Genomic DNA, 57,671 nt, shown 5'->3' with positions numbered 1-57,671 from the left:
ATTAATTTTTACCTGAACACTACGAGAGTGCGGATTAGTTTTAGGTCTACCTGGACGTTTATCATCACCAAATAGATCTATAGTGGTTAAATCAGCTTCTTGTTTAGCCATGGTTTTATCCTATACCCTGACTTTCCCAGATAAACTGGATTACACCTTTTGCAATGAAACCTGCACATCCTAGAAACAATACGAAATAAACAACGTATTGACCCATTTTAGGTACATCATTTTTTTTCATGACATCATTTATAGATAAACCAATGAAAATAAAGATAAAAAGGAAAAATAAATTTAACCCAATGGTTTCAATTAACGCAAAATGTTCAGCAAGCATAATTCACCTTCAAAAATTCAGGCGCGACTATAGCATAATGCTGTCAACATGGGCATATTTTTTACTATAAAAAAGGTTGCATATGCAACATAATTGTTAAAAAAAGTGTCCTTTATTGATCTTGAACGAAATTTTCGACAATTTTACTGAAGGCGACGGTTTTTTCTGCGTGCAGCCAATGTCCAGCACCTTGGATAATCTTGGCTTTAGCATTAGGGAATAGCTTGCCTATAATTGACTGGTGTTCTTGCGTAATATATTGTGAATTTCCTCCTTTGATAAATAGAGTAGGTTTATCAAAGTGGTTATTACCTTCATAGCCTTTCATTACTTCAGAGTAGCCTAGCGTTATGTTTTCTAAGTGACAACGAAAGGCAAAGCCTACGTCGGTCTTAGTGAGGTTTCGTAAAAGAAATTGGCGCACGCCAGCTTCATTAACATAGTGAGAAAGTGTGACGTCAGCATCTTTTCGGCTCGAAATAGTGGCTAAATCAATTGCCGCTAGACCTTTTAAAATCTCTTGATGGTGAGGTGGATACTGAACCGGAGAAATGTCAGCAACAATGAGCTTAGTGACTTTATCCGGATGATTTAACGCAAGTTGCATTGCAATTTTTCCACCCATCGAATGACCTAGTACTATAGCGTTATCAATAGATAGATGCGCCATTGTATCTAATACATCTTGTGCTAACTCATCATAGTTCATTTCCGGTAATTGAGGTGAACTACCATGATTTCTTACATCTAAGTTGGTTATAGTAAAGTGCTCGCTCAACGGCTTAGCCACCATGTTTAGATTTTCTAAACTACCTAGTAACCCGTGGATAAGTATTACGTGGTCACCTTGACCGGTTTGTTGAAAATTGAGAATAGCCATTTAGATTTGTTTAGTTTTTAGTACGATATAACGGCAAAGTATAACGAATTTTTAAAGTTAGCTAAATTATTATAGAGAGAAGCAGCGAAGCTCAGTATAATCGAGCCGCATTTTTTAGAATCAAGGTAAATAGATGAAACATATTGAGATTGACGAAGAACTATACCAATACTTAGCTTCACAGACCCAATTTATTGGCGAAAGTGCGTCTTCTATTCTTCGTCGCTTATTGTCATTGCCAGGTGCACAGCAATCTCCACAACCTATTGCGAAAGGTGAGCAAGTTACTGCTAGTTTTGCGCCAACTAATGAAGAGCCTGTAGTAGAAGAAGTGCAGGAAGATGCTGAAATAGAACCAGCAGATAATGGTAATGTTTTCGACTTTATAAATAAGCAAGAATTAGCCACTCAACGCGGTGTTGTTGGTCGATTTTTGTTGATTCTTTCTGCTTTACATCGTGTACATCAAGAAAAGTTTTCTGCCGTATTAGCCATTAGAGGTCGTGATAGATTGTATTTTGCTGAAAGTGAACAAGCATTAGCTGAAACTGGCAGCAGCACAAAACCGCGTCAAATCCCAGAAAGCCGATTTTGGGTAATGACTAATTCAAATACTACGCGTAAAAAAATGATGATTACTGAAGTAGCGAAAGCGTTAGGTTATGACAGTGAACAAATTGAAGAGATCAGAGATTTACTATAACTAAGGACAAGGAATTATGAGTGTTCATCCACGTGCGGGCCAACTAGCACAGCAACAAGATTTAGATAATATTCCTCAAGTTGTCAGTCATTACTATGTAAAGCAACCTGATATTAATATTTTAGAACAAAGAGTTAGCTTTGGAACATCTGGTCACCGTGGGAATGCGACAAAAGTTAGTTTCAACGAATTTCACATCATTGCAATTTGTCAGGCGATCGCAGAGTTTAGGCAAGAACAAGGGTTTTCCGGCCCTCTATTTTTAGGTAAAGATACGCATGCGCTATCTGAACCTGCGTTTGCTACAGCATTATCTGTATTAATCGCTAACCATATTCCAGTGGTTGTTCAAGCTGATCTCGGCTTTACGCCAACACCTGTTATTTCACGTTTAATTATTGAGCATAACAGGCACAGTTCAAGTGTCGCGGATGGCATTATTATTACGCCTTCACATAATCCGCCAGCAGATGGTGGCATTAAATATAATCCTCCACATGGTGGACCTGCTGAAGGTGATATCACGAAGAAAATAGAAAAAAGAGCCAATGATATTATCGCTCGCGGATTACTTGATGCTAAACAAGCAACGTATGAACAAGCGATTGCTTCTAATTTACTGACTAAACAAGATTTTATTGGCTTTTATTCTGAACAGTTATCTCAGGTCATTGATCTAGAAGCCATAGCAACAGCAAATGTAAAAATTGGTGTTGATCCTCTTGGTGGTGCGGGTATTGATTATTGGCCTGTTATTGCTAAGCAACACGGTTTGAATTTGGACTTAGTGAATAACCGTATTGATCCAAGTTTTGCATTTATGACACTCGATAAAGACGGAAAAATTCGCATGGATTGTTCGTCACCTTATGCGATGGCTTCATTAATTGCCTTAAAAGACGATTATGATGTAGCGGTCGGCAACGATGCGGACTTTGATCGTCATGGAATTGTTACCGCGTCAGGTGGCTTGATGAATCCAAACCATTACTTAGCCGTGGCGATTCATTATTTAATGACTCATCGTGATTGGCCTGCGACGGGAAGAATCGGTAAAACACTTGTTTCTAGTTCTCTTATTGATCGTGTAGCTAAATTGTTAGACAGACCCTTAGCAGAAGTTCCTGTGGGCTTTAAATGGTTTGTTGATGGCTTGCATGATGCGAGCTTTATTTTTGGTGGTGAAGAAAGTGCTGGAGCCTCGTTTGTAGCAAAAGATGGAAGTTGTTGGACGACAGACAAAGACGGTTTTGTCATGACATTGCTTGCTGCAGAAATTAAAGCGGTGACAGGTAAAGATCCATATGAATATTATCAAGAACTCGCCAAGCAGTTAGGTGAAGCGTGCTATGGTCGTGTCGAAGCGCCGGCTTCTTTAGAGCAAAAGCGAGTATTAACCAGTTTAACTGTAGAAGATATTCACATTGATCAGCTTGCAGGTGAAAAGGTTGAAAGTATCTTAACTAAAGCACCTGGTAACGATGCACCAATTGGAGGAATTAAAGTGAGTACCAGCAACGGTTGGTTTGCGGCTAGGCCTTCAGGAACAGAAGATATTTATAAAATCTATGCAGAAAGTTTTATCGATAAATCTCATTTAGATACTATTATTTCTGAAGCGCAACAATTAGTCACTGAACTTTTTACTCAATCTAAATAATGCATTGAATGTGTAATTGTCTGCTAAATTACTGAGAAAATTTAGCAGTCAAAGAAAGTTTATTAACAACTTTGTTACAATTGTTTTTTGGATTTCTGTCTATAGTTAAGGTATAAGCTTTACTAACTAAACAAAATAATAATAAATATGCCCCATCGCCAGTACATGCATAAACCCACTGTTATAAAAGATTTAATCATCATGTTGGTGGTTAACCTTTTGCTATGGGGATTATTTGTTAAAGTTGATGCCTTAGAGCTTTTGTATCATGCATCTCGAGAAAATGAAGCGTTAGAATTAGATGAATTAATTCCGTTAGGTATAACAATTGGTCTGAGTTTACTTATCTTTAGTTATCGCCGCATCAAAGAACTTGGATTAATGGCACAAACTCTCGAACAAATGTCGTTAATTGACCCATTAACAGGGTTACCTAATCGTCGAGCAGGTCAAATCAGCTTATTATCTTGGTATGAACTAGCAGAGCGTAAAGGCCAAGAGTTTACCGTTTTTCAAATTGATTTAGATGACTTTAAAAACGTCAATGATCTATTCGGGCAACTTGTCGGTGATGATGTACTCAAGTCTGTGGCTAACCGTTTAAATAGCCAGCTACCTAAAGGCGCATTACTGTGTCGCTGGTTAGATGATAATTTTATTGTTGTTACCCCATTAAACCCTAGTATTACACCTCAACAGTACGCGCTTGATTTCCAACAGTTGGTGAGTAACAAAATCTTTAGCTCGACTATAGATGTGACTTGTTGTGTTGGTTTTGCTAGCTATGCGAAAAAACAATCCTTAGAAGACATGCTACATGATGTAGGTGACGCACTCGCGGTTGCTAAGCACAAAGGCAAAAATCAGGTTCAAGGGCATACATAGTAACAATTAGTTAAGTAATAATTAGTTAAGTAATGTTGGTGGTTAGCTAAATTTTAAGCGCGGTAGCTCAAAATAAAGTACAATAGCGGCACAATTTCCTAATAAAAGTAATCCTCTTGCACCCAATCGTCAGCCAATTACTAACTAATGGAGACTTTCTGTCTCTATCTCGTCAGAATCCATGGACACTTGAATCGGTGGAGCCATTCGTTGTTTCTCATAAAGATAGCAATAAACAAAGCAAAGTCTCAATAATCGAGACAGGTATTATTTGCTTTGAACCACTATCAGTAACATCTGAAAAAGATATTGTCCTATCTAGTGGAATACATGGCAATGAAACAGCCCCTATTGAAATTTGTGATGAGCTAGTTAAGCAACTTCTTTTAGGTGAGATCTCTCCGGCACACCGTACGTTATTTATTTTTGGTAACTTAGCTTCAATGGATATCGCCGAGCGCTTTGTCGAGGAAAACATGAATCGTATGTTTTCAGGTGGCCATTCGCTAGATCAAGGTCAAGGCCCTGGTCTAATTAACAAAGAGCGGGAACGCGCACTTGTCATTGAAAATGCCGTTCGTGATTTTTATCAAACAAGTAATGATACAGGCTCAGGTGCTGTGCGTTTACATTATGATTTGCACACCGCTATTCGAGGTGCAAAACATGATAAATTCGCTGTTTATCCATTTTTACATGGCAAACCGAGAAAGCCTGAACAATTGCAATTTTTATTAGCTTGTGGCGTGAATACGATATTGCTTTCAAATTCACCGACAACGACGTTTAGCTATTACTCATCTAATGAATTTGGTGCTGACGCTTTTACTGTCGAACTAGGTAAGGTAAGACGGTTTGGTGAAAACGACATGAGTGAATTTGCTCAAGCCAAAGAAACGTTAACTCGTTTAGTTAAAGGTGAAGACCTCGCGCTCAAACCATATGATGAAAACGATTTTCATATTTTTACTGTCGCGCAAATAATTAATAGAAATAATGAAGACTTTAGCCTGAATTTTGCTGATGACGTTGAAAACTTCACCACGTTTGAAGCAGGGGATGTGTTAGCGATAGATGGCGGTGAAGAAATAAAAGCTCAGCAGTCTGGTGAAGGAATTATATTTCCTAATGCCAAAGTTGCTATCGGGCAAAGAGCATTACTAACTGTTGTACCAGCTCCTTTAAATTAATTATTTTATCACTGAACAATCTACGAAAAAGTACTGATTTTTACGTAGAGATCACAATAAATGTTAGTTTAATCGGTATATTAAAGGGCGCTTTTATTTTTAAAGCGCCTTTTTTATTATCAGAAGTGCCTGTTAACTGGTTTAACTTGTTAGTAGAAAACTTGCATTACAGTTAACGTAAAGGTAAAGTTCGGAGCCTATAATAATAAGGAAGAATGCATTTTTTTTCGACAATGCTAAACCGATCAAGTGTTGTAAGACACACTATAATAATAATAAGTTTAGGTTTAGATCCCTTGACCCCAAGGAAAATACAATAGAGAAAGCCATGAATACTAATATTTATAAAGAAAGCGACGTAGTACATAGCCCAGCTTTCATTGATGGACATTCCGTTGAAATTCCCATCCTTAAAATTTTACAACAAGACGGCACCGTTTATGACGGCGCAGAGCTTCCTGAGTTAAATCAAGAGCATGCCGTAAAAGTTTACCAAGCCCTCGCTTTTCATAGGGTGTTAGATGAGCGTATGGTAGCCGCGCAGCGTCAAGGACGCATCAGTTTCTACATGGCAGCGTTGGGAGAAGAAGCTGCCAGTGTGGGCGGCGCGGCAGGTCTACAAGATCAAGATATGATTATGGCGCAATACCGTGAGCAGGGTGCCTTAATTTATCGTGGTTTTAGTCTTGAAGACTTTATGAATCAAATGTTCTCGAACGAAAAAGATTTAGGTAAAGGTCGTCAGATGCCAATTCACTATGGCTCGAATGAACTTAACTATATGACCATTTCTTCGCCGTTAGGAACGCAAATCCCTCAAGCTGCTGGTTATGCTTATGGCCAGAAGTTACAAGGTAAAGACGCCGTTACTATTTGTTACTTTGGTGAAGGTGCTGCCTCGGAAGGAGACTTCCATGCAGGTTTAAATATGGCTGCTGTCCATAATGCACCGGTTATCTTCTTTTGTCGTAATAATGGCTATGCGATTTCAACGCCTTCTGATGAACAATACGTTGGTAACGGTATTGCTTCTCGTGGTGTAGGTTACGGTATTAAAACCATTCGTATCGACGGCAACGATATTCTTGCGGTGATTAAAGCGGTACAAATTTCCCGTGAATACGCATTAAAAGAAAATAAACCTGTGGTTATTGAAGCCATGTCATACCGTTTAGGTGCTCACTCTACTTCTGATGATCCAACGGGTTACAGAACGAAAGAGGAAGAAGCTAAATGGCACGCTCATGATCCAATTTCTCGCATGAAGTCTTGGATGTTAGCACAAGGCTGGTGGAACGAAGAGCAAGAAACAGAATTGTTCGAGCGCTTACGTGAAGAAGTTTTAGCGGCGGTTAAAGTGGCGGAAAAAATTGATAAGCCACCAGTTGAAGACTTGGTTACAGACGTGTACGACCAAGTTCCAGCACACTTACAAAAACAACTAGATACGTTAAAACAACACATTAAAAAGTATCCAGAATCATACCCGTTTACTGCTGGGAGAATTAAATAATGGCTCAAATGAATTTATTGCAGGCAATTAATAATGCCTTAGATATTGCCATGGCAGAAAACGACAGCGCGTTGTGTTTTGGTGAAGACGTTGGTCATTTTGGTGGTGTGTTCCGTGCAACCAGTGGCCTTCAAGAAAAGTATGGTAAAGCTAGATGCTTTAACACGCCGCTAGTTGAGCAAGGTATTATTGGTTTTGCCAATGGCCTAGCGGCTCAAGGCAGCACGCCAATCGCTGAGATCCAATTCGCAGATTACATTTTCCCGGCATTTGACCAAATCGTGAATGAGTCAGCTAAATTCCGTTACCGTAGTGGTAACGAATTTGATGTTGGTAAATTAACGATTCGTACACCATACGGTGGTGGTATCGCTGGTGGTTTATACCATAGCCAGTCGCCTGAAGCATATTTTGCTCATACACCAGGCTTAAAGATTGTTGTACCTCGTAACCCTTATCAAGCAAAAGGTTTACTGCTTGCATCAATTAGAGATGATAACCCTGTTGTATTCTTTGAACCTAAGCGCTTATACCGAGCTTCGGTTGGCGAAGTGCCAGAAGAAGATTACCAATTACCTATCGGTAAAGCAGAAGTCACTCAACAAGGTTCTGATATCACGCTATTAGCGTGGGGTGCTCAAATGGAAATCATCGAAAAAGCAGCTGAAATGGCTGAAAAAGATGGTATTTCATGTGAGATCATTGATTTACGTACTATTTTACCTTGGGATGTTGAGACAATTGCTGCATCGGTAATGAAAACAGGCCGTTTAGTCATTTCTCAAGAAGCGCCATTAACGTCTGGTTTTGCGAGTGAAATTGCTGCTACTATTCAGCAAGAGTGTTTCTTACATCTTGAATCGCCTATTGCTCGTGTTTGTGGTTTTGATACGCCATACCCACTGGCTTTAGAAAAAGAATATGCCGCTGATCACTTAAAAGTGTATGAAGCGATCAAGCAAAGCATTAACTACTAGGACATAAGTAATGAGCATTGATTTTATTTTACCCGACATCGGTGAAGGTATTGTTGAATGTGAACTAGTAGAATGGCTAGTAAACGAAGGTGACCATATTCAAGAAGACCAGCCGGTTGCAGATGTAATGACAGATAAAGCTATGGTACAGATCCCTGCGATGCATTCAGGCGTTGTTGACAAGCTTTATTATGGTAAAGGCGATATCGCTAAAGTACATCAGCCGTTATTCGCTATGACACCAGATGGCGAAACAACTGCCTCAGCTCCTGTTCAAGAAGCTGCGCCGTCACAAGAGTCAGCGCCGGTTGTTGATAACAGCACTTCTTCAACAGGAACTGTTGTTGAAGACTTTATCTTACCTGATATCGGTGAAGGGATTGTTGAGTGTGAAGTGGTTGAGTGGTTAGTCGCTGAAGGCGATAGCATTGTTGAAGATCAGCCGGTAGCTGATGTAATGACAGATAAAGCTATGGTACAAATTCCTGCGATGCACTCAGGTACAGTGGTTAAATTACATTATGCCAAAGGCGATATTGCTAAAGTACATGAGCCATTATTTGCTATTGAACGAGCAAGTAATGGCGGTGCAGCACCAGTAGCGACTAAGCCTGTAGAGAGCAAGCCTGCTGAAGCAACTCCACCAGCTAAAGCTGAATCAGTGGTTAAAGCACCTGCACCAGCAGCTAGTGCCAATAAAGTGGTGAACGAAAAAGCAGTGGCGAGCCCTGCGGTTCGCCGCGTAGCACGTGAATTAGGCGTTAACATTCATCACGTGCCTGGCAGCGGAAAGAAAGGGCGCATTTATAAAGATGACGTAATTGCCTTTAACGAAAACGGTGGTGTAGCCGCTCCAGCACAAACAGCGGCACCAGTGGCAGTTGTTGGCGGTACTCGTGTTGAGCCTATTCGTGGTGTTAAAGCTGCGATGGCAAAAGCAATGGTAGCGTCTGTTTCAACTATTCCTCACTTCACTTACTGTGAAGAAATCGACATGACTAAACTGATTAAGTTACGTGGCGAGTTAAAAGAGGTTTATGCGAAGCAAGATATTAAGTTAACCATGATGCCATTCTTTATGAAAGCTATGTCTTTAGCGCTTAAAGAGTTCCCTGTGATTAACGCTCAGCCGAATGAAGAGTGTACCGAAATTACCTATTTCGATGATCACAATATTGGCATGGCAGTTGACTCAAAAGTAGGTTTGTTAGTACCCAATATTAAGCAAGTACAAACAAAGTCTATTCTAACGTTAGCGCAAGACATTACTAAGCTAACTGAAGACGCTCGCGCTGGCCGTGTAGCTTCAGAAGACTTAAAAGGCGGTACTATTACCATTTCAAATATCGGTGCTATTGGCGGTACGGTAGCTACGCCTATTATCAATAAGCCTGAATCGGCAATTGTGGCATTAGGTAAGCTGCAAACCTTGCCTAGATTTAACGATAAAGGTGAAGTGGAAGCTCGTTCTATCATGCAAGTTAGCTGGTCTGGCGATCACCGTATTATTGATGGTGGTACTATTGCGAGATTCAGTAACTTATGGAAGTCGTTCTTAGAAGAGCCGTCTAACATGTTAGTGCATATGAGCTAGTAAAGCTTTAGTATTATAAAAACAGCTTGCTTCGGCAGGCTGTTTTTTTATCTTTAGCTAGCTATAAATAATCGTAAGGAGTACGTTAGTGCGAAAACTGCACAAAATTATCGGATTAATCATGTTATTGCCATGTATCGCTTGGGCAATTACAGGGATCTTTTTCTTTTTTAAGCCCGGCTATCAAGAAGCCTATCAGCCACTAAATATTAAGTTCTATCCGCAAGCTGCTTTGGCAACATTGCCCGTTAATCAGGCGTTTAGCCAAGTAAAACAAATGCAAACCATCCTGGGTCAGCATATTTTGGTGCAAGATGAATCTGGCTGGCGTCACTTTCTTGCAAAGCAGGAACAGCCAACAAAGTATGTAGAATTAAAAGAGCCCAGTGAGCAACAAGTTAAGTCACTTATTGTCGAAGCTATTGCTGCTAAGCCTGAACGTTATGGCAACATCGCATCTATTGATGGGTTAACAGTCACGACAGATACAGAGGTTAGAGTTACGCTAAATTGGCAACAGCTTTCCCTTAGGCAACAGGGGAAAGATACTGATTTCATCAATACCATTTATAATATCCATTATTTGCGTTGGACGGGTAATAAAACCATAGATCAGTACTTGGGAGTTATTGGATTATTACTGATAGTTTCTGTCGCAGGCATTGGTACTTGGATGTCTTTTAACAGAAAATAAGCTTTCTGATTCCACTTTCTGATTCATTTTATTGTAAAACTCTTGTGGTCTGACCTCTTGTGTACTATGTTAACTCTCAGTAGAAATGACGAGAGTTAACATGCAGCAAGAACCGATTTTCGTTCAAGCCGAACATCATCAATTATTTGTCAATCACCTGTGGCAACAGCAGGGAGAAACACCTGTACTTATGCTGCATGGCACCATAGAAAATGGAAAAATTTACTACACAGCATCTGGTAAAGGCCTAGCGTGCTTTTTAGCTAAACATGGTTTTGAAGTGTTCGCAGCCGATTATCGAGGAAAAGGACAAAGCAAACCGAACATTGCTCAAGACTCAGATCACGGGCAGTATGAAATTATTGATCAAGATATACCAAGGTTAATTAACTTTGTTTATGAAAAAACAGGTAAAAAGCTTCATGTAATTTGCCACTCGTGGGGTGGGGTAATGCTGGCAAGCAGCTTGGCTAAGTTTCCGGAGTTAGCGGATAAGTTACTAAGTATCGTATGCTTTGGTACCAAACGTACAATTTATCGAAGAACGTTTCATAAATGGTGGAAGGTAACTTGGTTTTGGAATCGTATTGCCCCGTGGATGGCGAAAAGGAAAGGGTATATAGATGCCGTTAAGCTTAAATTCGGTGCGGATAATGAAACTTATCAGTTTATGTACCAGTGTGTTGCTTGGGTAAAGCGTCAGCCATGGGTCGACCCGACAGACAAGTTTAATTACGGCCTTGCCGCTAAATCAGTAAATTGGCCGCCAGTGTGGCACCTAACAGGAAAAAACGATGATTTGTTAGGTTTTTCTGGCGATGTAAAAGCATTTATAGCTGAGGCACATCCAAGCGCGAAGTTTTCTTTGTTATCAAAAGAGAATGGCAATGTACTTGACTATGACCATATAGATATTCTTACTGCTAAAGAAGCACAAACAGATCACTTTCCTGCAGTGGTTAACTGGCTAAAAGAGTATAGTTAGTAAACCTAGGTAAAGCCCTAAATAAAAAAGCAGCTAGTTGATAGCTGCTTTTTAGTTATTGGTTCGGTGCAATTAAAAATAGCTTACTTTAACCACCCTTCATCTTTACCTTTCTTAGCTAGCATAAACAACATTACAGATACTATTAGAACAACAGCCGGCATAATAACGCTAGTTGCTCCTTTAACGGCGATTACATCCGTCATTAAAAATGCATGGATATCTTGAACGATAACTCCTGCTAAAGAAGCTAAGTAAATAGGCGCAGCTAGCCCATTTTTCATTAGAAGAAGCACTGATGCTAGTGTTCCACCGATCACCGCAACACCAAAAGCAGCAGTTGCCCATGCGGGAATATCTTTGTATAAGGCTTGCTCTGCTTCGGGCAATTGAGCAAGTACTTCAGGTGTTATTAAAAGTTGACCTGCAAAGGCTAGTAGGCCGAGTATATTCCATATCAATGCGATAATCGCAACGGTTTTTAGCCAACTTGGTGTTCCATCTTGGCTACTGGATTCGTTTACTTGTGTATTTTCTTGTTCACTCATGGCTTGTCCTTATTATTGTTTTACTTTGTTTATCGTAGCTTGCATTTAGGCAAATCGAGTTATTTCTAGTGTACGAGTTTATTGGAGTTTTTAACATAGTCAGATAAAACTTCTTGTTTAATTGTTACTTTTTCCGTTACATTAAACTACGAAGTTTGTCGTTTGTGTGGCTTATTTAACGCATACGGTGCGGCTCACCATTGTGCATTTGTTCAAGGTAGCATAACGGTAAGGTAATAAGGTAAGTGAGTTAAAAAGGTTATAGGGAGTTTACGTGTACTTTAAATTAAGTTTATGTGCCGCGATGATATTATCTGTTACTGCCTGCAGTTCGGCGCCGAAGGTTCATGTTTTTGGTAAATATTTGTCAGACGAACAAAAATCTGCCATTGAAAAGTCCTTTGTAGATAATGAATATGAGGTGACCTTTAACCAACTCTCCTTTCCAAAGGGGATCAGCCAAAACACTGTCGTTTATAACGCTGAACCAGGCAGTAAGTCCCATACGCGAAACATTATTAAACTTGTTGAATCGCTTGGGTTCCCTGTTGAAGCGACAAACCTTATTTTGGCGGATAGCCACTCTTTTACCGTGGGAAATTTAGGGCTGTATTTAGTGCCTGAGGGCTCTCATGATTTACTTCAGAAAAATCAAAGTTTTGACCTTGAGTTACTTAACGAGTATGGAGCAGTTAACTGCTTATATTCTGCCACTCTTAGCTTAGAAAAATTTGGCATGTTTTCCATTGAAGTTGAGAAGTGGGATAAAACTAAGCAAGACTATATCGTCGACAATGTAAAAGGTGAGTGGCAGCTGATGAATAGTGACTACTTAAAGCTCACAAGTGAATCCTTAATTAACGACTTGTACTTTACTAAGAAAAAAGAACAAGTCGAAATAGGTGGGCGTAACATGAAAGTAGTGAAGTTTGTACCGATGAATGGGTACCATGAAAGTATGCCTATTGCTCAATACAACTGCACGTATTCGATTATGCAAGATGTAACAGGCTAGGGCTTTAAGTATCCGCCGCGCTTTTTAGCGAGTAAAGTTAAGTGTAAATCTGGCGCCTTTAAGTGTTGGGGAGGTATCAATGGTTAATTCTCCCTGATAACTTTCTACAAGATCTCGGACAATTGCCAAGCCAATTCCGTGACCGTGCTGGTAGTTATCGGCTCGTGTTCCACGGTTTAAAATTTCATTTATCTTATCTGGGGCGATGCCATTGCCATTGTCTTCAATACTTATAGATAGTTTACTATTTTCAAGAAGAACACTGCACTTCACTACATCTTTACAGGCTTTGCTGGCGTTATCTAACAAATTTCCTAACATCTCCAGTAAGTCAGTTTCGTCACCTTTGAATACTGTGTCTTCGGGGCAATCAACGGTAAACTCAATCGCTTTGTCTCGATAAATTTTTTGTAAACTGTTCAGTAACTTTTCTAATGTTGGCGCAATTTTTACTCCTAAATACCAAGCATGCTGGCCAGCGCTCTGCGCGCGCTTTAATTGATGTTCTATCATCAAATTAATGGTATCGATTGGTTCTTGGCTTTCAGTTAATTTGTGACTCGCTATTTGCCCCTGAAGCACGGCAAGAGGCGTTTTTAAGCTATGAGCGAGATCAGAAAGCGCGTTTCTATAACGAGTACGCTGTTTTTGTTCTGTTGTAAGTAAAATATTTAGCTGTTCGGTTACTTGAGATAACTCCGCAGGATATTTTCCGTCAAGTTGAGCGCGCTGACCTTGTTCTATTTCCGCTATTTCCTGCCCTAAATTTGAAAGAGGCTTTAAGCTCCAACGTAGCCAAATAAGTTGCAATACAATTAACACCGCCATTAGTACAAACAAGCCAAACCATAACTGTTGTCTAAACTCAGTCATTAATTCATTAAAGCCCAATTTACTCTTAATGATATGCAAGGTAACAGGGTGATCTCCCGCACTGTCACTAAAGCTTACCGAATAGCTATAAATAAAATGGGCAGAATCTTCGATATTTTGCTGATAGAAAACGTTTTTGCCAACCTTTGGATAGACAAATGTTTTAGGCAAAGAGACTGTTAATAGTGAAGCCGATTGCCATTTTGTTTGCAACGGAGCGCCAGTATTTGAAATCATCGCGTATAAGCCAGACTGGCTAATATTAAACTGATTAACCGTTAGCACCTCTGGCATGATTAGCTCACCATCTTCAAACTCTGCTACGGTAAGCAAGGCATAAACGTAGGCGTTCATTTCATTTTCAACAGCTGATTCCATATGCTGTTGATATGCATTTGATAAGGTTAAGCCGACAATAGGCAATAAAAATAGAATAGTGAAAAGCGCACTGAATATCATGCGCGCGGCTAGCGAATTGCTTACCTTTGCTTTAAATCCCTTAGACAAAAAATATTACCCCAACTGACGCATACGATATCCTTGACCACGCAAGGTTTCGATAAACTGGGTTTGTGCTTCTGGGTCTAGCTTTTTTCTTAATCGACGGATAAAAACTTCGATTACGTTCGAGTCTAAATCGAAGTCTTGGTCATAAATGTGTTCGGTCAACTCAGTTTTTGAAATAACTTTACCTATATTCAGCATTAAGTACTCAAACACTTTGTACTCATGGCTACTAAGTTGAACTTCTGCCTCGTTAGCTATCACTCGCATACCTTTGGTATCTAACTGATATATGCCATTTTCTATAATTGGAGATGCATTGCCAGCACTGCGCCTGATCAAAGCGTTTAGTCGAGCAAAAAGTTCTTCTTGATGAAAGGGTTTAGTCAGGTAATCATCTGCACCTGCATCTAATCCTTCCACTTTGTCTTGCCAACGATCTCGTGCCGTTAATACGATTATTGGAAAGTTCCGGTTATTCTTTCTGAGGGTTTTAATTAACTCTGAGCCATCTAGCTTAGGCAGTCCTAAGTCAATCACGGCAGCGTCATAGTCGTATTCTGTTCCTTGAAAGAGACCTTCCTCGCCGTCACCTGCGGCGTCAACGCTGTAATTAGCTTGTTCTAACTGCTCTTTCAGTTGAGTTTGCAAGCGAATGTCATCTTCAACCAATAGTAATCTCATGTCCTTACCTACTTCAGCTCTTTATTTTTCCGGAAATGGCGTCTACTTTAATCGAAACCACATGGCCGTTGTCTTTTAATAACTTTACTTTGTAGCCCGGATTACCATTTACCTTAGTTCGTTGTACTTTTAACACTTTCCCGCCAAACTTTTTCTTCACGATTTGAGCTGCTTGTTGGGCAGTACTTACCGAATAAGAAAGAGATTCAATCGCGCTTGCATCAGGAAGATAACTACCTGACGTTGTTATTATTGCTGCTAAAAGCCAAGGACAAACTGTCTTTGTCGAACGTTTCATTTCACCTACCGAAGTTGAAAGGTCTACTCACTTGCTCAGTGTAAAAGTATTCCGAGATGATGACAATCTAATCTATGCAAACTGAATCGATGCTGAACACCAAATTAAGGTGTTAAGTGTTGTTAATTTATGTTCAGTTTGCGTTCAGAAATAAGGGCGTTAAATAAAAGTCGAACATGCAGAGGTGAAGACTTACCTCAATCACATCAAGGTATTTTCCTGAGTGATAACGATCTAGCAAACGATTTAAAGGAATGACTATGCTTAAAACGATACTTTCTACGGTTTTATTACCATCATTAGCGCTATCTTATGCGGTTTTACCTGAACAAGCTTTTGCGCAAACCACTGATAACAAAGAAGCGGAGCAGCTAACCAAATCGAAAACCGCGTTATCTGTTAGCGGCTTCAAGAAAGAACTAGACAAAATGCAAGCATTAGACATTTTAGCGTCTGACATTTCTACAGCCAATGCTTTAACTCAAGCGGAACTAGCGACAATAGCCTTAAAGGGAATGACGCGAGAGCAGGTTCATGCACAGAAAAGACAAGGCAAATTTTTAGGTAGCGCCATTAAGTTGACCGGTGACAAATTAGCATTAAATAGCGCGTCGTCAAATACTGTAAACTCTCTGGTTCAGGCTAGAGCACATCACAGCTTTTCTATTTTTGAAGGGTATGCACAATTAGTTGTGGATGATGACGCCGATGGTTTCTACAAAACCTTTAGTGTGACATTTGACGCTGATGTTTATAACCCTGACTATGTTGAAACATCTCTTGTTTATGCTGACTTATATTTAAGTCTAGATGGTGGAGATTGGGAGCATTACTACACCACAAGCAATTTTCTTATCACTGGCGACAGCACTGAAGATGCCTTTGAAGTTTATACGACGTTAGACCAAGGCTACATAGCTGGGCATTACGACGTATTAATTGATTTATACGAAGTAGGGTACCCAGATATTGTGGCTACTTATAGTGCAGCTGATACGAATGAGCTATACGCGTTGCCGTTAGAAAGTGCAGATTATGACACCTATTACGAAACTCATTATTATCATCATCACGATGATGGCGGCTCTATTCCACTAATTTCTGTAGCATTTTTGCTTGGCGTGGCTGGTATTAGATATTTATCCAAAGCAAAAACTCTCAATTAAAAACAGATTACTAAAAATAACAATAAAAGCGCGAGAAACGTGCTTGGAATCACGAAAACAATAATTGCAATTTATCACACAATAACTGTCGTTGTTCAGCTAGTGTTCAGTTTGTTTTTTGTACATTAGCTGTCATAAGGCAAATTTTAAGACAAGGTGGTTTTTATGACAAAGTATCGATTATCTCTCTCATTGCTTGCTATGTTGACTTCGTTTTCAGCCTTAAGTGCTGGAACAGAAATGAGTCAAGCAACAACTGATTCGCAGGCGAATCAAGTTTCAGGACAAGAGGTTGTCAAAGTAAAGTTTTCACAGGCGCAAATAGAGCAAATGTTAGCGCCAATCGCCTTATACCCTGATACCTTGCTTACCCATATTTTAATTGCTTCTACCTATCCATTGGAGGTCATAGAAGCAGATCGTTTTTTGAAAAAGCACAAAGAATATTCACAGCAAGAAATATCAACGCTGTCTGAAAAAAAAGAGTGGGACCCTAGCGTTGTTGCTTTATTACCTTTTCCTAAAATTATTGCCAATTTAAGTGAAGACTTAACGTGGATGACGAATCTAGGCGATGCCTTCCTACAAGATGAGCAGCAAGTTCTAGCCAGTGTACAAACATTAAGACAAAAAGCGGAAAGCGCGGGCAATCTAGACACTATGGACAATGTTAATATTGTCAGAGAAAAGCAAACAATAATTATTGAGCCTGCTCAACCAGAAGTGATTTATGTACCGTATTACGACACCCGTGTTGTTTACGGTCATTGGCATTGGCCACATTATCCGCCAGTTTACTGGCATCGCCCTGTCCACTATAGCTACTATCATGGTCCTTATTACTGGCATAGCGGGGTACACATTGCGGCTACATTTTTTGCTATCGGTTTTCACTGGGGTAACCATCATGTAGTGCACCATCATCACAGTTATTACAATAAGCGCTATTATCGTCACCATGGTGGACACCACGACAAAAAAGCTAAAATTAGTACCAGCTATGAAGCAAAGCGTTGGAAACATAACCCGCACCACAGAAGAGGTGTTGCTTATCGCTCACATACCGTAAAAGAAAAGTACGCAAGCGCACGTCCAGCTAGTTATCAAACTAAGCACATTAGAAAAGTTGATAAGCAAGTATATGCGCGCAATACCGCTCATAAAGTGAAGAAAAGCCCATACGTTTCTTCACAACATAAACAAGTGTCAAAGCAACTGGCTGTTAGTAAATCACAAGTTAAAACTAACACTCATAAATATCAGGGCAAGCACTACAGTAACAAAGAGCGTTACAAAAATGATGCTTTCGTAAACAAAAGCTCGGTGGTAAAAAGTAACGTCTCGAAAAACAAGGCATATAAAGTTGGTAAAAATACTGGTGCCGCTAAGTCGACACATAAGCAAAGTATTGATAAATACAACGCTGTGCCATCTTTTGAAAAAGCAGGTAGAAACTACAAAACTTCTTCAAAAAGCAGTAACAATACCTATAGCTATAACAAATCAAAGTCGGTGAATAATAGTTACAAAGCTAAGCCTAGTTACAACAGTAGCAAAAACTACAGTCAAAAGGTGGCAAATACAAAAGCCCCTAGTTATGGAAGTACTGCTAAGCCAAGCTATAGCTATAAGGCGCCAAAATCTAATAACAGTTACAAGGCACCAAAGCCTGCCAAGCATTCAGCATCGACAAAAAGTTATAGTAAATCAAGTTCAAGTTCTAGAACGAGAGTAAAGGGGATAAATTAGAAAACACGCCGTTGAATATTGTTCTCAACGCTAAGAGGGGAAGGAAACAAGATATCGAGCACTAATTTAGTCCCAACAATAAAAAGCTCGCTACTTGTTTGGGGTAACACTGTCCAGGGAAACACGGTTACTCCTGATACAAGGATGTATCAACACTCTCGCTTGAATAGTATGAGCAATGTCTTTGCAAACACTACTCATTCTAGATTCATTAAAATTAACAGTGGACTAGTAAATTTTACCGCTACTTTTAACCTTATTCACGTCAACCCTTGTTGGCGTTAACGTACCGTCAACTAACCCTTGCGTTGCTACTGACAAGTTTTCAATAACTTTATACATCGAATCTAAGTCTAAGCTGGCAAGATCATCACTTACTTGATGATAATGTTTATCCCCCTCGAGTTGCACGCTGCTAAAGCTATGAGCAGGAACGCCTAATCTTGCGAGTGTCGCGTTATCAGAACGGTAAAACAAATTTTGTTTTGGGTAAGGGTCTGCGTGAATCTTACCCATGTTTTCCGGTAAACTAGCATTTAATAATTCGCCTAAACTAGAGCGCTCCATACCTGTCATCCAAAACTGACCAGCGCCAAATTTCGATACTTTGCCGATCATCTCAATATTAATCATGGCAACAACATCATCAGGATTTAATTGTTTAGAAAAATACCGAGAGCCAAATCCACCTATCTCTTCTGCGGTAAAGGCCGCGAACATTAACGAACGCTTAGGTTTACCTTGCTTGGCAAAGTATTGGGCAAGATTCATTATTGCTGTTGTGCCTGAGGCGTTGTCATCTGCACCATTAAATATTTTGTCATCGCCTGCGTTTAGTTTGACGCCTAAGTGATCATAGTGTGCAGAGTACAAGACGATTTCTTCTGGTTTTTCACTCCCAGGTAAGACGCCAACAACATTAGTAAGTTTTTGTTGTTTTATAGAGGTTTTGCCACTAGCAACCGCACTTTCAACGGATGTCTCATCGGAAATAGCAATAACAATTGCGCCATTTTCATTGAGACTTAATTTAGTTAGCCCACGATCAAAATAGCCTTTATAGCGCTTGAACATTTTGGAATGAGCACTGTTAAGCAAGACTAAATGGTTTCCACCTTGCTGGTTTAATTTACTGATTACGCTGCGCATATCATCGTCTTTGCCGATGAGATGCGTTTGCATATCACTAGAGTTCTGCCAATTAAACACAGCGTAGGTACTTGCCATTGTAACAAGGCCGCTCTCTATGCTTTTGCCATTTACTGATACTGATAAAGAGGTTGGTGCCACTTTGGTCACTGTAAATGATTGTAGAAAACTAGACTCCCCTTGCATGGGGACTAAACCAATGTCTTTAAAGCGCTTACTAATATAATCAGCTGCTTTATCAATATCTTTAGTAAAACTAGCGCGACCATTTAGTTCGTCACTTGCTAAATAGGTAATATCTTTTGTCACTGATTGGCGAGAAATGTTTTCTGCCGAACTTATTTGGGGGATGAAAGCTGACAGTAGCGACATCGAAATGGCTAGCTTCGCTATACTTGTTCTCATGTTATTTACTCTTATTTTTATTAAGGTGGTTCTCGTTAACTATTGAATATTTGTACAAACCTTTCAATAGTTAGGAGAAAAAATGACGCTAGAACTAATGACAGTTTTGTAAGGAAACTTTGTCAACAAGAATAGAGTTGTCGCCCAAGCTCAACCACAGCTGCCCATCTTGTACTGTAATCTGTAATTCCATAGTTCGTGTAATTGCATTGGCAAACTCTTGTAAGCCTTGCTCTTCAAACTTAACAACCGATAAATTTGTGAATTTTTTTATCGCACTTTCTTGTTGTTGCCACCAAATATCGAAGGCTGATTGATAGCCATACAAATAGGCTTGTTTTGATTTAACACAAGCTCTTTTTAGCCGCTTTTCATCGGGTTGCCCAAGTTCAATCCAAAGCTCAATTTCTTCATGTAAGTTTTTCTGCCACAAAGCTGCTTCGTCTTCGTCACTGACACCCTTACCAAAGGTTAACTCATCAGATGCATGTAGAGCAAAAGCCAAAATCCGCGTTGCTAAGCGAAGTTCAGTTTCTGAAGGGTGGCGAGCAATGGTTAAGTTAAAGCTGTTGTAATATTCACGATCTAAGTCGGATAAGTGAAGGTTTACTTTATAAATGGTCGATTTTAGTGCCATGGATGATTAATGTATGAGTTTTTTCTTGATTATACATGGATATAAATTAAGTGAATATTGAATAAGGCTGACAGTCTAAAAGTAAATGGTGAGGGTAAATAAAAAGCGCAGTGTATGCTGCGCTTCTCATATTTTATCTTTTAGCCGCGTTACAAACATCATCCATGCAAAGAGCTGCGTATCTAGCGGTGTGAAAAGCACTATTTTCCATGATTTGGTATTGCTCAGGTGTTAGAGGGAAATTATTAATGGTATTAATAATATCTTCTGTATGACCAATGTCCGCTATAGCATGGTGCTTTAAACTACTAAACCCTTTCTCTGGGAGCCCTGAACGCTCTATTAAAGTATTCACGTATTCTATAGTAGGGTGGCGTACTTCAAGACAAGCTAAGTAACCCATATAGGCGATAGGGTGATAATGCTTAATCCAATAATACTGAGCACCAATTAAATTAGCGACGTTATGGGATTGAATCCTAGCTAAAACCTTATCTCTAGGTTGCCCGAATGTTTCTAAATCACTGAGTGCCCATTCATCATGACCAATTTCTTCTTCAATATGATTCGCCATATATTCAATTAATTGATCGTTTAAATCAGAGTGAGGCAAACGTTCGGCTTGAGCCTTCACTTCACGCATTAGAGGAACTGTCGATGATGAAACCCAATAGTTCAAATACGCTTGCTCTACTACTGTTTCCGGGTATATGGATAATTCAGTATACCTTTCGTTTGCAGCTTCTAATCGAGCAAAAACAAGCTGGAGATTGTTCTGCAGCTTGTCGAAGCTAGTAATAGGGCTTGAAAGGCTCTCGGCTAGCATTAAAGAATAACTCCGCCAACTTTAGTGCCGTCTTTGTTCATCTTTTTAGTAATTTTTTTCAGTTGCTCTACTTCTTCAGACGATAAACTATCAATTGACTTTTTTTGTTCATCATTTAATTCATCCTTGTTGATTAAACCTTCATCGTGTAAGTGATCCGTGTTTGATTTATTATCAGTCATATTTTTTCCTTAATATTTTTATATAGTGTTTTGCACAATTTTAAGATAAATTGCAAACACAGAATATGGAAAAAAAATGAATCGTGTCAAGTCTATTTAGAGATTTATTGTGTTTTAACAGAAGGAATTTTTGCTTTTGTCTTTTATTCTTTTTTTAAGCTTAGTTGTTAGATAAATTCGACAGATTGATTCTCTTTTTAACGATATCAGTATTAAAGCAAAATTTTTAATTTATTGTGCGTTTCACAAAACTAAAAAGTAAATAACAGCATGAGATTTAATAAGTTTTTTCTGACACTTGTGACGATAAGTCTACCTTTTTTTTCTTCTACAGCGTTTTCTGAAGATAGAGATTTTACTTCTTCTACATTTGGAGGAAGCATAAAGCGCTACGGGACAAATAACGGTTTGTCTGCAGCTTCCGTACACGCAATGTTGGTTGATGAAACCGGTTATTTATGGGTGTCAACTGAAAAAGGGATAAATCGATTCGATGGTTATGATTTTAAAGTGTTCAGTAGTGATCCGAACGATCAATTTTCTATATCTGACGGTCGAGTTACCAACATCCTACAAGATAATAAAAAGCGTTTGTGGTTTGGTTCTCAAAACAACGGACTTAATTTATTTGTGCCTCATAAAGAGCGTTTTCTAAAGCCTCGCTTGTCCAATTCAAACCAAGATTTTTCACATATCGATTCGGCAGCGATAGCAGATTTTCATTATGACCAGTTTGATAGAATTTGGCTAGCAACTTCGACAGGCCTTTATTGTCTTGAAGTTGTGTCGATTAGCGACAGTGAGTTAATCGTTCAAGAAATCGATGTGGCGAGTCATGTCAAAGGTGGCTTTAGTGCAGTGGTTATTGATGACCATGGCGTTGTTTGGGCCACAGACGACTCTGGAAAAATTTATAAAGCAAAAACGGAGAACACACAGTCAAAAGTACAAGACTTAGAGCAAGTAAATATTTTATCGCAAGTTAATACGATAGAAAGTGTAGGGAAAAATCTCTTTTTAGGAACTAACAAAGGTCTCAAGGTATTCGATACAGAGAAGCATCAGTTTGTGTCTAGGAAGCTTTCTGAGTATCTGAACGAAGAGAATGTTACGGCTATTTTGGAAGATGATGATAGGTTGTGGTTTGGTACTAAAAACGGCGCTTATTATTATAACGAAGCAACAAAATCCATTCAGGTAATTTCTCATAACCCGAATAACGATAATAGCCTGAGTCATAATGAAATAAACACATTGGCTAAGGATAGCTTTGGCGGTATTTATATCGGCACTTTTATTGAAGGTTTTAATTATTTAAACCTAAGAAATCGTCAGTTTACAACGGTTGTATCTTCACCTGATGGCTCGGGGCCTTCTAGCAATATAATGACTAGTTTTTTGGAATTAAACGACGGTCGAATGTTAATAGGTACATACGATGGTGGCTTAAATATTTTCGATCCAGAGACTAAATCATATTCGGTACTCTCTCCCTCTCAGACTAATGGACCTGCTATACAGGCAGTTTCGTTTATGGTGAAAGATTCTGGAAATAAAGACGGCGTTTGGATTGCAAGTATTGGTGCGGGGCTTGTCTATTTTGATGTGCAAGCTAACTCATATACACATTTCTTGCCTGATGAACAGGATAAGGGCTCCATTAGTCATTCTCAAATCCTAGCGCTTTATGACGTTGGTGACTTTCTCTGGGTTGGCACATGGGGAGGCGGATTAAATCGATTTAATAAAAAAACGGGTGAATTTACTGTCTTTAAACATGAGCCTAACAATGAGTCGAGTATATCCGCAAATGCAGTTTGGTCTATGTTTAAAGACGAAAATGACATACTTTGGGTTGGTACTGAGTTAGGTGGGTTAAATAGATTTGACCCTAAAACAGAAACATTTCAGCAGGTTGTTTTACGTAACTCAGCTGGCAATCCCATTCCTAAAACGAGTGTAATGGCGATTTTACCTGAGAATAATAGCGCTTTATGGGTTGCGACAACAAATGGCTTGTACCTGTTAGACACTAACGAATTAAAAACTGTACCAAATAGCTCTCCCAGCATTTTAGAGCAACAATTTATTGTTGGGATGTTGGCAGATGAACATAATCAATTGTGGTTAAGTACTTTTGATGGGTTATACCGATTCAATAAAACCACAGGAAGAAACGTTCGTTTTGATATTCATGATGGACTACCTGACGACGAGTTTAATTCCTCAAGTTTTTATAAAAGCCAACAAGGTGAAATGTTTTTCGGTGGTACCAAAGGTTTTACCAAGTTTATTCCGAAGAACATTGAAGAAGATACGAGTATTCCTCGAATAGCGTTAACTGAGCTGCTTGTTCATAATGAAAAAGTAGCTGTCTCTTCGCAAGATACTCCTTCGGATCCCAATAAGTATAAGAATTTTTCGATTGACACTGCGTTAAACAGTTTAGATAAATTGATTTTAACCTATGATGAAAAGCTTGTTACCTTTGAATTTTCAGCGCTACATTTCACAAAACCTTTGAGTAATCAATATGCTTATATGTTAGAGGGGTATGATGATGATTGGATCTATACCGACGCGAAAAATAGACGTGCGACTTATACAAGCCTTCCACCGGGCGACTACACCTTAAGAATTAAAGCCAGTAATGGATATGGGTATTGGAATGAAGAAGGAAAAAACTTAGCGGTTGAGGTATTGCCGCCTTATTGGCGAAGTTGGTGGGCATATACCTTGTATGTCGCTATTATTATTGCGATTTTTGGTGGTATTCTGTTTCGCCAAAATTACCAGCGATTAAAAGAACATGCGATTAATGTAAAGCTAAAAGAAGCAGATCGATTAAAAGACGAATTTTTAGCAAATACTTCACACGAGCTTCGAACGCCGCTTAACGGTATTATTGGCCTCGCAGAATCATTAATTGACGGCGTGGCAGGTCAATTGCCCAACACTGCGAATAAAAATCTCGCCATGGTAGTTGCCAGCGGCAAGCGTTTGTCCAATCTAGTCAACGACATTTTGGATTTTTCTAAACTGAAAAACCACAATTTAAAGTTGAATCGAGCGGGCGTTGAACTTCATAGCCTTTCGGATGTGGTGTTAACGGTTTCGACACCATTAATTGGCGATAAAAACATAACATTGTTGAATAAGGTGTCTAGCGAATTACCATTGGTTAATGCAGATGAAAATCGTGTAGAACAAATCCTTTATAATCTTGTTGGCAACGCTATCAAATTTACCGACAGTGGTGAAGTTACTGTGTCTGCAGAGCAGCAAGAAGATCTGATAAAAATATCAGTAACTGACACCGGTATAGGTATAAAGGCGTCGGATTTAGGTGTTATCTTTAACTCGTTTGAGCAATTAGAAGGTGATGTCGCTAGAGAGCAAAGCGGCACAGGATTAGGACTTGCGGTAACCAAGCAGCTTGTTGAACTGCATGGTGGTGAATTACAGGTTGAGTCTGTAGTTGGCGAAGGAAGTTGTTTTAGCTTTACCTTGCCAATTAACAATGAGCAAATTACTGATGTTACCAGCGTGGTTAAAGAGGTAAATCAGTCTCAGCTAAGTAGGCTTCAGCACCTAGATGCTGAAATAGAATATGTTAGTGTCGATGTTCAAGAACTCGCACTGCAGAAAGAATCAACCATCGAGCATAATAAATTTCACATTTTGGTTGTTGATGATGATGCTGTAAATCGTCAAGTACTTCGCAATCATTTAAGTCTCCAAGGGTATCAAATAACAGAAGCAGCAAGTGGAAAGCAAGCGCTGAAGTTAATTGAAAGTGTTTCGAATGGAGGTAGTGAGCAACAAAGACCGTATGACCTAATTTTGTTAGATGTCATGATGCCAAAAATGTCAGGTTACGAAGTATGTAAAGAGGTAAGAGAACGATTTACCTTAAACGAACTTCCGGTTATTTTCCTAACGGCTAAGAATCAAGTGATAGATCTAGTCGAAAGCTTCGCCGTTGGTGGCAATGACTATTTGAGTAAGCCAATTTCCAAATATGAGCTGATTACTCGTGTAGAAAATCACTTAAGCCTGCTGGATATTAATCGCCATCTTGAATATCAAGTTGCGCAGCGAACTATCGCTCTTGAAAAAGCAACTGAAGCAAAAAGTGAATTTTTGGCGAAAATGAGTCATGAAATTAGAACGCCAATGAACGCGATTATTGGTTTAAGTCATCTGGCACTTAAAACTAGGTTAGACAGGCACCAAACGGATCTTATCGAAAAAACTCAAGACGCTTCACAAGCATTGTTGAGCTTGATTAATGATATTCTTGACTTCTCAAAAATTGAAGCAGGCAAAATGACCATTGAATCAGTGGCCATGAACATTGAAGGTTTGATCAAGAAAACGGCTAACATTTGTGCCTTAAAAGCGCACAGTAAAGGGTTAGAGTTAGTCGTTAAAATTGCGCCTGATGTGCCTAAACAAATTAAGTCTGATCCTGTTAGGTTACAGCAAATATTAGTTAACTTAGTCACTAATGCCGTTAAGTTTACTGAACATGGCCATGTTTTGATCGATGTTCGACTGGCCAGCGATAATAAATTGGTGTTTGCTGTAGAAGATACTGGGATTGGGTTAGAGCAAGATTCTCTTAATCAACTATTTCAGTCGTTTAGCCAAGCTGATAGTTCCATTACTAGACGGTTTGGAGGTACAGGTTTAGGCCTTTCGATTTGTAAACAATTGACCGAAATGATGGGCGGCGAAATTTGGGTTGAAAGCCAAATAGGTGAGGGCAGTACGTTCAGCTTTACTGTAGCATTTGAGCGATTGGAACATGAAGAGCTTGTTTCTAAACAAATTACTATGATTGAAGGCCTCAATGTACTTGTTGTGGATGATAACCCTCTTTGTTTAACGGTATTGCAAGAGCTATTATCTCAATTTGGTTGCCAAGTAACAGTCACCGAACGAGCCTCGACCGCACTTGAATTACTTGATAACGCACAGTTGGTGGAACAACCTTTCGATTTAGTTATCACCGATTGGCGTATGCCGCATATGGATGGTATTGAGCTTGCACATAGAATTAGTCAGTTCGAAAAACACCATGAGGTACCAGCAGTATTAATGGTTACAGCGTTTGATAAAAGTGACGCTATGTCACTATCACAATCGACAGGTATCAATGGCTTTATAGAAAAACCTGTAGACGCTTCGATATTGTTAGATGCTATGATGGATGTGCTTAATCTTGAAGTGGGGTCAACGCCAACTAGATTAAGGCATAAAGGTGTTTTAGACCTTTCTCATGTTAATATTTTGTTGGTTGAAGATAATGCGTTAAACCAACAGGTTGTGATGGGTTTCTTAGAAGAAACAAAGGCCAAGATAGACGTAGCTCAAAATGGTCAAATAGCGCTTGATAAGCTTTCAATGTCAGAATATGACATGGTCTTCATGGACCTTCAAATGCCAGTAATGGACGGCTTGAGCGCTACGGAAAAGATCAGAGAAAACCCTAGATTTAAAAACCTACCGATAATCGCGATGACAGCTCATGCAATGCAAGAAGAGTTAGACAAATGTATCTCAGTTGGTATGGATGATTACTTTACAAAACCAATTGACCCTAACGCATTGTTTAGCCTGTTATCAAAATGGTTTGCTAAAGAAGGATCTATCAACAAGGTGGTCAATGTTAAAAAAGTTGAGCCATCTAGTTCGAAACCTGAGCCAGAAGTAAAAACTGTAACCAGTACTGAGAGCTTATTAGAAGCGCTCGCTGGTTTAGGTTGCTTCGACGTAGAAAATGCTATTCAAGCTATGGGGGGACGAAGCCATATTTACGTTAATTTGGTACGAGATTTCAGTACTAATTATAAAGACACAGTAGATCAACTGAGTGATGATTATCATCAAGGTGATTTCGACACGGCGTTTAGAACGGCACACTCATTAAAGTCGAACGCGAATTATATTGGTGCAAACGCTTTGGCTAAACGGGCAATGCAATTGGAAGCACAACTCAAAGAAAAGCCAGACTCTGCTGATTTACTCATAGCTGAAACGTGTATTGAGTTAAACAATGTGCTACTAGCACTGGAGTCAGTTAAAGATCTAAACGAAGAGAATGATGACTCAGCAATCGTTGAAAATAGTCTTAATGTTCAGCTAGACAAAGGGCAATTGAGAGTTCTGCTTAATTCTATCAAAGGATTGGTAGCGGAAGAAAATGCAGAGGCGGAAGATCTAATACCTAGGCTAGTTCAATTAACGACAGGCACTGAATTTCAGGCTAATGCATTATTAATTGCTGAGGACTTGGATGACATTGAATACGAGCAAGCATTAAGTAAAATAGATGTAATGTTAGAAGAGCTTCTAGCTTAGAAGCTCTAAAAAGTAATTATAATAAAAACGTTAAATATGGAACTGTTGGAACAAAAAGTACTCATCGTAGATGATGAGAAAGCAAACCGGAAAGTACTTAAAGAGCTTCTTCAAGATCAGGCTACAATTATTTTTGCCAAGAATGGTCAACAAGCGATTGAATTAGCACAAAAGCACGTACCTGACCTGATGCTATTAGATGTGATCATGCCCGACATGTCAGGGTTTGATGTGATTGATAAGATAAAAAACGATCCCGCTACAATGGGGGTTTCTGTTATTTTTATTACTGGTCTCGCAAACAGTGATGACGAAGCTAAAGGGTTTGATTTAGGAGGCTGTGATTATATTTATAAGCCTTTTAAAGCCAATATTGTAATCGCTAGGGTCTCTATGCATTTAGAGTTAATTAAACAGCGTAAAATGCTTGACAATGTTGCTCATATTGACGCCTTAACAGGCATTTCAAATCGCAGGAAAATGGACTTTGTATTAAAAGATGAGTTAGCTGCAAACAGGCGAGATAAAAAGCAGCTTATGGTTGCACTTATCGATGTAGATTATTTCAAGCAATACAATGATAACTATGGTCATGGAGCTGGTGATGTTGCGTTGAAAAAGGTCGCAAGTTCATTACGTGAAGTATTGAAACGACCAAGAGACTTTGCCGCACGTTTTGGAGGCGAAGAGTTTGTTGTCATATTACCTGATTGCAATGAGGCTGGCGCTCAGCTAGTGATGGACAGCTTAACTCAAGCTATCGCCGACAAAGAAATTAAACATGAGTTTTCACCTGCAAATGAACTTCTCACTGTTAGTATTGGTGCCTGTATCATTGACGGTAGTCTAGAGGTTAACTCTGACGACGTGTTACGCCATACCGATAACTTGCTCTATCAAGCAAAGCGTGCAGGTAGAAATAAGCTGCAATTGGCAAGGGTAAATGAAGTTGAACAATTACTGAATCAGTAACTTCTAAATTTAAGGAGTAAATTAGTCCTTAAATTCATTGTTTGACTAAACTTCTTTGACTTTTTCTAAATACAAACTTCCGCCAGGAAAGTCTTCGTTAGAAGGTAAATCTGTTTCATTACCTATAAAAGCGAGAGCCATTAGGCATTTACTTAAATTTATCATGAGTTTGTTGTCAATTAGCCAGTCTATTTGAGTGTTTATTTCGTTAGTATCTTCTTTCCCTGTTTCGTTGATAACTTTAGTGATTAAACGCTCTTTAGGGATAGGCTCAGCCGCTAACCGATAAATAATTGCGGTAATTCCGTTTAGAACGTGAGTTACATTTGTGGCGATATCTCTAGTATCCATAATTAAAATACTATCTTGCTGATCGATCATATAGAGAATTGGAATAGACCCCTCTGACCATTTTTGACACCAGTCGTCTAGTATATCTTGGACTTTTTTGTGAGACTTTGTCGGAGGCTGAAAAGTAAAATTTAAATCATATATACCTTTTTCTTGAGGAGAATACTGTTTAAAAAAGTAGGCAATGTTATCTATACTTTCTTTGCTAATGGGGTAAATGTGTTTGTAGCTTTTCGACGGCTCTAGATTCAGTCCGTATTCTTCCTGCTGATTAAAATAAGGGCTAAATCTGTGGTAACAAATTTTTATCATTTGACCTTCAGGAGGGTTTAGGTGCGATATCAATGGCAACCATTCGCTCATTTCCTCGTACCAATCTGCCTCTTCAAATGGTGCATTACATAGGAGATTCCAAGAGACTCTAATACCATAGGTCCTGCACCACTTTAAAGCCGCTACATTCTGAATAGCGGTCGTCCCTTTTTTAATAACTCTAAGGAACTTGTCATGCATGCCTTCAATGCCCGGCTGAATCCATTTAACTCCCGCTCTTGAATACGTTTCAACATGGTGTTTTTTGAGGTTTGCCTTAGTTTCGTAAAAAATGTTGTAACGGTCGTCCTTAGTGGCCAGCTCAGGTAATACGGTTTTGATATATTCTAAAGGTAAGATATTGTCTACAATCAAGAATTTATTTAGTTTGTATTTCTCTGACAATTCATCCAGTTCGGCGATGGCAACTTCTGGAGCTTTAGAGCGATGGGTCATTACACCACCATTTAAACCACAGAATGTACAGTGTTTTTTTGCACCCCACCAGCAGCCCCTTGAGGTTTCTGCAACCAACCCTGGTGAAACAAACTGATCTAACGATAATTCATTTAAGGTGTCGAAATATGAATCAAAAACAGGCTTACCTACCTTTGACATGTCTTTAATATGTGCTCTTGGGGCACTCTTTTTACAGCCAATATCTAGCGTAAGGCTTCTATGTGCTTGAGAGATAAACCCTTCGGGTAATTGACGCGGTTCTATGTCTTCGTCTTTCATTAACTTATCAATAAAAGGGCCAATGACTTCATCACACTCGCCTGAAAACACATAGTCGACCCAGAGAAAATTTTCACTGAGGGTTTGTCCCATAACCCCTTCGCAATTGGCTCCGCCCATCATAGTAATGATATTGGGGGCTAACTTTTTTACTTTCCTTAGAAGAGCTAGAGAAGCACAGTTTTGTTGAAAGGTAGATGTACAGCCTACAATTTTAGGTTTCTTTGCCACGATATCATGTGCTAATGAATCGATATAATGAATTGCTTTTGTTTGGATATCTAAGAGAGCTTTTTTATTTGCTGGTGTGAGGTCACTAAATAATGCAAAGAAGTCTTCATCATTTAATGAAGCATCGGGAAACGCTGCTTTTGAAAAAGTCCATTCACCAATTAAATAGTCACTAAATGAGCTGACAATCTCGTCGTATTGTAATAAGCCAATTTTAGATGCAAAAGACAGGTTAGCGTATACAGATTCAACACTATAACCGTATTCTTTTATGTAATTTTCTATGATGCCCAATGCCAAAGAAGGAATGGTAGTAGATGAGTAGGGCATGTTGACTAGACAAATATCCGTTTGCATATGGTTCATTTTTTATTGTGATTATTCAGTTAACCTAACTGAAAACTGGCTTTTAGCAAAGTGAAAACTAGCAATTCTTTTGCTAATTCAATGTGAATGAATACTTTGTGAGCGATCACTGGTGGAGAGTTATGGTTGATACAAAACAGCAACAGATACACCGGCTTTGATTCGTTAAACTCAGTTTATTCTTGTGTTGGTCGCATAGGCAAGTACGAGGAGTCTATCGGTTTATCTCAATATTAAGGTACGAAGTGTGTATTCTTTTTATGACGCGTTAACCAAAGTGTCTGCAGGCTTTATTGTGTTTGGTTTAGGGCTTTTTATCGTCTCTATTGTCATGTTTTTTCAGGTCTCTGAGCAGCATGACACTTATGAAGCATTTGGTAAGAATGTCGGCAAGGGGGCAATTGTCGTGTTAATGTTAATTTCTCTATTTACTGCTGTAGGCGCATTCTTTTTAGCTGATTACAGTCACAAACAAGCCAATGTAATCAAACAAACAGAGCGCTAGTTGGAATACTAGGGGCAACGGGTTATTTAGTCATTGATCTAAATGGTTCACAATATACAATGTGAACCATTAGTATTGATGAGAATTCACATTGAGTTTAAAAGCAGCCTTCCTATTTTTTGCGTTATCTATCGTCGCACTTGCCGATACTCAATCGATAGATGTATTCACCGAACATATGCCACCATATCAAGTGATTACCGAAGAACACTATAGTGGGTATGCCGTAGAGCTTGTGACAGAACTTGTCGCTCTTGCCAATATGAAAGCAACTATTATTCCTATCAATTGGGCAAGAGGTTATAGGCTTGCGAAAACAGAGCCTAACGCATTACTTATGTCAGTAGTACGAAACCCTGAGCGAGAAAGCGATTTTCGCTGGTTGGCCCACATAAATAGTGGTTCGGACAGTTTATGGGCACTAACTGAATGCAAGAAAAACTGTCAACTGTCGAACAAAGTCGCGGTAGTTCGCGGTGATTCCCAAGAGCAACTCCTATTGCCTTATCAAGAAAAAGGTGATGTTGAAATTGTCTCTGTTAGCTCTAAAAAACAAGCGATACGCATGTTATTGAAAAAACGCGTCGATTATATTGTCGCAAGTGAGCCAATACTGATGTGGCGCTTAAAACAATTGCAAATAGACCCTAAGAAATTGTTTAAAGTGCGTGAGTATTCAGAGCGAAAAAATGACTTATACATAGTAGCGAGTAAGGCAATGCCTGACTCAGATTACAAAAAATTAGAGCAAGCTTGGCAAGCTATGCAGCAAAAGCAAGTATTTCATGATTTACGTCAAAAGTGGTTGCTGCAAGGTGAGCGTTTTGTCAGCGTGAAATAGCTTTAAAAGCTAGCGTGTATGCTTTTTTGGCAGGAGAGGTCGACTTTGAAAATATACCCTAGGTGGTTAATTGTTTTTGTGCTTGGTTTAAGCGCCTGTAAATCAACTGATGCCAATAAAGTCATTAAAGCGATAACGTCAGATAAGCCTGATAAAGCATTTGAGCAAATTGCAAAAGACAAAAGCAAAGAGTATCAACGCAACCCTGAACAACTAATCAAAGATGTTCAGGGAATAAAGGCCTTACTTGCGCAATTAACGAAAAATGCCAGTAAAGTATGGGGAAAAAACGATACTGAATTACCTTCAAATAAACGATTAGTAAAGTATTCAAATAAATACCAAGCACGAGCAATCGTTGACTTTGAGCAGGGTTGGGTTCGCGTTGAAACCATTTCAAAAGCCAATGCGCAAGCCATGTTAAAAAATGCTATCGTCACCACAGTTTTAACACCTGCAGATCCTAAAAGTACCGATATTTTTTCCGATAAGGAGATCAAGGCATCGGGTAAGCCTTATCTATACGAGCAAGTATTGGATCAAGATAACAAGCCCATAGCTTATCAGTGGCGTGCTAATCGCTTTGCACAGTATCTAATAAAACAGCAATTACAAACCAAACGCATAGATAAAAATACGGTTCATTTCGTGGAATTTGACTTAGTAGAACAGCATCAACACTTGCGACAACAGCAATACGCGTCATACGTGCTAGCAGCTGCTAAAAAGTATCAAGTTTCCCCGTCGTTAATTTATGCCGTTATTGAAACTGAAAGTAGTTTTAACCCTTTTGCAGTAAGTCATGCAAATGCTTATGGATTAATGCAAGTCGTGCCAACGACAGCTGGTAAAGATGTGTATGAAAAAGTCAAAAAGCGCTCTGGAATGCCAAATAAGCAGACTCTTTTTGATCCTGCTAGTAATATCGATATTGGTACTGCTTATCTAAGTTTGTTGGACGATAGATATTTAGTGGGAATAAGCCGGTCGTTAAGTCGAAAATACTCTGTGATTTCCGCTTATAACGGGGGCGCAGGCAATGTATTGAATACTTTCTCGAGTAATCGAAGTTACGCGATAACCCTTATAAATCAACACGATGAAGGCCAAGTGTATCGAAAGTTAACGACAAAACATCCAAGAGCTGAGTCAAGACGCTATTTAGAAAAAGTGACTAAAGCAGAGAAGAAGTATTTAAATTAAGGGCTACATAAGATTTACAGGAGGCAACTATGTCGCTACCTCCTTTAAATTCAGATAATCTTTAACTCTTGTTGTGCGATGGTGACTCTTTTGCTTTTGATTTGTGATGACCTAACCACAAGCTTATTGCAACAAGTAAAACAATACCTGCCATATAGAATAATTCAGTGATATTTCCCGGTTTAATTTCAACTAGGTAAGAAAATACTTTAATCACTAGAATCATAACAATCACGTTGCCTAGTTTTGTTTTTAACTCGTCGATACTGGAAATTTTGAAGGCTCTAGACGCATGGTTTTTAGAGTTCTCAATGGAACTAATAAACAATTCATACAAACCAAACGAAAAAATAAATAGCACAGATGCGAGTAAAAACGTATCAAGTATTTCTATCACGAGTAACACTAATGAATCTCTGTAGACTTCAACCGTATCAACAAAAATGTAGCTAAATACCCCCTTAATCAGGTGCATCATCTCAATAAAGCCTAATGCAATTAAACTCGCAGAAGTTAGCACGCAGCAAAGCACAGCGACAAGTAGCACGTAACGGCTATTCCATAAAATAGATTCAAACATTTTTTCCATAAATAAATACCTGCTTGGCAGTTGTTTTTTCTTTAAGTTTAATGGATATGTTAACCGAATAGAAGAGAACAGCTATTTAGGTTAATGGAAAAAAATAAGAAAAATGAAACCCCATAGTTTACGTATTAATTTTTATAAAAGCAGATTTTAATCATTAAGTTACGATTCCTGTAAATTTAATATATCTCATCTATACTGCTATAAAGTTTTGAAAAAAATCATCGGTTTGAAGGCTATGTCGGACCCTATGGATAAGTGCAACAGGAGAGTGTGGTGACTAAAATAGAAAATTTGCTCAATGTTTATGAAATTTCTAAGCAGGATTTAACGTTAATTGCCGAATTGGGTGAACAAGTTATCCCTGCGTTAGATGACTATGTTGATTCATTCTATGCTTGGTTAGAGCCTCAACCAGAGTTTGCCCACTTTTTTTCAGATATAGAGCGATTAAATCGAGTAAAGGCGGCACAAAGAAACTATTGGCACCAAACATTTTTAGCTCAAATAGATGACGAATATCTGGAGAGCCGCGTAAATTTAGGTGTTCATCATGCCAAAATTGGTCTGAGTTTAACTAGCTATTTTGCTGGTATGAGTAAGAGCCTTAATTTTTTTCAGTCGTTGCTTAATGAAGAAGAAAGCACTGAACATCTATATCAACAACAAGTGGCATTGGCCAAATTAGTACACTTAGAGACAGGCGTAGTTGTTGAAGCATATACCAACATGACACAACAAAAAATTGAGCAACAAAGTCGCTCTTTGATTGAAATGTCTACACCAGTTACTTCAATTTGGGAAGGCGTATTGATGTTGCCAATTGTCGGTATTCTTGATTCAAAACGCGCTCAAGATTTAATGCACACAGTGTTAGCTAAAATTAGTGAAACTAGCTCCAAAGTGATCATTCTAGATATAAGTGGTGTTGCTGTCGTAGATACTGCAGTGGCTAATCATATTATTAAGATTACTAAGGCGTCAAAGTTAATGGGCTGTGACTGCATTGTTTCTGGCTTATCGCCTGCTATTGCACAAACCATGGTGGAATTGGGTATAGACGTAGGCAACTTAACAACAACTTCAACGTTAAGTGACGCTCTTGAAAACTCGTTAACGTCTATTGGCTTAAAAATTGTTAAAGAACAGCGCAATGATTAATGATTCAGGCATCGTATTAAATCGTTTAAATAATGCGTTACTTGCGACGATACAAGCGACATTGATGCCCGAAGTTTTACAACAATTTAAAGGTTCTTTGTTAAATGAACTCGTTGAAACTAAAGTTAAATATATTCTTTGCGATTTGTCGGCTGTCGATATTATTGATATAGAAGAATTCTCAAGTTTAAGTAGCATATTGGAAATGGCAGGATTAATGGGAGCTAAAACCATTTTTATTGGCATGCCTCCAAGTATTGCGGCAACTATTGTTGACTATGATATCGACATTTCCAAATTTCAGTATGCGCTGACTATCGATGAAGGGTTGGCTCTTGCTCAGTAGAAGTTAGAGAAAGTAACTAAGTGAAAGAAAGATATAACGTAAATGACGAAGCGAGTTTTCAAGTAGCGCTATTACATGTAAAACATCATTTAACAGAATTCGGTTTTAAAAATATACAAATAGCTCGTTATTTGACTGCAGTTTCTGAACTTGCTCGCAATATTCTTAAATATGCCGGAAAGGGCGTAATAGAAGTAAACACGTTGTATGGAATTGGAAAGCAAGGAGTTGAAGTTATTGCTATTGATCAGGGTAATGGCATTGATGATCTATCACTGGCGATGCAAGACAAATATAGTTCGAGTGGCACTATGGGGCAAGGGCTACCAGGAGCTAAGCGTTTGGTAGATGAGTTTTTTATTGAATCTTCAGCCAAGGGTACCAAAGTAACGCTAAAAATGTGGCTATAAAGTTTGGGAAGTAAATTTTTAAGTGATAGATAAATACGAAAAAATTGCTATCGAAAACCGGCCTTTTTGGACTGAGCGGGTAAGTGGTGATGCAGTTGTATTTCAACAATTTGGTCACCGTATACTTTTTGCTGTGATCGATGGCACCGGACATGGTGAAGAAGCACATGCAATTGCTTCAAAGATGGCAAATTACTTAGAAAATATGACTAAGTGCCAATGTCCCGATAAAGTTATTAAGAGTTTGCATACATATTGTGAACCTAGCATAGGAGCTTCGGTTGGTGTGGCTATAATCGATACACTGGAACAAAGAGTTGAATTTTCTGGCGTTGGTAATATTTCGGCTTATGTTTTAGGACAAAATGATCATAGTTTTTCGTCTTCAAATGGAGCTGTGGGGATTCAATGTAGGAATATTCATAAAGAAAACAGAGGTTTATTGGCCGGCGATATTTTGTTGATGCACAGTGACGGCATTAAGAGTCGTTTTTATACTCAATATGAACCTGAGTATTTGAAGCAAAGCGTTAATCAAATTTTAAGCTATATTTTTACTAACTTTGGAAAGAAGCATGATGATGCTTCTTGTCTCGTATACCGTTACTAATATGAGTAAGCTTGCAACTATTCACGTAGACAGTATTGATACGATTTATAGCCTCAGACATAAACTCTATGACGTAGGCGTAATGTGTGGCTTTGACACTATTTTTCTTTCTAAAGTAGTTGCCTATGTCTCAGCTTTATTGAAAAAAGGTTTAACAACAAGTGATGCCTTGCACTTTTCTATAACTCATTACGCTAACACATCGCCACCACAACTTGTTATTAATATTAAATCACCTTACCCCATTGACCTTGAATCCATCATGATAAGTGGAGTCGTTGTTTCTTCTTTTATGAATGATAATAATGAATTTGACGGTCATATAAAGCTAGCATTAAGCGCAGCCCAATCCAATGTTATCGACGAAAACGTAGAGTCGTTAACTAATATTTTTAAGCATAAATCGCGTCAAGAGTTGCTAACTGAACTGAAAAATAAAAATGAATCACTTGAGAATCACTCTAAAAAACTAGAAGAACAAGTTAATAGCCGCACGAAGCAACTTGAACTCGCTAAACAACAAGCCGACTCAGCGAACAAAGCAAAAAGTGACTTCCTTGCGAATATGAGTCATGAGATCCGCACGCCGATGAATGCCATACTTGGTATGTCTCATTTGGTTTTGCAGTCAGAGCTTGAGCGCAAACAAAGAAGTTACATTGAGAAAGTACATTACTCGGCAGAGTCTTTATTGGGCATCATCAATGACATTTTAGATTTCTCAAAGATAGAAGCAGGTAAGCTTGATATTGAAAGTACACCTTTCCGCTTGGAAAGTGTGATGGACAATCTAGCGAGCCTTATAAGCTTTAAAGCTGAAGAAAAAGGTTTGGAGTTGTTATTCGATATCGATGTTAATGTGCCTCAGAGTTTAGTGGGCGATCCGTTAAGACTCGGGCAAATATTGATAAATTTAGCGAACAATGCGGTTAAATTTACCGAAGAAGGGCAAATTGTCGTTAAAGTACGCGCAGAGAGCCAAGCGAATAGTTCGGCAGTTATATTGTTCTCCGTGATTGACTCTGGTATCGGTATGACTAAGGAGCAGCAAGGAAAACTTTTTCAATCATTTTCCCAAGCTGACACATCAACGACAAGAAAATATGGTGGAACTGGTTTAGGTTTATCTATTTCTAAACGTCTTGCTCAGTTAATGGGTGGTGATATATGGGTAAAAAGTGAACGTGGTGTCGGTAGCACCTTTGAGTTTAATGTGAACTTGTCTTTGCAAAATGAAGAAGCTGACAATGACTCATCCAAACGACAATTGCCTGAACTCCAAAATTTAAAAGTACTAGCGGTAGACGACAACGCAACGGCTAATGAAATTATTGCTTATTTGCTAGAGTCATTCGGCTTTGATGTGACGACAGTCAACTCAGGCCAAAAAGCAATAAACATAGTGGCAAGCCAGGAACAACCGTTTGATTTGGCGATCATTGACTGGAAAATGCCAGGTTTAGATGGCATTGAAACGGCTAAACAAATTAAAGAAATAACAGAGCTTCCCGTTATTTTAGTTACTGCGGCAGGGCTGAATGAAATTACTGATATCGCCAAACAAGAAGCACTGTTAAGTAGTGTCTTGAATAAACCGGTTTCCGCCTCATCAATGCATGATGCCATTATGGAAGCCTTTGGTTTTCAAGTTGACCAAAGCCACAGTCGAAAGCACGTCTCCAGTGACGAGTTTGAACGTAATGTTAAGTTATTGGCGGGCGCTAATATTCTGTTAGTAGAAGACAACCTACTAAACCAAGAGTTGGCCTTGGAGTTCTTAACGTCAAGAAATATTACAGTGACCGTTGCAGAAAACGGCTTGAAAGCACTTAATTTAGTTAAAAGTAGAGATTTCGATGGCGTGTTGATGGATTGTCAGATGCCAGTGATGGATGGTTATCAGGCTACTACCAACATCAGAGAATTAGGCGGGAAACATACCAAACTTCCTATTATCGCGATGACTGCTAACGTGATGAGTTCAGATGTAAAGCGTGTACTAAGCGTTGGGATGAATGCCCATATTGGTAAACCTATTCGAGTCGAAGAAATGTTCGCTACTATGGCGCAATGGATTTCAGTAAAGAACCCTAAAGAGTTACAAGACAGCGATCAAGACACGCGGTCAAAAGCATCGGTAGATTCTTCAGTAGTTATCGAGCAAGGAAAAGATAATTTTCCTGAATTTTTGGCAAAACTTACCTTAATTAATAGTCAGAAAGGGTTGTTTAACACCCAACACAATGAACAACTTTATCGAAAGTTATTATTGCAATTTAACCAAACTCAATCGACTTTTGTTACTGAGTTCACAAAAGCGCTATCCTCGCAAAAATTTGATGAATGTACTCGCTTAGCACACACCCTTAAAGGGCTGGCTGCTACTGTCGGCGCAGAAAGCTTGTATGATCCAGCGCAAGAGCTAGAAGAGGCTTGCGAGCAGGAGGATACTGGTAGTATTGCACTTGGGATAGAAAAGGTAGACCCTTTATTACAGAATGTTTTGGCACAGTTAGCGTTGTTGTCGAGTGACTCTAAAGATGAACAAATAAATAAGGTGTTAATATCCGCTGCGGAGCTAGAAGAACGCCTCAGTGTCATTTCAGAGTATTGTGAAATTTATGACTCCAACGCTCCTGATAGGCTAGACGAACTACTTGAGTTTCAATTATCAGATGACATTCAGCCCACACTTAAAGAAGTAAAAAATTTATTGGCACAATATCAGTTTGATGAAGCGCTCGATCTCATTAAACAAATTAGTGTCTAACGTCATCAGAATATTTCCAAGTCAGTGTTAAAGGATAAACTCAGTTACTAACAAGTAAAGTGCCATTGTTAGTAGTAATGCTCCTGTTATTTTGTTTAGCTTATTCACTTTACTCTTTTCTTCTATAAATCGACTCAGTTGCTGTCCGGCGAGTGCCCAACAAAAAATACTTAAAGTACAAATGACAAAATAGATGGTTGAAAAGGTGGCAAGATCTTGTTGTGAAGTGGCGAAGGCACTGACACCTGCAACACTTGCCAGCCATGCTTTTGGGTTCAGCCATTGCAGTAAGGCACCTTGAGTAAAAGTCGCTTTTACTTGTGCACTATTTGTTAATGAGCTGTCTGCTGTGAGAAATTTGTAGCCAAAATACCCAATGAGTAGGCTGCCAGAAATCGTCATCAGTGGCTGCCACCAAATAAAGCTATTTGTCAGCAATTGCATGCCTAAACCGACACTTATTAATAACAACGTAAATCCAACACTAGCCCCTAAAACAAATGGTGTCGTTTTGAATGTTCCGTTGTTGAGGCCCGATATTAAAGTGATCAAATTAACCGGTCCCGGTGAAATTGACATTGTTAAAGCAAATAACCCCATCGCAAATAAAGTTTCCATTAGTGTCTCCTTATTTTCTTTGTTCCCTCACTATATACAAACATTATTATTTGATTAATTGTAATAATTAGATAACTCTATTCTAATATTTTAAGTAATTGACTCTTTAACTGGTTAGGTATAAGAATAAGTTGTGAAGAGGAGAACAAGCTTGATTAATGAATTAAAAGCGATGGCGATATTTGCCGAGGTTGTTAAACAGGGCTCGTTTAATAAAGCGGCTAGCGTGTTAGACTTATCTGCTTCAGTGGTAAGTTATCAAATTGATAAGCTCGAGCAAAAGCTGGGAAAGAAGCTACTGTACCGTTCAACGCGTAGCTTGTCATTGTCTTGTGAAGGACAAGAGTTTCATCGATATATTGTCAAGATGCTCGCCTGTGCTGAGCAGGGGATATCGTCGATGCAGGAGGGGCAGCAAACGCTTACTGGTAAGCTGCACGTTACCTTACCAAACGCGCTAATTCACTCTAGTGTTTGCGTTAAAATTGCCGAGTTCTCTCAGCTTCATCCTAAGCTTCACTTGCAGCTAACTTTTAACGATCATCATGAGAACCTGGTTGCCAGAGGCATAGATTTAGCAATTAGAGCGGGTAATTTAGAGGACTCAGCTTTAGTATGCCGGCGAATAGGTGAAATAAATAGAAAGCTTGTTTGCTCGCCCGCTTATATAAAAGGAAAATCTACGCCAACGAATATCGACACTTTATCCCGCCTAAATTGGATACGATTACACTCTTTGCCTGCAAGCAGAGAACTTATCTCGCCTGAAGGAGATATTTTAGCTTGTCATTATCAAAGTAACATTACCGTTAACAATGTCACTGCGATGACAGAGCTGTGTTTAAACGGTGCGGGTATTGCAACACTACCAGCTGAATCTGCGCTACAGAAAATAGAACAAGGACAACTTGTTGAGTTACTTCCAAGTTGGAAAGTTGCCAGCATCCCTTTGTATGCCGTTACCCCGAACGAATTATCAAAAGAAAATAATGTATACAAATTAGTGAGTTACATTAGCACGTAAAATTGAGAAATAATGACAAATTATTACTCAAATGTGGACGAGAAGTTAATTTTTGGTTAGTGTATCCAAAAAAATAACCAACTAAATTTACATGGACTTTACTCATCAACACCAATGTCTCAACTGCGGTGCACCATTACCAGAAACATACTGCAGCTCATGCGGACAAAAACGCGTTTCTCGTATTTCTTTTGCGCAGTTTCTTGTTATCGCGCGTCGTGGTTTTTTTGAAATGGATTCACCCATTTTTCGAAATCTTATCGAATTAACGATTAGACCAGGGCACGCTTGCCGCGATTACGTTGAAGGGAAGCGTAAAAGGTATTTCAACCCAGTTCGTTATTCGTTTTGGTTAATGACTATTCTTCTGGTTCTAGCCACACTATTAGGAGTCGATTTACTTAAAGCGTCATCAGACGTTTTTTCGCCTGAAGTGAATGACTTGGAATTTGCCGAACAAGATAAACTAATGGCTTTTATGAACAATGCCTTTATTTATATCTATTACGTCAACATGTTTTGCTTCGCGTTGGTTATTCGATTCTTTTTTAGAAAGCATAAATACAATGTCTGGGAATTACTATTAACCTGCATGTTCTTATTTGGCCATTTAACAATTCCATCGATCATATTTGTATTGCTGGGGCTTTATGCCGTACCTGCTGTTCAAATATTCTTGTTAGTTTTATGGCTTATTTATTTTGCGATTGCAATCGCACAGTTTTATCAACCCCATAAAAAAAGCAATTATGTTAAATCGACAGCGAGTATGCTTTTTGGTTGGGTATTGGCGTCTATTGTATCAGGTGGTGTTACCGGTGTTATTTTTGCTGTTGATGCTGTTAAAAAAGCAGAAGCAGAAAAATTGCAGCAAAGCCAACAAGAAGTCAATGCAGAAAACAGCTCGTCGAGTAACGGTGATAATACGGTTAACTCATCGAACGAAAATAAGTAAGTCATAGAAGTTAGCGGGCTAACCCCTTAGCTCGCTAACTATAGTGTTTTCTGCTCCAGATACCATAAAACCTTGGTTTGTCACCTAACTTCCTTTCTTAGTCACCTTTTTGTCACCTTTTTTAATTGTCAATTTTGCAAGCTATGACCAAGTTTTAATCTTGGAAAATTTAGACAATGACAATACAAAGAAATACAAAAAACTTTTCACTGTTTAGCGGTTTATTCGGCTTACTAATTCCACATGTTTTGCACGCTAATGTCGTTATTGATGGAAAACTAGATAAGGAGGAGTGGCGAAATGCGCAGGTGTTTGAGCAATATATTCAGAGCTTTCCTAACACGGGAGGCAAACCTGAATATCCTACAAAGACCTATTTGATAACAGATGAAAAAGGCGTGTACGTTGCCTTTGAAAATTATCAACCAGAGCGATCTCGAAAATACAGCGGCCACGATCAATTCACCAGCTCAGACTTTAATATGGTGTTTATTGACTTTAACAACGACGGCGATACTGCTTATGAATTCGTTGCTACGTTGGGTGGCGGTACTATGGATGGCACTTATAGCCGAGGTAATCAATCGAACAGAGATTGGGATGGTGTGTGGCAAGTTCAGGTAAGCGAGCAAGGTGATTATTGGTACAGTGAGTTTTTTATTCCTTGGACAACAGCAACCTATCAGCAACTATCTGAAAATAAACGTGAAGTAGGTATTTATTTTCAGCGAAATAATGTGGTTGCCAGTGAAGCCTACTCATATCCTGATACCAATCGAGGCCGCAAGAATTTTACCTATGAATTTGCAACAGTTGCCGTTAATAATTATCAAGAACAGGGGCTTAGAACCAGTATTTACGTGTCTGATAAGCAAAATTTTATCGAAGATGAAAATGAGTTGAATTTTGGTGCCGACATTACTTGGAAACCACGTGCTAATCAGCAAGTGATTGCGACAATTAACCCTGATTTTGGCCAAGTAGAGTCAGACGAACTTATTGTTAATTACAGTGCCGTGGAAACCCTAAGAACCGATAAACGCCCATTTTTTACTGAAAATCAAAGCTTATTTGACGTTCGAGGACCCAATCAGCTTAAGTTAATGAATACTCGACGCATTGGTGCAAATGCCGAGTTAGATACCCGTAAAGTTCACGACATTCTTGCCGCGGGTAAATACATCTACAATGACAAGTCTTTTAATGTAGGAGCTTTATATGCCCATGAAGATGACGCGGTAAACAATGACGGTAAGCAATTTGCTAGCTTGCGTTGGTATTCTGCTCTTAACAACTTTAGTACGGGTCAGCTGGTGAATTATGTTAATAATCCACTCAATGACAGGAACTCTCTTGTTTTTAACCAAGATGTTCGCTACCAAGTGAATGATGCTATCAACTTATTTGCTAATGCTATTTATTCACATAATGAGGAATCTAATAACAAAACCATTGGTAAAGGGGCTACATTTAAAGCGAGCTATGTTCCGGTAAGACAATGGGAGAACACGCTAGAGTGGACTTACTTAGATGATCAATTGGATATCAATGATTTTGGTTATCAGCAGCGAAACAATATCTCGACTATGGCGTTAGATACTCGCTATAACGATTACAGCTTTGCGGCAAATAGCTCCATTTTACGTACACAAGTATACGCATCTTATAAATATCAGCGAAATACTCAAGGCCTCACCCTCAGAGATGATTGGTATGCAAGTTACTTACTTCGTTTAAAGAACAAACACACCTTCAGAGTTGGTGCGAAATACTTAGAGCAAGGTAATGATGACTTAATTACGCGCCAACACGGGTTTGTTGTTCTGCCAAGCCAACAAGATTTCCACTTTTATTATGCAACGCCAACACCTGCGACATTTTCTTTTAATCTAACGCATAATTATTATCAAGAAGGCGAATCTGACTGGGCAAATAAAACGGCATTTAACACGACAACGTATTTTACGGATAAGGTTAGGTTAAACGCTAATTATCTTTACATTGATAGTGATGACTGGTTGATCGGTAATTCAGAGGGGCAAGTAAATCGCTACCGACGTTACTTAAATAAGGTTTATGCCAAACTCATTACTCAGTTAACGGATAGATCAGATTTAACCATTACTACCCAATGGTACGCATTAAAGGCTAAGGGGTTGGAAACAAACAATCAGCAGTTTGGTCAAGGCGAAGATTTTAATGCAAGTCGTTTTGCTTTTCAGGCTCGTTATCGACACATGTTTGCCAACGGCTCGCGCTTTTATTTAGTGTATGCGCATAACGGCTTCGATAATACAAACGAAGAAAGCACGAGCTTTAACGATTTACTGTCAAATGCGGTTGCCAACCCAGAAGAAAAATCAATCACTGCCAAGCTCAACTGGGTGTTTTAAACCGCACTAGTTGAACTTAAGTTGATAAACATTCGCTTCGTTATTACTCATTTTATGATAAATGAAAGCGCCTTTGTCATCTGTTCGAACGGCGGTTGGGATAATAGTGTTGCGCTGAAATACCAGCGTTTCACTGTTATCTTGTTCTTTTTTCGCTAAGGTGTCTGGCGAATCTACTTTTTCATTAAAAACAAACAATTCTTTATTATTGATTATCCAATAGCGACCATTTAGAGATGAATCAATAGTTTTAATTGGCGTGAAATCTGGCGTTAGCTGGGTTAGTGTTTGATTATCGGCATCAGATATAAACCATGTGTCGTCTAGCCATTGTGCATATCCAACATCTGTTTTAAGCAAACTGAGACTGTTTGTCTTTAATTGATAAGAAAATAAGGAATTACTTGCTTTGTCCACATAGCTAATTTGCTCCTCGTCTAACCATTGCCATTGAATGTTGTTTTCAGCATCGAGTGGTAGCTCTGTTATTTCTCCAGTCTTAAGCGCGATGATATAAATACTTTTGTTTCGTTTAACCAAAAGTTGTTCTGCTGTAGGTGACCAAGATATTTCGAATATGTAGCTTGCGCGAGGAAAGTCAGTTAGCTTTGTGAATGTATTGTCTTGGCGTTTGAGCCAAATTTGTGCGCTACCTGTTCTTTTAGATGCAAACGCGATGTCTGCTGAGACAGGTGACTTAGCGGGATTGTAATCAGGAAAAGGCGAGTTGATTAACGAGGTTTCTTTTCCTTGCTGCCATTGAAAAATATCTAAGTCGATTGCGCTGATGATTACTTCAATTGAAGTTGGCGATTGAACATCACTAATTTGAGTAAGTGTGCCTACTGAGGTTTGCATTAATGCTTGGATATCGCCGTCTAGTGTATGCTTTATCAGTTGGCGGGCAGGGTGTTCACTTAAATGATACAAAGCGTCGCTGTTAAATGACCATTTAAAATGGTTAATAAAATACGGTAGCCTTGTTTGATAAATTAATGCCTGCGTATTTGTGTCAAAAACTGAAATAACCGATTTTTCGTTTATCTCAGATAAGCTCGCCCATTTAGTGTTGTCTGGCGAAGGCATAGCGAAGCTAACATCTTGAGTATTAAAAGGTAATAACGTCTGTTTGCCTGATTCAACATTCAGTTGCCAAGCTCCTGAGTCGTCTAGCCATGTTATTTGTTTTGTTTCTTTGTGTACAAATAATGAAACAGGGCGCTTGTTCACGCATGAGCTTACTTCTTCAACCTGTAAACTATCTTGAATTGAACCTAAGTATATTTTGCATTCACCGTTAGTAGAAATGTCGCTATAGATAATACGATCTGAATCAAGCCATTTAGGCGCGGATAAGCGAGAATTCACTTCTCGTAGCAGCTTAGCTGAGCCTGAGATGGGTTGATGATAAATACCATAGCCTTGTTCTGAATCGCCAACAAAAATGAGTTGTTTTGTGTCGTAACTTAACTGGGCATTGTGCTCTAACCCTTGGCGGTAAGTAATGGCGTTAGGTTGCGTAAGTTGCTTGGCTTCTTGTGATAAATTTAGATACAGCAAATAGCATAAGAGCAATAAAAAGGGCAAAGCATAAACTACTTTGGTTTTAACGTATCTTGGGTATGCGGTTACTGTGTTGGTGGTGCTATTGTTGGCAGACGTTTCGTAAGCCTTTTGAGGGGGGCTTTCGTTAGCGTTGGTCGGCTCAGGTTTACCACCTTCTTCTACTATATGAGAAAAACTGGCAATAAATTGATAGCCTTTTTTAGGCACAGTCTTGATGTAAATAGGGGACTTAGCATTGTCGTTTAACACTTTACGTAAGCGCGTAATTGCTTTGCTAATGGTGTTGTCTTCAACGATGATACCTTGCCAGATTTCGCTCGCAATTTGTTCTCGGCTAACATGGGTTGAATGGTTTTCTATTAACAGTGCGAGTAATTTGGCTTGTTGATATTCTAGATGGATTTGCTCCTCACGAAGACTTATCGTGCCTTTTGAAGGGTTAAAAATATAGTCGTCAAACTTAATGAGTTGTTGCACTGTTATGCTTCTGGTCGTTTTTATTTTGCTAATGCAATGATAATACAATCAATTTGAGGTATATAGATATTTATGATGTGCTTTATTCATCTAAAATGGCTGCACCAGGTCTGATCACACGAGTTTTCCAGCTATTTGGATTTTCGCCCATTTCAATACCTAATTTGATGAGATCCCGCATTTTCTGTTGGTCAAACAAATCTTTAGTTTCAGGTATTTGGTAAGACTGTGGAATCGCGACATAGCGAAATTCAACGGAAAACCTTTCTTTTTGGTTTATCATTTGCGTTAAGCTGTCGAAATCTTGTAAAACTTGCAAAGTAGAGCTTCTCATTAACGATATTAAGCTTCGCGCCGCTATATCTGACCAACTGTTTTGCACTAATGCTGTATCAAGTTTTAATTTATTATTTACAATTACCCATACGCGTACTTTTACAGTGTTTGATAAATCCCAATTATCATCATTGTCTTTTAGCCAGCTTCTATCTTCTAACCCACTCACAATTTGCATTGAAGCGCCTCCGTCGACATAAAGGCTATTATTAATTATTACTGGCGGGAAAACACTAGGAATAGCTGAGGATGCTACTAATCGTTCGACAATATTATTTTTTGCCGTTATTGGATCTTTTACTAAAGCGATATCGGCGAGGTCCCATACGCGCATAGTGCCATAATCTAGGTTTGTGGCGCCTACCAATAATGTTTTGTTCTTTTTAGCGTTGGCCGATAATTGCTCAATCAATGCTGGCGTAATACTGGTGTTAATTGATTGGTGCAGGTTACTGGTGTTGTAATAAGCGCTTTGTCCTAAAAGAAAGTTAACAAGCGGCTTTGGACTAATTAAATCAGATTTAGTGTTGCTATATAAATCAACGATTTGATTGTAGGAACGATCTGTTCCTATAAATGCAAAAGGCGCGATTAATGCGCCGGTACTTATGCCGCTTACGCTGTCAAACTCCGGGCGCTGAAAGTCACCTGAGCTTATTTTTCCCCAACCTTTCAAGAAGCCCGCGCCAAAGGCGCCGAGTTCACCACCACCTGAAAGAACAAGCACATCAAAATAAGCTTTTTTTATACTTTCTTCTTTTAACCTGCGTTTGTTTTTCTGATTAATTTTCTCTAATTCTTGATCGTATTGTTGAACATATTCTTCTTTTTTATCGCTTAACTCTTCCAAACTTACTTGACGTTTTGGCGATGAGCATGCACTCAATATCAGTGTGAACAATAGCACTAAGCAGATACTTTTACTCATGGATTTACCAAGATCCTTTTTGTTGTAAGTTGCTGCTATTATTAGCATGTTACTATTTTGTGCGATTATTATGGTGAGAGCAATTTAAACGTTAATTTTTATTAGTACGGTAACCAAAGATGCTGTGCTAATAGTATTGCGACTAGTAAAACAAGTGTACAATCTCGATTTAAGGCGAAATGCTATTGCTGAGCCATAATCCCCACTTATTGTGATTTGAGTCTTTATGAATGAACAAAACATAGCGATTTTTGTTGACGTACAAAATATCTATTACACCACTAAGCACACGTTTAACCGCTCGTTCAATTATAGAAAATTCTGGCAATTGGTATCTGAACAAGGCGATATCTCTATTGCGAATGCATATGCTATTGCTCACCAGGACGATCAACAACATAAATTCCAAACGGCGCTAAAACATATAGGGTTTGATGTTAAAACCAAGCCATTTATTCAGCGAGCTGATGGCTCGGCAAAAGGTGACTGGGATGTGGGTATTACCATTGATGTGCTCGAGGCTGCATCTAAAGTAGATAAGATTATTCTGCTTTCAGGCGATGGTGATTTTGATATTTTGCTAAAGAAAGTCGTTAAAGATTATCCGTGCCAAACACACGTCTATTCAGTGGCTCAGTTGACAGCTGCTTCTTTAATTAATGCCGCGGATCAATTTACGCGAATAGATAATAACTTACTCATGTAAAGTAAACCTGAACTTATCATCACATATGTAAACGTTATCAACATGTTATTATTGCCATTAATAGTATTCTCAATGACGTTAATCGCAATTCGCTTTATCCCAGCAGCCCGACAGAATAAATTGATTATTAATTATTCATACGTCAATTAAGGTTGAACAATGCTGCGCGTAATAACTTTATTATTTATATTGATGAGCCTTTGGGGAAGCACAAGTGTTGCCTCTGAACGCACTCAATACACCATGAATAGCGATGGCCCCTTGCCTGAGTCGCAAAAAGGTCTGGTATTAGATCATGCTGATTTACATTTTCAATTATTCCCAGAAACTAAGTCTATTTCAGGCCGCGGTATTCTTACCTTAATCAGTGAGCAGCCTCGCACCGAAATTGGTATTAATTTAGATAATTTTTTTAGTATTGAGCGAGTGCTGGTCAATGACGAGATACTTGAACCATCCCGATATTCAAACGATGAAGGCTTGCTCTTATTGAAACTAAAGGACAGCTTAGCAGGGAAGTTTTCGGTAGAAATTCGTTATTCAGGGCAACCCAGAGAAGCGGTTAGAGCACCATGGGATGGAGGCTTTGTTTGGTCGAAAACAAAACAAGGTAAAGATTGGATTGCCACAGCTGTTCAAGGTGAAGGTTGTGATTTGTTTTGGCCATGTATTGATAACCCTGTGGGAGAGCCAAAAACTACTAGCATGCATATTACTGTGCCTAAAGACCTTGTTGCTGCTGCAAACGGCAGATTAGTGTCGGTAACAGAAGAAGCAAAGACAAAGACCTATCATTGGCAAGCTAAGTCACAGTTAAATACCTATGGTGTGGCTATTAATGTTGCACCTTATCAAGTGATTAAAACCACTTTTAATAGCCAATTTGGTAACAGTATTCCCGTAGAGTTTTATCACTTACCTGAAAGTAAAGAGAATGCAGAAAAGCTCGTAGCACAATTAATCGCAATGACTAAGTTCTTTGAACGCGTTGTTGGCCCTTACCCGTTCGCTCAGGACAAAATAGGCATAGCCGAAACGCCTCATTTAGGTATGGAGCATCAAACGATAAACGCATACGGTAATCAGTTTAAAGCCGATAAATATGGCTTTGATTGGTTGCTATTTCATGAGTTTGCTCACGAGTGGTTTGCTAACCAATTAACCAATCAAAATGCTAATGGCATGTGGCTGCATGAGGGCTTTGGCGCGTATGTGCATCCGCTTTATGAAGATTATTTGCATGGTCAGTCGGCTTATATGGCACACATGTATGATATGCGCCTTAAAATTCGCAACAAGGCACCTATTGTTAGCAAAGAGCTATTAACGGTAGAAGGCGTGTATCAAGAAGAGCGGGGCGGCCCAGGCCCAGATATTTATGCAAAAGCGCCTTGGGTATTGCACACATTAAGACATATTGTCGGCGATGACATTTTCTTTAAAGCGACTACTGAGCTTGTTTATGGGACAGCTGATCCTAAACCGGGTCATTTCAAACCTGTTTTGGCTGATACAAAAGACTTTCTACGTATCGTTAATCGATTAAGTCAGCAAGATTTGGGCTGGTTTTTTGACGTATATTTTTATCAAGCGGAGCTACCAAAAGTAGTCCAAAAAAGATCAGGAAATCGTTTAACTCTTAGCTGGCAGGTACCTAACAACTTACCATTTCCTATGGCATTAGAAGTGTCGGTGAACGGTGAGATCATGACATTAGATTTGAGTACGCCAAAAACTATTGAGGTTTCCCCGACAGATTTAATAACAATAGACCCTCACAGCAAAATATTAATCGATATGCCACATGTTGAAGAATATCAAACCTTCATGATGAACAAAGCGAAGTAAGTTAATTTTGGAAAAAGCTAACAATTGTTGGAGCCTATATTTCTGTCTATAGGTTTCAACAAATGACATGTAAATGTAGTTGCTTATATGTGAATATATAGGTTTGGTAAATTAGCTTAGACTTCGATTAGCAGTTATGAACAATCAGCAAGCTTTGACTCTAGTTGGTAAATGACAAAGCGAGTGTTGATTTAATAAAGGTTTAATTACTCACCGTTAAGCTCTTACTGTCGAATTCATATCAAGCACGTAAAGTCAGTTAAACATTGGAAAAAATCGCTCAAATTTTTATAAATATTTACATTTGAATGGCTGCATTAATCATGGATGTTTGTAAGACTAGCTATGCCAAAAGAAAGGAAAAAAAACGTTTATGTTAAAAGCCGCGCTATACAAGTGTTGTCTAGTAACCATTATATTGGGAATAATACCTAATCAACCATTTGCAAACGAGCGCTCATTAGAGACTTTTCCGCATAAAAACTGGTCGTATTATGAATCTGTAGAACAAGCGGGTTTCCTACCGAATCGTTTGGAAAAAGTGGAGAAGTTTTATCATAAGAGGGCTTTTGCTGGCCTTCTGATAGTGAAAAATGGAGTAATAGCAGTAGATTGGGGTGAAAACGATCGAAGGTTTCTTGTGCACTCTATTCGAAAAAGTATGCTTAGCGCGCTTTATGGGGTTCATTCAGCTGACATTGATCTCCAAGCTAATTTAAAGGAGCTAGGTGTCGACGATAAAGGTGCTTTATCTGAACAGGAACGTTCAGCTACTCTGCTTGACATACTTTCTTCTCGCTCAGGTGTTTATTTACCAGCAGCAGCTGAAGGGGGGGAAATGGTGAGTAGCAAGCCAGACAGACATAGTTCCCCTCCCGGAAGTCATTGGTTTTACAACAATTGGGACTTTAATGTCGCGGGAAGTATTTATACCCAATTAACAGGTGAAAGCATTCCGAAGGCGTTCATGCGCCATATTGCAACTCCGCTGCAAATGCAAGATTTTCGCGAGCTTGACAGCTATTACGTGAGAGCTGAGTCAGAGCACCAAGCAGTTCAATTTCGAATGTCTTCTCGAGATCTAGCTCGATTGGGATTGTTATATGCGAGAAATGGCAGTTGGCGCGGAAAACAAATCATCCCACAACAATGGGTAGAAGCAAGCACGCAAGCTGTCAGTCAAACTAATATGGGCGACAAATATCCGCCCCATTATGGTTACATGTGGTGGGTAGAAAGTGATGGAAGTTATAGTGCGAGAGGTGTTGGTGGGCATGTTCTAGCAGTCTACCCTGATCTTGACATGATTGCGGTATTACGTACCAATACATATTTAGAGCATTCAGTATCTGCTAGAGCGATTAAAAAAATACTTGAAGGTATTAAGTCTGCTTCTGAGGGGCAGCTATCGACGTCCCCCAGTATTAGAGTTGGGCAAGAAAAACAAGATTTTCCTCAAATCTTGCCAGCTCGTTACCAAAATAAATTGTCGAAAATCGATTTAGCCAACGGACAAAACGTGACGTTACGTTCTGACGAAAAAAATATTTTTGTCAAATTAGATACTGGCGAACTCGAATTAGTTTATGTAAAAGATAACCAATTCAACATTATCGATCGTCAGGAGCCTCTGGAAATCAGCTTGAATTCAGAAGGGGAAATAACCGATATCAGAACGCCTCGACTGTTTTATCTTCAGGCTGCACATGTTGCTCAGCAAGGCGATTTAGACACAGCTCTATTTTGGGTAAAACAAGTCATTTCTATGTTGCCTGAATCTTCCATCGCCTATACCAACATGGCGAAAATTTATATTGCCAAAGATGATATAAGTAGTGCACAAAAAATGCTAAGTGAGGCGTTACGGCATGATCCTAATAACAAACAGGCAAATGGGTTACAGCAAACTGTAATGATTAAAAAGTGGTTGTTACCCACATCCTTTGCTCTTGGAGTAATAGTATTGTTGATAGTCTTTTGGGTCTTGAAAAAACGCAAGATGAAGTCGGCAAATTTAGTTTAGATTTCGACTTTTTAAATTTAAATGCCTTTCTGACTCTGCCAGTTAGATATTACCTGAGCTAGTTTGCCGCTGTTAATTAAATAGCTAAATGCATCTTGATACTTTTTAACTAAATCAGGGTCGCTGTTTTTGCTCATGGCGAAACTGAGGGGGGTATTGAGCTGTCGTACTTCTTTTATTTTTATAAATTGGTCACAGTCGATATTTAAATTTGTACATGACTCGTCAAGTGTTGGTTCACTTTCAACAAAGTAATCAACACGCTCTGCGATTACCATATGTAGTCGTTGACTTGGGTAAACTACCGTTTGTAATGTAATGTCAGTTAACTTATTTAAGTAGTCAAATTCGTTAGAGCCACGGTAGGTAGAATATGACCCTTTGCTAATATTTTGTGGCTCTTTTTTGTCGTTGTTATTTTTCTTTAAGCCCCAAACAAAGTACTTCTCATCTTCAAAGTCTCCGATCCAGTGAAACAGTGGCTCTCTTGTAGGTGTTCTTGAAATGGAATAGAGCAAGGTGTTCTTCTTGGTAAGGGCTATATTATAGGCTCTTGCCCAAGGTAATACTTTTATTTCGGGGTTATCTTTTGTTATCTCCAAAAGGCTAAGGGCTATTTGGGTTGGCAGGCTGTCAGGTAAAGTATCTGACTTACGCGTTTTACAGGGCTGGTTACACTCAGTGACAACCGTTAAGTTTGAATTGCTTAAAACGTTGGGCGAATAAACCAATATGCTTACAAGCCAAAGAAAACTTAATTGACACACAGACAACAACCTACTACTTATTTTTCTTATTTTTATGTTGTCATCATAATGCAACATTTTAAATAAATAAACCTATTGTTTAGTTGAATAAGTATACAGGTGAATTTTACCTATATTGGCTGAATCGACTGCTATCGTTGTCCGAACGAACTAATTGTTATTCGACTAATCGTTTTTTATTCAATATGTGTAAGAATTAATGGTTGAATGAAAAGTGCACTGTTAACAGCGTATTATCGCGTTTAAATCTACCTACATATTTTCAGGTATTAAAACTGTCGGTAACTCTGTTCAGAAAAGGTCAATTAGAAACTGCGAGAATTTAGCTAGATAAATTACTCAATGTTATCAATATGCCATCGCGAAATGCCATTTTTGTTTTGCTCAGCATTTATTATAGATGGTTGGTTATTTGAGCTTGAGATGCGGCTCGATACACAAATTAAATTCAGCGACTCTTATCTCAAGAGTGAAAATTTAATCTAAAACGGAAAATTGTAACTAATAATACCCACTTACTTATCGTCCAGTTTTTTTACACTTTTGTTACTTCTTTTATGGGGTATGTGATTTTTATTATAAAAATCATTAGCTTAAAAATCTGGTATGAGAATTTCATAGACTTGCACTTTTGAAGACAATATAAGGGAACGTTAAATATGAAAAATCTTCATTGTTTATTGGGGGCAGGCTTACTAGCATTTTCGAACTACTCGTTAGCAGGAATTATTTATAGTACGAGTACAGATTCAAGTTCTAATTTTTATGCTATGGACACTGTAAGTGGCGTTTATTCTGCGAAAGCATCTATTGATAGTCGTTCAACATTAGCAACTGATGCCAACGGCAATGTTTATGCGCTTGATACCTCAAATAATATCAAAAGATATGACGCTGCTAATGACTCTTGGATTTCGATTTTAACGGGTAATAGCTTTGGGGCTTCCTTGTACAATCTCGAAGTAATCGGTGCGAATCGATACCTTGTTACTGAGTATAGTTCAAGTACCTATCATTTATACGATGGTAGTAACTGGAGTACAGGAAATCTTGGTTTCAATTCTAGTCAAGTAGCGGCATATGACTTTGTGACCGGGATTATAGGTATCACTCAGGTGAGTGTTGATAAAACGTTTTTCTTTGATGATGATATGAATTTAATAGAATCGCTTGGAACGGAACAATCTACGGGCGAGAGGAAGCGTGACGCTGCATTCTATAACGGTGAATATACTTATTTATTTAATAGAAGTTTATCAACGGTAAATATCAACTCAGATACAGCTTCTGTGCAATCAAGCACACAATGGTACGGAACATCTGCAGTAGACATTTCTAACGGAGATAGATACTACTCTTCTATTGGAAGCTCTAGCGGTGTTAATACGTTTAGAGTTAGTGCTGATAATACAGTGACTAATTATGCTTCAGAAAATCCATCTGGCTATCACGCTACCTCGGTAGTTGGCGGCAGTGCCTTCACGGCAATAAACCCAATTCCTGAACCTGCAGCATTTGCGTTAATGGGTTTTGGATTGTTTGGCCTAGCGTGTACTCGCCGTCGTAAAAGTAAATAAACGCCGCGAGCTGCAAAGTAAGTTGTGACCACATTACAGTGGTCACTTCCATAAGACCATGCATAGCTAAAGCATGTGTGTTTTTTTAATTGTTATTCTGTTGAAACCAGCTGATTGATATAACCGCTTTTATCTAGGATAACGATACCTTCTTTAATGTAACGACCTTTCTCATTAACTGCAGACACTTTGTTATAGACTAGTAAAACGTCACTTACCCTACTCAGAGATTTTGATTGCTTAGTTGTTAAAAAAAGGGGGGGTTGTGGTCTGTTAGTAAACAATTAATGGTAGCACTATACTGCTGAACCATTCGATCCTTCACCAGCATTGCCCGTGACTTTCGATAATAGTCAAATCTGTAGTGATTGAATCGGATTTGTTATGCTTAGTTTCTTGAGTTAACTTGAGAGTAATTTTACAGCGTTAAGTTCTTCTCTCTCACTTTTTAGATTCTTTACAATAGTTATAGATAATATAAGCCAACAAAAAAGCACCAACGAATGGTGCTTTTACTTGGCAATAAAGCTTGTATTATTGCTTTTTCAGTTTTCGAGACGCTAAACCGATAATACCTAATGCGAAGACCGCGAGGGTAGAAGGTTCAGGAACCTTTGTTGAATCACCTATGTTTACCGTTATACCATCCCTTAAACTTGCATAATTACCAGTGTATGGACCAATGAACGACGTATTGTAAGTACCTTCATTGAAGGCTGAGAATGCCATACTTGATAACAATGTACCTGTAATAGAAACAGTTGTTCCAGAAGTTTGGCTTCCTGGACTTCCACCACGTAAACCTAGAGCATAGCTACTCCCTGTGTTGTATCCTCGATAGAAATCACTAAATGCAAAGCTTTGATCGCCAAAAGTAAAGCTTCCTGAACCAGCAGTAATACTAAATGCAGTACGGTTTTCTGAAGCCCATAAATTTGAAATAGCACTAGCATTTAGCCAAATGCCGTTATACATATGGCCCGAGGATGTTAATACATCTGAGCCACTAAGGTTGAATTCAGCGAAGCCACCATTATCTTTAATATCAATAATTAACCCAGCATTGGCAATTCCACTCAAAGATAAAACTACACCAGCTACAGCCGCTTTTAACATTTTTACATTCATTTTATTTCCTTTGTAAAACATTCCCTTAGGAGGATGGATATCATTTTGTTAATAAAATTACCTGCAAGCGCTTATCGTGCCAAATTTTAAAAAGTTTTACTTTTCAGTATGTTAGGTTTTTTTGTATAGTGGGTTAAGCATAGTTAACTAAAAAGTGTAAAATTTACAGACACTTACGAGTTATGCAGCGCAGTGCGTTAAAGTTGCGTATTAAGGGGGTGAAACCGTTCAATTTAACTTAGATATTAAAAAAGACTTTGATTCACTAACAGGGTACTTATCCTGTATAATCCGCCCACTAAAAATCATCTCAACCATCAATGAGCGCACTATGACTGTTGAACAATTCGATCCTTCTCAAGCTAAGCAAACGACAACGCTAGAAACACCTAACAAGGTGATTGAAGAGCAAGCGGCGAAAGTCGACCATAGTCAAACCAATGGCTCGCGTATTGGTTTCGTTTCACTGGGCTGTCCTAAGAACCTTGTGGATTCAGAGCGCATTCTTACTCAGCTTCGCACTGAAGGTTACGATGTTGTGCCTAGCTATGACGATGCAGATATGGTGATTGTAAACACCTGTGGCTTTATTGACTCAGCGGTGCAGGAATCATTAGATACGATCGGTGAAGCGCTAGCAGAAAACGGCAAAGTTTTAGTGACGGGGTGTTTAGGGGCGAAAGAAGACGAGATTACGGAAATTCACCCTAATGTTCTTGGTGTTACTGGCCCACACGCTTATGAAGAGGTATTGAGCCAAGTTCATGAGCACTTAGAAAAGCCGAAACACAATCCTTTTGTGGATTTGATCCCTGATCACGGAGTAAAGCTAACGCCTAAGCATTTTGCTTACTTAAAAATATCTGAAGGTTGTAACCATCGTTGTACTTTCTGCATTATTCCATCGATGCGTGGCGATTTAGATTCTCGCCCGGTTGGCGAAGTTATCGGTGAAGCGAAGCGTTTAGCGAATGCTGGCGTAAAAGAGTTGCTCGTAATCTCTCAAGATACGTCTGCATATGGAGTTGATGTAAAACATAAGATGGATTTTGCTGAAGGCATGCCAGTTAAAACCCATATGAAAGCACTTTGTCAGGAGTTGGCAAAATTAGGTGTTTGGGTTCGCTTACATTATGTTTACCCATATCCGCATGTAGACGACATTATTCCGTTAATGGCGGAAGGAAAAATACTGCCGTATCTAGACATTCCGTTCCAACATGCTAGTAAGCGTATTCTTAAGTTGATGAAGCGTCCTGGCAGCTCTGATCGTGTTTTAGAGCGTATCAAGAAGTGGCGAGAAATTTGTCCAGAATTAGTCATTCGTTCAACTTTTATTGTTGGTTTTCCGGGAGAAACAGAAGAAGAGTTTGAAGAGTTATTAGACTTTTTACGCGAAGCTCAGTTAGACCGCGTTGGTTGTTTTAAATATTCTCCAGTTGAAGGTGCAACCGCTAACGATTTACCTGATCATGTTGCAGAAGATGTGATGGAAGACAGGCTTCAGCGCTTCATGGCAGTACAAGCTGAAATTAGTGCAGCTAAATTACAAGCGCGAATCGGTCAAGAATATCTCGTTATTATCGATGAAGTTAATGGTGAAGGCGCTGTAGGTCGCTCGTATATGGACGCACCTGAAGTAGATGGTAAAGTTTATCTAACTGATGAATTTGATGTAAAACCAGGCGACCAAGTGTGGGTACAAATAATCCATGCCGATGAACATGATGTTTGGGGCGTTAAAGTCGAAGACGAAGAGTAATCAAGTACTCGTTTTACGATAAAACGTATTTATTACGAATTGAGCCTCGCTGAAAAGTGAGGCTTTTTTGTGGCTGACGCATATAAAAAGGAAAGGGGAATTCGACTTTTATTAGATTGACCAAGTAGTTGCAATATCCTTCGCGAGCTAAAAAGTTGCAATAGTACTAGAGCTTTTATCAACTCGTGATAAAGTAACGTGTCGGTAATAACAAATGATGCGTATGAAGTTAGAAAAAGAAGATTTAGTTCTTATCAATAGAACAGGGGAAAATCTAAAAAGTGTGTTACGTCATATCGTCAACGAGTTTCCTCATTCTGGGCAGTCTATTAATGGTATGT

The 57,671-nt window shown here is 38.9% G+C and carries 49 protein-coding genes (2 of these 49 cut by a window edge); 31 read left to right on the top strand and 18 right to left on the bottom strand.

Going from position 1 to position 57,671, the window contains the following annotated elements:
* The 3 genes from ybfE to ACOB80_RS14915 all read right to left on the bottom strand — a co-directional run.
* Nucleotides 1-111: the 5' portion of a LexA regulated protein gene (gene ybfE, locus ACOB80_RS14925; protein ID WP_473166646.1), read on the bottom strand. The gene continues 171 nt to the left of window position 1, outside the view; 111 of the gene's 282 nt are visible here — the first part of the coding sequence; its start codon is at nucleotides 109-111; its stop codon lies beyond the left edge, outside the window.
* A gap of 4 nt (nucleotides 112-115) precedes the next feature.
* Complete coding sequence (locus ACOB80_RS14920) at nucleotides 116-337, bottom strand: DUF2788 domain-containing protein (protein ID WP_473166645.1); 222 nt, start codon at nucleotides 335-337, stop codon at nucleotides 116-118.
* 112 nt (nucleotides 338-449) lie between these two features.
* Entirely contained in the window at nucleotides 450-1,217 is a 768-nt protein-coding gene (locus ACOB80_RS14915; RefSeq protein ID WP_473166644.1) for an alpha/beta fold hydrolase, read from the bottom strand.
* Nucleotides 1,218-1,350: 133 nt separating this feature from the next.
* Here ACOB80_RS14915 and seqA point away from each other — a divergent pair, with 133 nt between their 5' ends.
* The 9 genes from seqA (at nucleotide 1,351) to ACOB80_RS14870 (ending at nucleotide 11,418) form a co-directional block, all read left to right on the top strand.
* Nucleotides 1,351-1,920 (top strand): replication initiation negative regulator SeqA, encoded by a 570-nt coding sequence (gene seqA, locus ACOB80_RS14910; protein WP_473166643.1) that lies wholly within the window; start codon nucleotides 1,351-1,353, stop codon nucleotides 1,918-1,920.
* A 16-nt stretch (nucleotides 1,921-1,936) separates the two neighbouring features.
* Nucleotides 1,937-3,580: a phosphoglucomutase (alpha-D-glucose-1,6-bisphosphate-dependent) gene (gene pgm / locus ACOB80_RS14905; RefSeq protein ID WP_473166642.1), complete on the top strand. Its 1,644-nt coding sequence runs from the start codon at nucleotides 1,937-1,939 to the stop codon at nucleotides 3,578-3,580.
* 165 nt (nucleotides 3,581-3,745) lie between these two features.
* Complete coding sequence (locus ACOB80_RS14900; protein ID WP_473166641.1) at nucleotides 3,746-4,465, top strand: GGDEF domain-containing protein; 720 nt, start codon at nucleotides 3,746-3,748, stop codon at nucleotides 4,463-4,465.
* A gap of 116 nt (nucleotides 4,466-4,581) precedes the next feature.
* Nucleotides 4,582-5,655, top strand: a complete 1,074-nt coding sequence (gene astE, locus ACOB80_RS14895) for a succinylglutamate desuccinylase (protein WP_473166640.1) — start codon at nucleotides 4,582-4,584, stop codon at nucleotides 5,653-5,655.
* A gap of 328 nt (nucleotides 5,656-5,983) precedes the next feature.
* Entirely contained in the window at nucleotides 5,984-7,168 is a 1,185-nt protein-coding gene (locus tag ACOB80_RS14890; protein ID WP_473166639.1) for a thiamine pyrophosphate-dependent dehydrogenase E1 component subunit alpha, read from the top strand.
* On the top strand, nucleotides 7,168-8,145 hold the full coding sequence (locus ACOB80_RS14885) for an alpha-ketoacid dehydrogenase subunit beta (protein ID WP_473166638.1): 978 nt from the start codon (nucleotides 7,168-7,170) through the stop codon (nucleotides 8,143-8,145). Before ACOB80_RS14890 ends, ACOB80_RS14885 begins: the two co-directional genes overlap by 1 nt.
* Before the next feature lie 10 nt (nucleotides 8,146-8,155).
* Entirely contained in the window at nucleotides 8,156-9,739 is a 1,584-nt protein-coding gene (locus tag ACOB80_RS14880) for a dihydrolipoyllysine-residue acetyltransferase (RefSeq protein ID WP_473166637.1), read from the top strand.
* Between the two features lie 88 nt (nucleotides 9,740-9,827).
* The gene (locus ACOB80_RS14875; RefSeq protein WP_473166636.1) at nucleotides 9,828-10,433 is read left to right on the top strand and encodes a PepSY domain-containing protein; all 606 of its coding nucleotides are present in this window, start codon (nucleotides 9,828-9,830) and stop codon (nucleotides 10,431-10,433) included.
* A 100-nt stretch (nucleotides 10,434-10,533) separates the two neighbouring features.
* Nucleotides 10,534-11,418 carry an alpha/beta fold hydrolase gene (locus ACOB80_RS14870; RefSeq protein WP_473166635.1) on the top strand — a complete coding sequence of 295 codons (885 nt, stop codon included), beginning with the start codon at nucleotides 10,534-10,536 and terminating at the stop codon, nucleotides 11,416-11,418.
* Nucleotides 11,419-11,501: 83 nt separating this feature from the next.
* Here the strand turns inward: ACOB80_RS14870 and ACOB80_RS14865 are convergent, their stop codons facing one another.
* Nucleotides 11,502-11,966, bottom strand: a complete 465-nt coding sequence (locus tag ACOB80_RS14865; protein ID WP_473166634.1) for a hypothetical protein — start codon at nucleotides 11,964-11,966, stop codon at nucleotides 11,502-11,504.
* Between the two features lie 274 nt (nucleotides 11,967-12,240).
* Here ACOB80_RS14865 and ACOB80_RS14860 point away from each other — a divergent pair, with 274 nt between their 5' ends.
* On the top strand, nucleotides 12,241-12,981 hold the full coding sequence (locus ACOB80_RS14860; protein ID WP_473166633.1) for a hypothetical protein: 741 nt from the start codon (nucleotides 12,241-12,243) through the stop codon (nucleotides 12,979-12,981).
* 24 nt (nucleotides 12,982-13,005) lie between these two features.
* On the opposite strand, the gene ACOB80_RS14855 is transcribed toward ACOB80_RS14860, so the two are convergent.
* Genes ACOB80_RS14855 through ACOB80_RS14845 form a run of 3 tightly spaced genes read right to left on the bottom strand, consistent with a single transcriptional unit; the run spans nucleotide 13,006 to nucleotide 15,340 of the window.
* Nucleotides 13,006-14,361: an ATP-binding protein gene (locus ACOB80_RS14855; RefSeq protein ID WP_473166632.1), complete on the bottom strand. Its 1,356-nt coding sequence runs from the start codon at nucleotides 14,359-14,361 to the stop codon at nucleotides 13,006-13,008.
* A 6-nt stretch (nucleotides 14,362-14,367) separates the two neighbouring features.
* Nucleotides 14,368-15,042 (bottom strand): response regulator transcription factor, encoded by a 675-nt coding sequence (locus ACOB80_RS14850; protein WP_473166631.1) that lies wholly within the window; start codon nucleotides 15,040-15,042, stop codon nucleotides 14,368-14,370.
* 13 nt (nucleotides 15,043-15,055) lie between these two features.
* Nucleotides 15,056-15,340 (bottom strand): PepSY domain-containing protein, encoded by a 285-nt coding sequence (locus ACOB80_RS14845; RefSeq protein WP_473166630.1) that lies wholly within the window; start codon nucleotides 15,338-15,340, stop codon nucleotides 15,056-15,058.
* A 260-nt stretch (nucleotides 15,341-15,600) separates the two neighbouring features.
* On the opposite strand from ACOB80_RS14845, the gene ACOB80_RS14840 reads away from it, so the two are divergent.
* Together ACOB80_RS14840 and ACOB80_RS14835 are read left to right on the top strand one after the other, a co-directional pair.
* A complete protein-coding gene (locus tag ACOB80_RS14840) occupies nucleotides 15,601-16,506 on the top strand; it encodes a choice-of-anchor H family protein (RefSeq protein WP_473166629.1) in 906 nt (301 codons plus the stop codon).
* 165 nt (nucleotides 16,507-16,671) lie between these two features.
* Complete coding sequence (locus ACOB80_RS14835; RefSeq protein ID WP_473166628.1) at nucleotides 16,672-18,255, top strand: DUF3300 domain-containing protein; 1,584 nt, start codon at nucleotides 16,672-16,674, stop codon at nucleotides 18,253-18,255.
* A 228-nt stretch (nucleotides 18,256-18,483) separates the two neighbouring features.
* On the opposite strand, the gene ACOB80_RS14830 is transcribed toward ACOB80_RS14835, so the two are convergent.
* The 4 genes from ACOB80_RS14830 to ACOB80_RS14815 all read right to left on the bottom strand — a co-directional run bounded on the left by ACOB80_RS14830 (nucleotide 18,484) and on the right by ACOB80_RS14815 (nucleotide 21,454).
* The gene (locus tag ACOB80_RS14830) at nucleotides 18,484-19,809 is read right to left on the bottom strand and encodes a M20/M25/M40 family metallo-hydrolase (protein WP_473166627.1); all 1,326 of its coding nucleotides are present in this window, start codon (nucleotides 19,807-19,809) and stop codon (nucleotides 18,484-18,486) included.
* Between the two features lie 94 nt (nucleotides 19,810-19,903).
* A complete protein-coding gene (locus tag ACOB80_RS14825) occupies nucleotides 19,904-20,446 on the bottom strand; it encodes a YaeQ family protein (RefSeq protein ID WP_473166626.1) in 543 nt (180 codons plus the stop codon).
* Nucleotides 20,447-20,579: 133 nt separating this feature from the next.
* Nucleotides 20,580-21,272, bottom strand: a complete 693-nt coding sequence (locus tag ACOB80_RS14820) for an iron-containing redox enzyme family protein (RefSeq protein WP_473166625.1) — start codon at nucleotides 21,270-21,272, stop codon at nucleotides 20,580-20,582.
* Entirely contained in the window at nucleotides 21,272-21,454 is a 183-nt protein-coding gene (locus tag ACOB80_RS14815) for an aroma-sacti cluster domain-containing protein (protein WP_473166624.1), read from the bottom strand. Before ACOB80_RS14815 ends, ACOB80_RS14820 begins: the two co-directional genes overlap by 1 nt.
* Nucleotides 21,455-21,724: 270 nt before the next feature.
* On the opposite strand from ACOB80_RS14815, the gene ACOB80_RS14810 reads away from it, so the two are divergent.
* Nucleotides 21,725-27,820, top strand: coding sequence for a response regulator (locus ACOB80_RS14810; protein ID WP_473166623.1), 6,096 nt, complete (start codon nucleotides 21,725-21,727; stop codon nucleotides 27,818-27,820).
* A gap of 36 nt (nucleotides 27,821-27,856) precedes the next feature.
* On the top strand, nucleotides 27,857-28,792 hold the full coding sequence (locus ACOB80_RS14805) for a GGDEF domain-containing response regulator (RefSeq protein ID WP_473166622.1): 936 nt from the start codon (nucleotides 27,857-27,859) through the stop codon (nucleotides 28,790-28,792).
* A gap of 45 nt (nucleotides 28,793-28,837) precedes the next feature.
* Here the strand turns inward: ACOB80_RS14805 and ACOB80_RS14800 are convergent, their stop codons facing one another.
* Nucleotides 28,838-30,781, bottom strand: coding sequence for a RiPP maturation radical SAM C-methyltransferase (locus tag ACOB80_RS14800; RefSeq protein WP_473166621.1), 1,944 nt, complete (start codon nucleotides 30,779-30,781; stop codon nucleotides 28,838-28,840).
* Nucleotides 30,782-31,037: 256 nt separating this feature from the next.
* Here ACOB80_RS14800 and ACOB80_RS14795 point away from each other — a divergent pair, with 256 nt between their 5' ends.
* From ACOB80_RS14795 to mltC, 3 genes are all read left to right on the top strand, one after another.
* Nucleotides 31,038-31,295, top strand: a complete 258-nt coding sequence (locus ACOB80_RS14795; RefSeq protein WP_473166620.1) for a hypothetical protein — start codon at nucleotides 31,038-31,040, stop codon at nucleotides 31,293-31,295.
* A 91-nt stretch (nucleotides 31,296-31,386) separates the two neighbouring features.
* A complete protein-coding gene (locus tag ACOB80_RS14790; protein ID WP_473166619.1) occupies nucleotides 31,387-32,136 on the top strand; it encodes a substrate-binding periplasmic protein in 750 nt (249 codons plus the stop codon).
* A gap of 45 nt (nucleotides 32,137-32,181) precedes the next feature.
* Nucleotides 32,182-33,339, top strand: coding sequence for a membrane-bound lytic murein transglycosylase MltC (mltC, locus tag ACOB80_RS14785; protein ID WP_473166618.1), 1,158 nt, complete (start codon nucleotides 32,182-32,184; stop codon nucleotides 33,337-33,339).
* Between the two features lie 61 nt (nucleotides 33,340-33,400).
* Here the strand turns inward: mltC and ACOB80_RS14780 are convergent, their stop codons facing one another.
* Nucleotides 33,401-33,928: a YqhA family protein gene (locus ACOB80_RS14780; RefSeq protein ID WP_473166617.1), complete on the bottom strand. Its 528-nt coding sequence runs from the start codon at nucleotides 33,926-33,928 to the stop codon at nucleotides 33,401-33,403.
* Between the two features lie 273 nt (nucleotides 33,929-34,201).
* On the opposite strand from ACOB80_RS14780, the gene ACOB80_RS14775 reads away from it, so the two are divergent.
* Genes ACOB80_RS14775 through ACOB80_RS14755 form a run of 5 tightly spaced genes read left to right on the top strand, consistent with a single transcriptional unit; the run spans nucleotide 34,202 to nucleotide 39,222 of the window.
* Nucleotides 34,202-35,086, top strand: coding sequence for a protoglobin domain-containing protein (locus ACOB80_RS14775; RefSeq protein WP_473166616.1), 885 nt, complete (start codon nucleotides 34,202-34,204; stop codon nucleotides 35,084-35,086).
* Nucleotides 35,079-35,432 carry an STAS domain-containing protein gene (locus ACOB80_RS14770; protein WP_473166615.1) on the top strand — a complete coding sequence of 118 codons (354 nt, stop codon included), beginning with the start codon at nucleotides 35,079-35,081 and terminating at the stop codon, nucleotides 35,430-35,432. The genes ACOB80_RS14775 and ACOB80_RS14770 overlap by 8 nt, the downstream gene beginning before the upstream one ends.
* Nucleotides 35,433-35,452: 20 nt before the next feature.
* Nucleotides 35,453-35,842 (top strand): anti-sigma regulatory factor, encoded by a 390-nt coding sequence (locus tag ACOB80_RS14765; RefSeq protein WP_473166614.1) that lies wholly within the window; start codon nucleotides 35,453-35,455, stop codon nucleotides 35,840-35,842.
* A 22-nt stretch (nucleotides 35,843-35,864) separates the two neighbouring features.
* Nucleotides 35,865-36,452 (top strand): SpoIIE family protein phosphatase, encoded by a 588-nt coding sequence (locus ACOB80_RS14760; RefSeq protein ID WP_473166613.1) that lies wholly within the window; start codon nucleotides 35,865-35,867, stop codon nucleotides 36,450-36,452.
* The gene (locus tag ACOB80_RS14755) at nucleotides 36,418-39,222 is read left to right on the top strand and encodes a hybrid sensor histidine kinase/response regulator (protein WP_473166612.1); all 2,805 of its coding nucleotides are present in this window, start codon (nucleotides 36,418-36,420) and stop codon (nucleotides 39,220-39,222) included. Before ACOB80_RS14760 ends, ACOB80_RS14755 begins: the two co-directional genes overlap by 35 nt.
* 27 nt (nucleotides 39,223-39,249) lie before the next feature.
* Here ACOB80_RS14755 and ACOB80_RS14750 read toward each other — a convergent pair whose 3' ends face one another.
* Nucleotides 39,250-39,840 (bottom strand): LysE family translocator, encoded by a 591-nt coding sequence (locus ACOB80_RS14750; protein ID WP_473166611.1) that lies wholly within the window; start codon nucleotides 39,838-39,840, stop codon nucleotides 39,250-39,252.
* A gap of 151 nt (nucleotides 39,841-39,991) precedes the next feature.
* On the opposite strand from ACOB80_RS14750, the gene ACOB80_RS14745 reads away from it, so the two are divergent.
* The 3 genes from ACOB80_RS14745 (at nucleotide 39,992) to ACOB80_RS14735 (ending at nucleotide 44,212) form a co-directional block, all read left to right on the top strand.
* Nucleotides 39,992-40,864: a LysR family transcriptional regulator gene (locus ACOB80_RS14745; RefSeq protein WP_473166610.1), complete on the top strand. Its 873-nt coding sequence runs from the start codon at nucleotides 39,992-39,994 to the stop codon at nucleotides 40,862-40,864.
* A gap of 91 nt (nucleotides 40,865-40,955) precedes the next feature.
* Complete coding sequence (locus tag ACOB80_RS14740; RefSeq protein ID WP_473166609.1) at nucleotides 40,956-41,819, top strand: DUF3667 domain-containing protein; 864 nt, start codon at nucleotides 40,956-40,958, stop codon at nucleotides 41,817-41,819.
* A 176-nt stretch (nucleotides 41,820-41,995) separates the two neighbouring features.
* Nucleotides 41,996-44,212 carry a DUF5916 domain-containing protein gene (locus ACOB80_RS14735; RefSeq protein WP_473166608.1) on the top strand — a complete coding sequence of 739 codons (2,217 nt, stop codon included), beginning with the start codon at nucleotides 41,996-41,998 and terminating at the stop codon, nucleotides 44,210-44,212.
* Between the two features lie 6 nt (nucleotides 44,213-44,218).
* On the opposite strand, the gene ACOB80_RS14730 is transcribed toward ACOB80_RS14735, so the two are convergent.
* Both ACOB80_RS14730 and ACOB80_RS14725 read right to left on the bottom strand, forming a co-directional pair.
* Complete coding sequence (locus ACOB80_RS14730; RefSeq protein ID WP_473166607.1) at nucleotides 44,219-46,255, bottom strand: winged helix-turn-helix domain-containing protein; 2,037 nt, start codon at nucleotides 46,253-46,255, stop codon at nucleotides 44,219-44,221.
* 82 nt (nucleotides 46,256-46,337) lie between these two features.
* The gene (locus ACOB80_RS14725) at nucleotides 46,338-47,519 is read right to left on the bottom strand and encodes a patatin-like phospholipase family protein (protein ID WP_473166606.1); all 1,182 of its coding nucleotides are present in this window, start codon (nucleotides 47,517-47,519) and stop codon (nucleotides 46,338-46,340) included.
* A gap of 226 nt (nucleotides 47,520-47,745) precedes the next feature.
* Between ACOB80_RS14725 and ACOB80_RS14720 the strand changes: the two genes are divergently transcribed.
* The 3 genes from ACOB80_RS14720 (at nucleotide 47,746) to ACOB80_RS14710 (ending at nucleotide 52,096) form a co-directional block, all read left to right on the top strand.
* A complete protein-coding gene (locus tag ACOB80_RS14720; RefSeq protein ID WP_473166605.1) occupies nucleotides 47,746-48,225 on the top strand; it encodes a LabA-like NYN domain-containing protein in 480 nt (159 codons plus the stop codon).
* Between the two features lie 159 nt (nucleotides 48,226-48,384).
* Nucleotides 48,385-50,073 carry a M1 family metallopeptidase gene (locus ACOB80_RS14715; protein WP_473166604.1) on the top strand — a complete coding sequence of 563 codons (1,689 nt, stop codon included), beginning with the start codon at nucleotides 48,385-48,387 and terminating at the stop codon, nucleotides 50,071-50,073.
* Nucleotides 50,074-50,446: 373 nt separating this feature from the next.
* Nucleotides 50,447-52,096 carry a serine hydrolase domain-containing protein gene (locus tag ACOB80_RS14710; RefSeq protein WP_473166603.1) on the top strand — a complete coding sequence of 550 codons (1,650 nt, stop codon included), beginning with the start codon at nucleotides 50,447-50,449 and terminating at the stop codon, nucleotides 52,094-52,096.
* 17 nt (nucleotides 52,097-52,113) lie between these two features.
* On the opposite strand, the gene ACOB80_RS14705 is transcribed toward ACOB80_RS14710, so the two are convergent.
* Nucleotides 52,114-52,863 carry a substrate-binding periplasmic protein gene (locus ACOB80_RS14705; RefSeq protein ID WP_473166602.1) on the bottom strand — a complete coding sequence of 250 codons (750 nt, stop codon included), beginning with the start codon at nucleotides 52,861-52,863 and terminating at the stop codon, nucleotides 52,114-52,116.
* Nucleotides 52,864-53,522: 659 nt separating this feature from the next.
* On the opposite strand from ACOB80_RS14705, the gene ACOB80_RS14700 reads away from it, so the two are divergent.
* Complete coding sequence (locus ACOB80_RS14700) at nucleotides 53,523-54,440, top strand: PEP-CTERM sorting domain-containing protein (protein ID WP_473166601.1); 918 nt, start codon at nucleotides 53,523-53,525, stop codon at nucleotides 54,438-54,440.
* A 534-nt stretch (nucleotides 54,441-54,974) separates the two neighbouring features.
* On the opposite strand, the gene ACOB80_RS14695 is transcribed toward ACOB80_RS14700, so the two are convergent.
* Nucleotides 54,975-55,568 (bottom strand): PEP-CTERM sorting domain-containing protein, encoded by a 594-nt coding sequence (locus ACOB80_RS14695; RefSeq protein WP_473166600.1) that lies wholly within the window; start codon nucleotides 55,566-55,568, stop codon nucleotides 54,975-54,977.
* Between the two features lie 331 nt (nucleotides 55,569-55,899).
* Here ACOB80_RS14695 and rimO point away from each other — a divergent pair, with 331 nt between their 5' ends.
* On the top strand, nucleotides 55,900-57,330 hold the full coding sequence (rimO, locus tag ACOB80_RS14690; protein WP_473166599.1) for a 30S ribosomal protein S12 methylthiotransferase RimO: 1,431 nt from the start codon (nucleotides 55,900-55,902) through the stop codon (nucleotides 57,328-57,330).
* 223 nt (nucleotides 57,331-57,553) lie between these two features.
* Nucleotides 57,554-57,671: the 5' portion of a hypothetical protein gene (locus ACOB80_RS14685; protein WP_473166598.1), read on the top strand. Its footprint extends 1,100 nt past the window's final position; 118 of the gene's 1,218 nt are visible here — the first part of the coding sequence; it begins with the start codon at nucleotides 57,554-57,556; its stop codon lies beyond the right edge, outside the window.

This window comes from Thalassotalea coralli (assembly GCF_055786205.1).
The sequence above is the reverse complement of the archived record's forward strand: the minus strand, read 5'-3'. Positions and strand labels throughout refer to the sequence as shown.

Excerpts from the sequence above, each read along its gene's own strand:
- ACOB80_RS14920 (WP_473166645.1), bottom strand. The coding sequence starts at position 337 with ATGCTTGCTGAACATTTTGCGTTAATTGAAACCATTGGGTTAAATTTA.
- ACOB80_RS14915 (WP_473166644.1), bottom strand. The coding sequence starts at position 1,217 with ATGGCTATTCTCAATTTTCAACAAACCGGTCAAGGTGACCACGTAATA.
- seqA (WP_473166643.1), top strand. The coding sequence starts at position 1,351 with ATGAAACATATTGAGATTGACGAAGAACTATACCAATACTTAGCTTCA.
- pgm (WP_473166642.1), top strand. The coding sequence starts at position 1,937 with ATGAGTGTTCATCCACGTGCGGGCCAACTAGCACAGCAACAAGATTTA.
- ACOB80_RS14900 (WP_473166641.1), top strand. The coding sequence starts at position 3,746 with ATGCATAAACCCACTGTTATAAAAGATTTAATCATCATGTTGGTGGTT.
- ACOB80_RS14890 (WP_473166639.1), top strand. The coding sequence starts at position 5,984 with ATGAATACTAATATTTATAAAGAAAGCGACGTAGTACATAGCCCAGCT.
- ACOB80_RS14885 (WP_473166638.1), top strand. The coding sequence starts at position 7,168 with ATGGCTCAAATGAATTTATTGCAGGCAATTAATAATGCCTTAGATATT.
- ACOB80_RS14880 (WP_473166637.1), top strand. The coding sequence starts at position 8,156 with ATGAGCATTGATTTTATTTTACCCGACATCGGTGAAGGTATTGTTGAA.
- ACOB80_RS14870 (WP_473166635.1), top strand. The coding sequence starts at position 10,534 with ATGCAGCAAGAACCGATTTTCGTTCAAGCCGAACATCATCAATTATTT.
- ACOB80_RS14865 (WP_473166634.1), bottom strand. The coding sequence starts at position 11,966 with ATGAGTGAACAAGAAAATACACAAGTAAACGAATCCAGTAGCCAAGAT.
- ACOB80_RS14850 (WP_473166631.1), bottom strand. The coding sequence starts at position 15,042 with ATGAGATTACTATTGGTTGAAGATGACATTCGCTTGCAAACTCAACTG.
- ACOB80_RS14845 (WP_473166630.1), bottom strand. The coding sequence starts at position 15,340 with ATGAAACGTTCGACAAAGACAGTTTGTCCTTGGCTTTTAGCAGCAATA.
- ACOB80_RS14840 (WP_473166629.1), top strand. The coding sequence starts at position 15,601 with ATGCTTAAAACGATACTTTCTACGGTTTTATTACCATCATTAGCGCTA.
- ACOB80_RS14835 (WP_473166628.1), top strand. The coding sequence starts at position 16,672 with ATGACAAAGTATCGATTATCTCTCTCATTGCTTGCTATGTTGACTTCG.
- ACOB80_RS14830 (WP_473166627.1), bottom strand. The coding sequence starts at position 19,809 with ATGAGAACAAGTATAGCGAAGCTAGCCATTTCGATGTCGCTACTGTCA.
- ACOB80_RS14825 (WP_473166626.1), bottom strand. The coding sequence starts at position 20,446 with ATGGCACTAAAATCGACCATTTATAAAGTAAACCTTCACTTATCCGAC.
- ACOB80_RS14820 (WP_473166625.1), bottom strand. The coding sequence starts at position 21,272 with ATGCTAGCCGAGAGCCTTTCAAGCCCTATTACTAGCTTCGACAAGCTG.
- ACOB80_RS14815 (WP_473166624.1), bottom strand. The coding sequence starts at position 21,454 with ATGACTGATAATAAATCAAACACGGATCACTTACACGATGAAGGTTTA.
- ACOB80_RS14810 (WP_473166623.1), top strand. The coding sequence starts at position 21,725 with ATGAGATTTAATAAGTTTTTTCTGACACTTGTGACGATAAGTCTACCT.
- ACOB80_RS14805 (WP_473166622.1), top strand. The coding sequence starts at position 27,857 with ATGGAACTGTTGGAACAAAAAGTACTCATCGTAGATGATGAGAAAGCA.
- ACOB80_RS14800 (WP_473166621.1), bottom strand. The coding sequence starts at position 30,781 with ATGCAAACGGATATTTGTCTAGTCAACATGCCCTACTCATCTACTACC.
- ACOB80_RS14780 (WP_473166617.1), bottom strand. The coding sequence starts at position 33,928 with ATGGAAAAAATGTTTGAATCTATTTTATGGAATAGCCGTTACGTGCTA.
- ACOB80_RS14770 (WP_473166615.1), top strand. The coding sequence starts at position 35,079 with ATGATTAATGATTCAGGCATCGTATTAAATCGTTTAAATAATGCGTTA.
- ACOB80_RS14755 (WP_473166612.1), top strand. The coding sequence starts at position 36,418 with ATGATGATGCTTCTTGTCTCGTATACCGTTACTAATATGAGTAAGCTT.
- ACOB80_RS14750 (WP_473166611.1), bottom strand. The coding sequence starts at position 39,840 with ATGGAAACTTTATTTGCGATGGGGTTATTTGCTTTAACAATGTCAATT.
- ACOB80_RS14740 (WP_473166609.1), top strand. The coding sequence starts at position 40,956 with ATGGACTTTACTCATCAACACCAATGTCTCAACTGCGGTGCACCATTA.
- ACOB80_RS14735 (WP_473166608.1), top strand. The coding sequence starts at position 41,996 with ATGACAATACAAAGAAATACAAAAAACTTTTCACTGTTTAGCGGTTTA.
- ACOB80_RS14725 (WP_473166606.1), bottom strand. The coding sequence starts at position 47,519 with ATGAGTAAAAGTATCTGCTTAGTGCTATTGTTCACACTGATATTGAGT.
- ACOB80_RS14720 (WP_473166605.1), top strand. The coding sequence starts at position 47,746 with ATGAATGAACAAAACATAGCGATTTTTGTTGACGTACAAAATATCTAT.
- ACOB80_RS14715 (WP_473166604.1), top strand. The coding sequence starts at position 48,385 with ATGCTGCGCGTAATAACTTTATTATTTATATTGATGAGCCTTTGGGGA.
- ACOB80_RS14710 (WP_473166603.1), top strand. The coding sequence starts at position 50,447 with ATGTTAAAAGCCGCGCTATACAAGTGTTGTCTAGTAACCATTATATTG.
- ACOB80_RS14700 (WP_473166601.1), top strand. The coding sequence starts at position 53,523 with ATGAAAAATCTTCATTGTTTATTGGGGGCAGGCTTACTAGCATTTTCG.
- ACOB80_RS14695 (WP_473166600.1), bottom strand. The coding sequence starts at position 55,568 with ATGAATGTAAAAATGTTAAAAGCGGCTGTAGCTGGTGTAGTTTTATCT.
- rimO (WP_473166599.1), top strand. The coding sequence starts at position 55,900 with ATGACTGTTGAACAATTCGATCCTTCTCAAGCTAAGCAAACGACAACG.